Below are 57,671 nucleotides of genomic sequence, written 5' to 3' on the forward strand. Positions count from 1 at the left end.
GCCTCTGCTTGCCAATACCTTTGCACTTGCCGCGCCAATGCCTGACGCGCCGCCAGTAATGATTATGCGCCTGTTTTCAACGTTAGCGACATTCGTAGGAATTTGCATAGTTTACTCCCCTACTTTCATAACAAGCTTGCCAAAGTTTTCACCTTTGAACAGCATCATTAATGTATCTGGAAAGGTTTCTATACCTTCTACAATATGGTCTTTCACTTTCATGTCGCCACTTTTAATCCAGCTGGCAATGTCTTTCATGGCGGTAGGGTATTCTTTGACGTTATCAAATACGACTATGCCTTCCATGCGGGCGCGATTAACTAGCAGCGACAGATAATTAGACGGACCTTTAACCGGTGTAGTATTGTTATATTGGCTAATAGCGCCACAAATTATGATGCGGGCATGCTTATTAATATGCGTTAGCACATCGTCTAAAATATCGCCGCCTACATTATCAAAGTAGACATCTACGCCTTTAGGGCATGTCTGCCTAAGCGCCTTTTTGACATTTTCATTTTTATAATCAATGGCAGCATCAAAACCTAACTCGTCTACCAGAAATTGACATTTTTCTTTACCGCCAGCAATACCCACCACGCGGCAGCCTTTAATTTTTGCTATTTGGCCAACCAATCCGCCTACCGCGCCCGCCGCACCTGATACCACAACGGTCTCGCCTGCTTTTGGTTCACCGGTTTTTAATAGGCCAAAATAACCGGTCATACCGGGCATACCTAATACGCCTAAATAATAAGACAATGGCGCTAATGATGGATCTATTTTATATAGCCCAGTGCCATCGCTAATGGCGTAAGTTTGCACGCCGTTATGACCGCATACATAATCACCCTTTTTATATTTATCATGCTGGCTTTCTACTACTATGCCCACGGTACCTGCACGCATTACATCACCAATTTGCACCGGTTCAATGTATGATTTTGAGTCGTTTAACCATCCGCGCATAGCGGGATCGAGTGACACATACTCAATTTTTATCAGCATTTTGCCTTTTTCGATACTTGGCACTTCGTTTTCGGTGTAGTCCCATGTGTCTGCGGTAGTTTCGCCAAATGGGCGGGCTTTTAAACGCCATTGTTTACTAATCATTGTCATTTACTCCTTTTAAAACCATGAGGGTTGCACATTTGTGCATACGTCGTCGTTGTCTTTTAATAACTGGATGTCGCGTAAAATGGTGGGCAGTTCCCACGAAATAAAGTACTTAGCGGCCTGCACTTTACCTTTATAAAAATCCTGCTTTTGGGTATCACTGCTTTGTTCAAGTAGTTTTTCAGCCGCACTGGCCTGCCTTATCCATATCCAACTTACTACGACGGTGGCGAAAATATTCATCATCGCTTGGGCGTTAGCACTTAAGGTAGTGGCTTTTTCGGTTTGCATTACTTCGCTCAAATGCACCACCGTTTCGTGCAGTTGACCTAGATAAGGGTTGAGTTTTTTAGCCATTAGCGCTGTTTCGGGGGTAGTAATGGCGTGCAAGTCTTTTTCCACCTCTGACTTAAGTACTCTAAGGCCATGACTTTTATTTTGCCATAGTTTTCTAAAGATCAAGTCTAAGGCCTGAATGCCGTTAGTGCCCTCATGTATGGGGTTTAAACGGTTGTCGCGCCAAAACTGCTCTGAATAATATTCTCGGGTATAGCCTGAGCCGCCTAGCACCTGTATGCCTAAATCGTTGGCTTTTGGCCCATATTCTGAAGGCCATGCCTTCAGCACAGGGGTTAACAAATCTAGGAGTTCAGTTAAATCTTGTTTTTCGGTAGCATCAATACAGGTATTAATGCGATCAATTAAGTTAGAACCGTATAAGCACAGCGACATTCCGCCTTCGCTATAGGCCTTTTGTGCCAGCAGCATGCGTTTTACGTCGCCGTGCAAAATAATCGGCGCTGCGGCATCTTCGGGTTTATTATTGGGCGCCACTCTGCCTTGAGTTCTGTCCTTAGCGAAATCAAGTGAATACTGGAATCCGCGGTAGCCAATCATCGCGGCACCAAAGCCTACGCCTATGCGGGCTTCATTCATCATCATAAACATGTAGCGCAAGCCAAAATGAGGTTCGCCTATTAAATAACCATGGCAGTCGTTATTTTCACCAAATGTTAGCGCGGCAGAGCTTGTACCTCGGTAGCCAAGTTTGTGTAGCAATCCCGCTAACTGCACGTCGTTACGATCGCCCACTGAATTGTCATCATTGAGTCGGTATTTAGGCACGGCAAGTAAGGAAATCCCTTTAACTCCGCCAGGGCCGCCGGGGATCTTAGCTAGCACGAGGTGCACGATATTGTCAGATAACTCGTGATCCCCACCCGATATATAGATTTTGCTGCCTTTTACTCGGTAGCTGCCGTCTCGCTGAAGCGTTGCTGTGGTATGAATATCGGCTAATGATGAGCCTGCATGAGGTTCGGTTAATGCCATAGTACCTGTAAAGTCGCCGGTTAGCATTCTGGGCATAAACGCGTCTTTTATGCTGTCGTTGGCGAAGTGTGAAATGACGTTTATGGCCGCTGCGGTTAAAAATGGGTAGGCAGTTGTAGACGGGTTAGCCGCCATGAAGTAGCCAGATACTGCTGTCATCACTGTTTCAGGCAACTGCATGCCGCCGTCTTCAAAACTGTATCGCCCTGCGATAAAACCAGACTCTCTAAATGCGTCAAAGGCGATTTTTACATCGTCAATCATGCTGACTTTTTTACCGTCAAACTTAGGCTCATTTTTATCAGCGATATGATTGTGCGGTAGGAATAAATTGGTGGCCATTTTGTTTGCGGTGTCTATAACCGCATCGAAGGTTTCTCTGCTGTGCTCTGAAAAACGTGTATGCTCGCACAAAGATTCGGTGTTAAGCACATCATAAAGTTGAAAAGGAAGTTCAAAATCGTGTATTAGTGTGTCAGTCGCCATAATGTATCTCTTCTATTGTGATTTATCATGTTGTCATTAAACGTAATGCAGAACATCAACCACGCAGTTGATGCTTTAGTAAAGTAGCTTTACGCCTGTAATGCTGGAATGCTTTGGTCTACATAAGCAGGATTAATATTCGTAACATTTAATTAACACTATATTAGTCTACTTCAGCACTCGTATATATTGTCATATATGACATAATAGAGGCTATAAGTGACATCTATTCGCGGGAATGATAAGTACATAAAATGCCTGCTAATACTTAAATGACCACCACATAAATTGGAGAAGTTGTATGCCCTACTTTAAACCTTTGCAGGTCGTTATCGTAGGTTTTGACGGTGTATTAGGCAGCGCACTTGCCGGTGCTCTCGATTTATTTTCGTTTACGGGCGTAAGCTGGCAGCGCTTTGTAAACGAGCCCGTAGAGCCTCGATTCAATGTTCAAATAGCCAGTCTATATAAACAAAATTTCACCTGCAGCAATAGGCTTAGCATTTCTGCTCACTGCGATTTAGCCAACGTAAGACACTGCGACTTATTGTTAATTCCGACCATTGGCGACTCTATAGAAAAAGTACTGTCCAATACCCAAGCTTTATTACCGCATATTATTAGATTGTCAAAACAAGGGGTAGATATTGCAAGTAATTGCAGTGGCGCATTTTTACTAGCCAAGGCGGGACTGCTCAACAACAAAGAAGCCACTACCCATTGGGGATACGCAGAAAAATTTAAACAAGACTTTCCGCTGGTGCTATTAACGCCTTCAAAACTTGTTACTCAACACGACAATATATTTTGCGCAGCAGGCGGCAGCGCATTTTATGATTTGGGCTTGCTGTTAATTGAGCGCTATTGCGGACGTGACATTGCTGGTCAAGTAGCGAAAACGCAAGTCATTGATTCACGTAGGCGGAATCAGAGTTTATATGCCAATGTGAATTTGTATAAAAGCCACTCAGACGCGCTTGTGCGCCAAGTGCAAGATTATATAGAAGACAATTTCTGCGATCCCATTAGCGTATCTGGCTTGTGCTCTGACTTTAATCTTATTCCACGTACCCTAAACCGACGCTTTCAAGCGAGTGTAAGCATGCGGCCATTGGCCTACATTCAAGCTGTTCGTATTGAACAAGCAAAGCGATTGCTGGAAATTGGGGAAACTAACATTAAGTCTTTATCTAGCGCGGTTGGCTATGACGACAACAGCTCATTCACGCGTCTGTTTAAAAGATTGACGTCGCTAACGCCCAAGGAGTACAAGGATAAAGTGTATAAAGCTTCGGCTAGTTGATTCTTAAGATGAAGGAAAGGTAATATCTACATTATTACAAATAGGTAAAACTGTTTCAACAAGCTAAATGAACCTGACCCATTATTGGGGTTTGGTGCGTCAATATATTGAGCTCTTAAAACGTTAACTTCGTTTGAAAATGTGAAAGGGTTCATCAAAACAGTAACTATAATAGTAGCAAGCGCAGCGTATGTATGTTCCACTCGCAGTTAAACTTTATAAAATAGGATCATATAATGTCTACAGCAGTTTTCTATCACAACCCGAAATGCTCGAAAAGCCGACAAATATTAGCATTTGTGCGCGAACAGGTAGAAGAGGTAAAGGTCATTGAGTATATTAAAAATCCGCTATCTAAACTTGAATTAGAAGATATATATAAGAAGTTAGATATCCTGTCAACGCACCAAATGATAAGAGACCAAGAGGATGAATTCTCGAAAGCCGGTTTATCTGAAACCTCTAAAGATGATGATGTTTTAGCCGCTATTGCAAAGTATCCAAGACTACTAGAGCGGCCTATTGTTGTTTATAAGAATCGCGCCGCAATTGGCAGAAACTTGGATCATGTGGTCGCTTTACTGCTCAATTAATTGTCTCCCAAGGTGTGTTCCAAAGTTTCACTTCGTTCTATGAGCCACACCTTGCAGACAGCTTATCTCTATTCGTACTTTTCAAACCACGCCAAAATATTCTCTATCTTACCAACTAAATGAGATGGGCGATTAGCGATGGCGTGTGATGCCCCCGGCACTTTTACAAGCACGGTGTCTACTTTTAGCAGTTTTAAAGCCTGATAATACTGCACAGTTTCTGACATCGGCGTGCGTTTGTCGTCTACCCCAGTAATGAGCATGGTGGGTGTGGTCACATTACCCACGAGTGAGAGCGGCGAGCGCTCCCAATAATGCTCAAACTCTTCCCATGGCATGCCTGGAAACTGGTTCGGAATTTGCGACAAACCGCTGTCTGCGGTCAGCACTTTGGACAACCAGTTAATGACGGGTTTAGCCACTACAGCCGCTTTAAAACGATCTGTTAGCCCAATGGCATAGGCGGTGGCAATGCCACCTGCAGAGCCGCCAGTTATGTAAAGCCGCTCTTCATTCACCAAACCTTTTTCTATTAAAGCGTCTATTCCTGACATATGGTCGGCAAAGTCGTATTTGGACGAATATTTGTTTTGCAATAAAAGAGCAAAGCGCTCTCCATAGCCAGAGCTGCCGCGGTGATTATTGTAAAAAACAATATAACCTTCTGCCGCCATACGCTGTAATTCTGCCGTAAAATGCGGTCCATAGGCTAAATGCGGTCCGCCGTGGATTTCAATAATTAACGGATACTTTTTGCTGGCATCATAGTCTGGCGGTAAAATATACCAGCCGTGTATTTCTTCCCCATCTATAGACGAATTATAGGTAAACTCTTCAATGGCGCCTAAGGTTTTGTGACCAAACAAGTCTTCGTTTAATTGCGTAAGCTGCGCCTGTTTACTGCCTTGCTGCACAAATATATCGGCTGGACTATCATGACGTCCTTTGGTGAAAGCAAACGTAGCGTCAGCGTAGTCAAAAGTACCACTTGTATAGGGACGACCAAGCGATACACCGCCTAATCCATTAGTAATATTGCTGTGCTTGGCACTGGCTAAAGTCACATAGTCAATTTGCGTGACGCCTCTGACCATTTGTTGATAGTAAATACCGGCGTTGCCTTTCCAATGAAAATTAGACACGGCGTTGTCAACGCTTGCTGATAAATTTTTGTCGTTTTCACCGTTAATATCCATTACATGTAAATAGCGATTGCGATAGGCAAGGTTTTTATCATCGCGCTTTGAATAAGCTATAAACTTACCATTAGGGGATACAACCGGATTGTTTTCAAGACCAGGAGCATTGCTTATTTGCTGCAGCGCGCCGCTCATATCTATTGAATATATGTCTGATTCGTTTGGCTCATACTCCCAATTTTCAGAGCGGTTTGCAGAAAAATAAAGATGCTCACTGTCAGCGCCCCAGCTCAATGTGCCGCTATGATGGAAGTTTCCTATAGATAACTGCCTAGCGGAGCCGCCATCACTGGGCACTATAAAGATTTGAGTATAAGCAGGATCAAGCAAGCCGCGACCGTCTGCTTGATAGCGCGCTTTGGTAATATATTGAAAAGAATCAGCCCAATTTGCTCCTTTGGGTTTTGCTGGCATTTTTACGCTGAACGGTTTTTCATCCGAAGCTACACTCATGCTAAAAGCAATTGTTTTGCCATCTCGCGACCATGCAATAGACGACAACGAAGATGCTACGTTAGTCACTAAAGCTGTTTGACCTGTGTCCATCCAGCGCACATATAACTGTGGCGCTCCTTCAGCGGTAGATACATAGGCAAGTCTTTTGCCATCGGGAGACCAGCGCGGTGAATAGTGATTTTTTTGAGACGATATCACAGGTCGGTGGTTCTCTCCCGAGACGTCCACTATCCAAATGCTTGCACGTGTGGTGTCATCCATAATATCGTTTGACCGACGCACATAGGCAATTTTTTTGCCATTAGGTGACACTTGAGGGTCGCTGGCCACTTCAAGTTCGAAAATATCTTCAGGCTGAAAGTGAGGATGCGCTAAGCCTGTAAGGGCTTTGTTTTCTTGAGCGATAATAGCAGCGCCAGAAACACCACTTTGTGCAAAGCTCTGTGCAAATTCTTTGCCAACAGTGCCATTTTGAGCCACTGCGCTTGATGCCTGCACACCCAGAAAAACTATAATAAACGCAAGCGTGTTCATTCGTAAAATTGCTGACTTAGGCTGTGCCTTTAGATAATTAAAATTAACTGACCTGTGCATCATTCCTTTTCCTTTTTTTACCGGCTGTCATTGCCTGTTAGACTTTCGAAGAAACTAGGAGACCTCATGCTATTTCCCAATAACAATATAAGTACCTAGTCGATGGTTTTTTAAAATTAAAATCGCTCAAATTAAGCGCTGTTAATGCCTGCTATTATTGAGCACCCTCATCTTGCTGTACGAGCTTAGCGGGCGCATCTTGCTCTTCATCTCTAAATATACCCTTGATATCGTCTAGTACCAAGTAAAGTGAGGGCACCAATAGTAGCGTGATTACCGTGGCGAACAAAATACCAAATGCCAAAGATATGGCCATCGGAATAACAATTTGTGCCTGTAAACTGCGTTCGAACACGATTGGCATTAGGCCCATAAACGTGGTTAATGAGGTTAACACAATGGCTCTAAATCGTTCCGTTCCCGCGGTTAACACAGATTCCATTAGCGAGCGACCTTCTTTGCGTGCACGATTCACAAAATCGACCATAATAAGAGAATCGTTCACCACCACCCCTGAAAGCGCAATAATACCGCAAATTGACAGCACGCTTACCGCCTTAAACAAGATCATGTGCCCGACTATTGCCCCAATAAGGCCAAAAGGAATGACCGACATAATAATTAGAGGCTGGGAATAAGATTTAAGTGGAATAGCCATGAGCGCGTAAATAGCCAACAAAGCAAATAGGAAACCTTGCGCAAGCGACGCCATCGCTTCACTCTGTTCGCGCGAGGTGCCTTGTAGTTTAGAGCTAACATCCGGATAACGCTCAAGCAACGCCGGAATAAAGTTGCTCATCACATCACGCGCTACTTCGCCTGGATCAACTACATCTTTGTTTACCTTGCCAGAAACAGTGATGGAGCGCGAACCGTCCACGCGCACAATGCTAGAATAGCCTTGCGCTAGCGTCACATTGGCGACTTGGCTAAAAGGAATGTTGTCGCCGTTAGGCGCGCGCACTAGCATATTTTCAAGATTTCCGACCGAATTACGCTCTTCTTGGGGGTAGCGTACCATTACGCGCACTTCCTCATCGTTGCGCTGAATACGCTGCGCTTCGGCACCAAAAAAACCGTATCTTACTTGCTGAGCAAGCTGCGACAAACTAATCCCTATAGCTTCAGCCTGCGGCTTTACTTCAAGCTGGATTTCATCGCTGCCACCGCTGAAAGAGTCGTTAACCTCGGTCACGCCCGTGTAAGCTTCTAAATATTGCGTCAACTCCTCGCTGATGGCTTTTAACTGGTCTATGTTATTGGAGCTAAACTCAAAGTCTAGATCAGAGCCGCCGCCGGGGCCTCCAGGACTACTAATGTCTAAAGAACGTACGCCGGGTATTTCTTGTAAGAACTCGCGCCAAACGTCTTTTATCTTGGTATCGCTTAAATCTCTTGTTTCGCCTTTGGTCAATTCAATGAATATTTGACCCGACAGCGGTCCATTATCAAACGCTAAAGAATGTTTAATAACAGGCGAACCGGTATCCTCTATAACCTGTTGATTCATTTGCTCAGCTGAGAATAAAAGCGCTTGTATTGCGGTGTCACGCTGATTAATAGATGAACCGGGTTCCATTTCTACCGACGCAATGATGAAGTCAGACGGTATGATTGGAAAAAACACAAAACGCACAAATCCACCTGCAAACAGACCAATGGTCAAAATAAAAATGCCAATAAAAGACGCCAGCGTGGTGTATCTATTACGCACACACTTGAGCAAAAATGGCCCGTAGCTATTTTTAATAAAGCTATTTAAGCGCTTATTTATACGCACTCGCAGGCGCTGTAAAAAGTTGGCTGTACGAGGGTTATAGGGACGAATTTTCATATGCGCCAAATGCGCAGGCAAGATCAGCTTTGATTCTACCAGTGAGAAAATCAAGCACAAAATTACCACCATGCCAATGGTTTTCCAGATAACGCCAAAGGTGCCGCTGACCATCAGCATGGGTGAAAAAGCAGCTATCGTGGTAAGTACGCCAAAGGTAGCCGGCATTGCCACTCGTTTTACGCCGCGTATTACATTGTCTATACTGTGACCTTTCCTGTCTATTTCAGTGTAGGCCGATTCTCCCATTATAATCGCGTCGTCTACCACTATTCCTAGCACGAGTATAAAGCCGAATAAACTGAGTAGATTTATAGAGACGCCTATTCCTTGCATGGGCATAAACATAAGCGCTCCCAAAAAGCACACCGGCAGTCCAACCATTACCCAAAACGCAAGTTTAAGTCGCAAGAAAATAGTTAACACACAAAAGACTAAAAAAGCACCCATAAGCATGTTTTTTATCATCATACTTAAGCGATCAGCCAAATAAAACGAACTGTCCCCCCAACTGTCTGCGGTAATATTGTTTGGAAACTCTGCGCGCTTTTCGTCTAAATATTTATTAATGTTTTCCGAAATTTGCAGGGCGTTTTGATCGCCAACCGCACGCACGCGAATGCTCATGGCGGTTTTACCGTCAAACAGGGCAAAGTTGTTGTCTTCCACAAAACCGTCGTTGATAGATGCAATGTCGCCCACTAACAAACGCGTACCGTCACTGCGATTAATAAGCGGAATTTGAGCAAAGTCCCAAGCGGTGTAAGCCTGTCCTTTAGCTCTTAGCAAAATGTTGCCGTTTTCAGAGCGAATTGAGCCGCCTGGAATATCAACAGACGTGCGACGAATCGCATTAACTACATCTTCAAAGGTTAAATTGTAGGCTTGCAGCTGCACCTCAGAAATTTCAACCGATACTTCAAAATCGCGCGCACCAAACACACTTACGTCTGAAACACCGGGTAAATTAGCCATCTCCTCTCGCATATTGGTGGTGGCTTCTTTAAGTTCACGTTCAGTCACATCCCCGTAAACCGAAACCCACAGCACGTCTTGCTGGGCTTTTATGCGAAATACGACTGGTTTCTCTGTATTGGCAGGAAAGGTAGAGATAGCGTCCACCTGCACTTTTATTTCATCTAGTAAGATTTGAACGTCGTATCCGTCTAGTGCTTCAACGCTCACCGTGGCGAGTCCCTCGCGGGCAACTGAGGTGATTTTTTTGATCCCCTCCAGCTCTTTTATGGCTTCTTCAATACGTAGTATTACTCCCTCTTCTACCTCTTGTGGTGCAGCGCCTAAATAGGGAACCTGTATGCTGATGACATTGATTACAAACTGCGGAAATATTTGTTTTTGAACATTAATGACACCGAAAATTCCGCCAATGATAATGAATACCATGAGCAGGTTTGCCGCTACGCTGTTACGGGCAAACCACGCAATAAGGCCTTTGTTTGTGTCAATAGTATCAACGCTGTCACTCATAAGCTGACCTCCACGCTTCGTTCACTTTCATTAATGATGGATTTTGTCGGTTCGTCAGTGGTGAATCTTACCGGCATTCCCGTGTAAGGGGTAGATACCGCACTCATTACCACCAGGTGCTCAATTGGCAAACCGCCGCTAATATAAACATAGTCTTGGTCGGCGCGCATAACGTCTACTGAGTTTATTTGCAGGGTGTTTTCGTCAGTAACTGACAATATCGTGCCGTCTAAGCGCAGCACGTAGCGCGGAAGTTTTATAATATCTTTCGCGGTTAGGCCGCTAATGGCCGCGCTAACAAATCGGCCAAATTTAAGCGTATTGGGATGTTCTTGGCTTTTCAAGTTGTAGGGATCAGTTATTTCAACTACGCCATAAATCACGCGTCGCGATTCATCTAATACCGCTTCATCGCGCACTAAGGTGCCCTGCCAGAAATGACGTTTACCGGCAACATCGGCGCTTAGTGAAACCATCGGCTGCTGGATTTTCAAATCTCCAATAAACGCCACGTCGTTATCGGTTAGCGGCAAGCGCACCTGAGCCGTGTCAGTAGAAAAAATCTCGCCAATTTGTGTACCCACAGTAACAAACTGACCAACATCAATCATTTTAGCTTTAACAAGACCATCGTATGGCGCAGTAATTTGGGTACGTGATAAATTGCGTTTTGCGCGTTCTAATTTGGCTAGGGATGCTTTAACGTTGGCCTGCTCGCGGGCTAGTTGAGGTTTGCGTAAGCCTAGAGCTGTAGGTGTGCTGGTATTGATAGATTCCCATTCACGTGCAGCCACTTCAGAACGTGCAATTTCTTCATTAAGTGCGGCTTGAGCGCGGGCAACGTCGGCTTCAGCTAATAACAAATCTGTTTCATAATCGTCACTTTCTAGTTCAACTAACACTTCACCTTTACTAAAAAAGCCGCCTTCATCAAATCTATCAGAGACTGATATAACTCTACCGCTGACTTGTGTGCTCAAAATGGTTCGATGTTTTGGGGTGACTGAGCCTTGAGCATGAACTAAGAAGTCAATGTTTTCAGTGAAGATAGGCTGCGCATCTACTAAAAATGATTGCGTCACCACTTCGGTTTTCTCTGGTTCTGGTTTCATGAGGATCATCAGGGCAAGCGCGCAAAGTGCTGCCACTAAAATAACAATGGGAATACCGACTTTTTTAAATGTGTTGATCATAAATAAAGAAGAATCGTCCGTAAATAAACTAACATTAGTATACCTGCTTAAACTCTCATACGGCTACTAAAGTAGATTAAACTATTGTCAGAATTCAATCAGTGAAAAACTGAGAACTGACTTTTCATCATGAGCTTGCGTTTATGAGCATGTATAAACAGCTTTGCTAAATGCGGTTTTTTCAGCTAGCTTATGCTTATATAAATGTTTAGATAGACTTGCTAAACATGTTTACTGCTATGCACCTAAAAGAGGCGCATGAACGCATTGAACATTCAGGTATAATATAAAAGAGGCGTATTAAAAAGTGGCCAAGCAAATAAAACTCAGTGCCTGCGATATCAAAGAAAAATACCATACCCTAATTGAAAATCCAGAAATGCTAGACTACGGGATATACTTGCAATGTGACAAGCTACTTGACTGCCAAAAGCCCATAAAAGACTTAGCCACTGCCGATGAAATGCAGTTTCAAATTGTGCATCAGGTAGAAGAACTATGGATGAAGCTCATATGTTTTACTCTAGTGGATATTATTGGCTATATGGCGCTGCAAAAACACCACAGGGTTATCACTTTGTTCTCCAGAGTTAACAAACTCCAGCGATTAATGACGGACCAGCTCGATGTCTTAGAAACTATGTCGCCTAAGGAATATCAGCAAATAAGGCTACAGTTAGGCAATGGCAGCGGACAAGAGTCTCCGGGCTTTAAAATACTCGTACAAATGCCTGAAGATATTTGGTCTACCTTTCATGAACATTACTTAGAAAACGGCAAAATTAGCGTTGAACAGATATATGATGAAGACTACACCCATGATCACAAATATGCAGTGGCTGAAGCGCTAACTGAGTTTGATGAGCAACTGCAACTGTTTAGAACACGCCACCTATTTTTAATTCACCGATCAATCGGCTTAGGTTCTAAATCTTTAAAAGGCAGGCCCGTTGAGCTATTGCAAAAAGGCGCGGCCAAGCGCTTCTTTCCCGCGCTATGGGATGTGCGCAACGCAATGACTGATAAGTGGGGCGGCGAATATGGCAAAGTACGTGCTTCTATTAGCGGCAAGAGCTAATGGCTTTTTTAGCGATCGGCAGTCATTGTACTTTACAGCGCATAGATATTTTGTTGTGAATAGAACTGGCTCAAACAAACTGCAGGACGTGTAAATGGACACATCTGATTTATTCGAAAAACCTGACGGTATATATGCACTATCACATTCAGTAGGGCCATTACCTAAATCGGCCTCATATGCATTGCAAACCGAATATCTACAGACGTGGGCAAAACAAGGAGGTGATGCATGGCCGCTTTGGCTTGGGCAAATAGACACTTTTTGTGACGCTATAGGACAAGTAATAAATGCCCCGCATCACTTAATTTGTCCACAGATTAATCTTGCATCAGGCTTTTACGCTTTCTTAACCGCTGTTGCAAAGCTCCCCACGCACAAGCATCAATCTACCATTTTAATGCACAAAGACGCTTTTGCCTCGATGGGCTTTGTGATAACAGGCTTAGTAAAAACGTTCAATATAAAACTGCACTTAATACAAGGCGACCCCAATGATATTGATGCATGGTATAGCGCATTTGAAAATCACAGTGTACTGGCGTGTTTGGTCACCCATGTTCACTCTAATACATCAGTAAAATCTAATGTGGCTGACATATGCAAAATTGCTAAACAGTTTGAGGCTTTTGCCTGTGTCGATATAGCCCAATCGGTAGGAATTGTGCCAGTTGACGTAAAGCAATGGCAGGCAGATGCGGTATTTGGTTCATGTGTGAAATGGTTATGCGGAGGACCTGGCGCTGGATTTATGTACGTTAAAGATGCGCTGCTACCATCGCTTGAACCTGACCCTATTGGTTGGTTTTCGCATGAAAACCCCTTTGAATTTGACATTGAAAACTATCGTGCAGCACAAGACGCGAAGCGCTTCTGGGGCGGTACGCCAAGCATCGCGCCTTATGTAATCGCAACAGCGTCAATCAACACTTTGTTAACGTTAACCTTACCTGCAGTGGTTACGCATAACGAATTGATGAAGCAGGCAATAGCACAAGCACTGCCTGAAAATAGACGATACGCCGAAATCAAAGAGCACTGCGCTAGTTTTGGTGGAAGCCTATGTATACCCGCAATTGACAATGCTAGAGCAAAGGCAAAGCTTGATCAAAATAGGGTTAAATATGACTGTCGAGGAAATGTGTTTAGGCTATCGCTGCATATTATTAATACACAAGAAGAGGCGCTAATCATTGGGGAATGTTTTATATCGTGAGGCGTATTATCTCCAACTCTTGAGCAACCTAAAATATTTGCTTTTGCGCAGCAGCCGTTTTAATTTACTCGAGATTTGCAGCTACAATAAAAAGCCGACGGTGCGCCGGCTTAATTTTCAATATGCTGCAATTGCAGACTTTTCACAATCCTAAATAGGCTATCGTATTGTCAACCTACTAAAGCGCTGCTTCAAGTTGTGGCAATAAATCGAACAAATCGCCCACCAAGCCATAGTCGGCAACCTGGAAAATGGGTGCTTCTTCGTCTTTATTAATTGCCACAATAACTTTGGAGTCTTTCATACCGGCTAAATGTTGGATAGCACCTGATAATCCAACCGCAATATACAAGTTAGGCGCAACAATTTTACCTGTTTGACCAACCTGCATGTCGTTTGATACAAAACCAGCGTCTACCGCGGCGCGCGATGCACCAATGGCGGCGCCTAATTTATCGGCTATGCCATGCAGCAAACTAAAGTTTTCACCGTTTTGCATACCGCGACCACCCGATATAATAACATCAGCGGCCGACAATTCTGGACGCTCTGATACCGTTAACTCAGCAGATACGAAAGATGATTTTTCAGATACTTTTACAATATCAACATTTTCTACAGAGGCACTGCCATCGTTAGCAGCGGCGTCGAAAGAAGCGGCGCGAACCGTTACAATTTTTACCGAATCTGATGACTGAACAGTAGCAATTGCATTACCCGCGTATATGGGGCGTACAAATGTGTCAGCTGACTCTACTTTTATAATGTCAGAAATTTGAGCAACATCGAGTAAAGCGGCTACGCGTGGCATGAAGTTCTTGCCTGTGGTAGTGGCAGCGGCAAATACGTGCGTATAGCTAGCGGCTAGTTCAACCACTAAATCGGCTACGTTTTCTGCTAGTTGATGCGCATAGGCGACATTGTCTGCCACTAATACTTTACTTACTCCTGTAATTTTGGCTGCTGCTTGCGCCACTAGACCGCAGTTTTTACCCACAACCAATACTGTAATGTCGCCGCCAGCGGCACTTGCCGCATGCACTAGTTTGTTGGTTTCTGTTTTTAATGACTCGTTGTCATGTTCTGCATAGACTAAAATACTCATGAGATCACCTTAGCTTCGTTTTTCAATTTTGCCACTAACTCCGCTACATCAGCTACTTTCACGCCGCCTTTGCGTTGTTCGGGAGCCATCACTTTAAGCAGTTTTATGTTCGAGCTCAAATTAACGCCTAAATCGGCTGCGCTTATTACATCAATTGGCTTACGCTTGGCTTTCATTATATTGGGTAAAGAAGCGTAGCGTGGTTCGTTTAAGCGCAAATCGGTAGTCACCACCGCAGGCAGAGTTAAGGATACCGTTTGCAAACCGCCGTCAATTTCGCGCGTTACATTTACTTTGCCATCGGCCACTAACACTTCACTGGCAAATGTGCCCTGAGGCATACCAGTAAGTGCAGCTAGCATTTGACCGGTTTGGTTGTTGTCTGAATCGATTGCTTGCTTACCTAATATCACTAAATCGGGCAGTTCTTTGTCAACCACCGTTTTCAATAGCTTGGCAATTTGCAATGAATCCAAGGCAGCGTCTGTCTCGATATGAACGGCGCGGTCAGCCCCTAGCGCTAACCCTGTTCTAATTTGCTCTTGTACCGCTTTTGGTCCTATAGACACCACAATAATTTCGGTCGCTATGCCCTTTTCTTTGAGCCTGATGGCTTCTTCAACGGCAATCTCGCAAAATGGATTTATGGCCATTTTTACATTGTTTAAATCAACGTCGCTATTGTCTGACTTAACGCGTACTTTTACGTTGTAGTCGATAGCACGCTTAATTGGTACTAAGATCTTCATACTTTCTCCTAAGCTATTGTTAAGCATTGAACATGACTTAACGTTAGCATTATACGCCTAAAGTAGTTCTTGTTGCTAAAAAACAATGCTAATTAAGTCATGATCATTTACTAATTAAATTTTACTAGTCATGATGTCCATTGAAATCTATATACACTTAACATAAACGTCAACTGCAGATCATATTGTTTTGCGCGATACTTGTGCATCGTTTAATTGACGGATGTACACATAAATAATCATGATATAGTATTACAACGTTCTTACTTTGAGTAAAATTAAATTCATTGATAAAGAACTATAACTTTTTTACTTGCCTTTGGAGTGACCCATGGAAAGAGAAGTAATGGAATTTGACGTTGTTGTGGTGGGTGCGGGCCCATCAGGACTATCAACGGCAATCAAACTGAAACAGCTGGCTAATCAGCACGATAAAGAACTCAATGTATGCGTACTTGAGAAAGGCTCTGAGGTTGGCGCACACATCTTATCTGGCGCGGTGTTTGAAACCAAAGCACTAGACGAATTATTTGGAAACTGGCAAGAATTGGGCGCTCCGTTGAACACCAAAGTCACCCATGACGAAATTTATCTATTAAGAAGTGCACACAACAGCATTAAACTGCCTAATTTCATGGCTCCTAAGACGATGCACAACGACGGTAATTACATTACTAGTATGGCCAATATGTGCCGATGGTTAGCACTGCAAGCGGAAGCCTTAGGCGTTGAAGTTTACCCAGGGTTTGCCGCGGCCCAAGTGCATTATGATGAACAAGGCAATGTGGCAGGAATAATAACAGGCGATATGGGCATATCCCAAAGTGGTGAACACAAAGACACCTACATGCCTGGCATGCTGCTCACCGCTAAATATACCGTTTTTGCCGAAGGCTGCAGAGGTCATTTAGGCAAGTCACTCATTGAAAAATTTGCGCTAGACAAAGACATAAGCCCTCAGCACTATGCTATTGGGTTTAAGGAGATTTGGGATATCCCAGCAGGCCAGCATCAAGAAGGGCTAGTGGTACACACCGCTGGCTGGCCTTTAGACGAATCTGGTTCTACCGGCGGAAGCTATTTGTATCATGCCGAAAACAACCAAGTGTTCGTCGGTCTAATTGTAGATCTGAATTATAAAAACCCACATTTGAGTCCTTTCGATGAATTTCAGCGTTTGAAACATCATCCGGTCATTGCCTCTACGCTAAAAGACGGTGCCCGCGTGAGCTACGGCGCTAGAGCCATTACAAAAGGTGGATTGCAGTCACTACCTAAAATGACTTTCCCCGGCGGTATTATGGTTGGCTGTGACGCAGGCACCTTGAATTTTGCCAAAATAAAAGGCAACCATACCGCAATGAAGTCGGGCATGTTGGCAGCCGAAACCCTGTTCCCACTGCTTGAAGAATCTGTAGCCGTTAGGGATCCGGTCGAATACCTTGATAATTTTAAAGCATCTTGGTTATACAATGAGCTTTATAGCTCACGTAATTTCGGTTCGGCCATTCACAAGTTCGGAAACTTCTTTGGCGGTGCTTATAACACCCTAGACCAAAATATCTTCGGCGGGAAACTTCCCTTTACATTGACTGACTCAACGCCTGATTACGCCACACTAGTGCCTGCGGCCAATGCAAAGAAAATCGATTATCACAAGCCTGACAGCAAATTAAGCTTTGATAAACTAACATCGGTATTTTTGTCTAACACCAATCATGAAGAAGATCAGCCTGGCCATTTACATTTGGTAGACGCTTCAATTCCTATTAGTGTTAATTTGCCTAAATACAATGAACCTGCTGCGCGCTATTGCCCAGCAGGTGTTTACGAAGTTGTCGAGGAAGCCAACGGTGACAAACGCTTCCAGATTAACGCACAAAACTGCGTACATTGTAAAACTTGCGATATCAAAGATCCGTCACAAAACATCAAGTGGGTAGTGCCAGAGGGCACTGGTGGTCCCAATTACCCTAATATGTAGCGCTTGGCATGCTTAAAACATTGCATTACCTTGAGTATGTGCCACCAAACAACTCATTTGAAATAAGTAGTTTACCGGTGGTTGTCTTACTGCATGGCTTATTTGGCAGCAGTGATAACTTAAGTGTTATTCGGCGGCATTTACAAACTCAGTTTCGAGTCATTAACATGGATCTCCCTGATCATGGTCAATCGCCTCACTCTTTACATTTCAGCTTTGAAGACTACGCACAGCAAGTTATTCTCACGCTGAGTAAAATGAACATTGGTAAGGCAAGCATAATTGGTCATTCCCTTGGTGGAAAAGTAGCTATGTGGATTGCATTTCAGCAAGCCGCACTAATACAAAAACTTATTATTCTAGATATTGCGCCGGTCGCTTATCAGCACCGGCATCAAAATGTAATAGACGGTCTGACAGCGGTGCCTTTGAGCGATATTCGATCGCGCAAAGAAGCGCAGCAATTTATGGCTAAGTTTATTGCTGATGCCGGCACTCAGGCGTTTCTGCTTAAAAGTTTATATGAACAGAATGGTAAATGGAATTGGCGTTTTAATTTACACGTTCTGAGCAGAGACTATGAGCGCTTAATTGATTGGCCCCTCAATAAACAAGTTATTTATAACAACGAGACCCTTTTCATAAAAGGAGAAAATTCTGATTATATATTGAGTGATTATCAAGGTGAAATTAGGGCCCAGTTTCCACAGGCAAAAGCAAAGCTAGTAAAAGCGGGGCATTGGTTACATGCCGAAAAGCCACTGCTTGTTAACACGCTAATAACAAAGCATTTACTTGGAACCTAATGCGGACACATTAGCACTCAAGGTGCATTATATTTGCGCTTCATTTTACTCTTTTCGCTTTGTTTTATGATAATATTGCATAATAATCTATACCGATAAGTCAAGGCCTCATGTCAGCAGAAACGGTTCAACACATTGAAGGAATATTACTCAATGTAACACTAGCAGCGTTATTTTTATTAATGGGCTATGCTATACATGACGTCATGAAAAAAAACGATGTTCCTAAAATAGGTCGTTTCGTTGCCTATGGAGTTTTAGGCTTAGGCGGTTTAGGATTTGTGGTGAAAGGCATCATTCAATTATTTTATATAGGTTCGGGCGTTTAATTGCAAAACGCAGCGACTCATTTGCACTTTAGTGGAGTATTAAAATGGCAACGGTAGGTTTATTTTTTGGCAGCGATACAGGCAACACCGAGCATATTGCTAAAATGATCCAAAAAGAACTGGGCAAAAAGCTTATTGACGTAAAAGACATTGCAAAAAGCACAAAAGAACAAATTGCAGAATTTGATTTACTGATTTTTGGTATCCCTACTTGGTATTACGGCGAAGCACAGTGTGACTGGGACGATTTTTTTCCAGAGCTTGAAGATCTTAATTTTAAAGACAAGCTTGTGGCGATATTCGGCTGTGGTGATCAAGAAGACTATGCCGAGTATTTCTTAGATGCAATGGGTATGATAAGAGACATCGTAGAACCTAAGGGAGCTATCCTCATAGGCAAATGGCCCACCGAAGGTTACGACTTTGAAGCGTCTAAAGGTATGAGCGACGACGATCACTTTGTCGGTTTGGGTATTGACGAAGATCGCCAGCCTGAATTAACTGAACAAAGAGTTAAAGCTTGGTGCAAAAAAGTACATGAAGAAATGTGTTTAGCAGAGCTTGGATAAAATCTTGATAGAACCAGCACAAGCTAAAAAATCATCCTTCTTCACATGGAAAGTAGTGGTTGGAGCGTGCGCGGTAGCACTAGTAATTGGCTATTTTAGTATTAAGTCTGAGGAATCTGCATCACTATCCGAGATAGACAATGCGCGACTAGTTGAATTTGACGAACGCCTGCTGTCATGCAACGACGTTGAAACAGCTGCGCCTTCCCTTGCGCACGACACCTGCTTAAGTGCCGCTAAAGACGGTGAAGTTATAGCGATTAAACGTATAATCTGGGCTTATTCGCGCCAAAGTGACTATCAAGACTTAGGTAAAGTATTTGAATGGCTACGAGCCCTACCCTACAAAGACAGCGCCACTCAGTTGTTAATGTTCAGTCTTGTGCATTTAAATACCGACTCAGACACACTACGAAAAGACAGTGAAATTGGTATCACAAGTTTAGTTGCTAAAAACTATGCACCAGCCAACGTAGTATTAGCGTCTATTTACGCACTTAACGAGAATATTACCGCGCCCACCAGCAATACCATATGGATGTTAAATCGAGCCAACAAGAAAGATCCGAGGATCATTGACGCCTCAACACTCGCTCTCATTCATGCCAATGGATTTGTGGGTGAGGTGAATATTGCTGCCGCCACCAGCTTATTAAAAGACGCTGCAGAGTCCGACTTTCCTATGACAACGAATAACATTGCTTGGTTTTTAGCTACCTTAGACAACAATCCCTTTACGCAAAGTGAATATGCACTAAGTTTGGCGCAGCGCGTTGTTGAAGACCCAGCACACGGACAAAATCCAATTTATGTCGATACACTAGCAGCAACCTTTGCCGCTAACAATATGTTCGATAAAGCCGTCGAAACCCAAAAGCGGGCATTGAAATTAGTTGCCACGTCTGAGTTCACCCAAACAGCGATGGCGCAAGTTCAACAAGAATATAAACAACGTTTAACGCTTTATTTACAAAAGGAAGCGTTAATTGAAGAAGTTTTATCGGTTGATAAAATCACGTTTTTTAGAAATATTAGAAACCGTGTTTTAGACTATGTACTGCGAGACTTTTTTATTCCAATAGAATCCCCCGCCTTTTTTGTTAATGATCTGGCAGAAAATGCGAAAAACCAACAGATTCAAGTTCAATAAGTCCTCGGTCAACAGCGTATATTGCGCGCTTGTCTTAAATGATACTAATGTAGCTTAAATTATTTAAGCGCTTTTCTCAGCAGCACTGTTTCAATTTTCAGGATCGTCTGATTTGATTGCTTGGTGCTATCAGCACTTTGCCGATTAAAATAATAAAATACCCCAACACTTAGGGACGATATTATTTATTTAAGTCAATTTGACGTATAATTGTTACGGCAGAAGGTGATAAAACTTTAAATTTACCCTATACTAACATCTCAAATATAAGGGGTTGATAACGAGATGGATAAAAATAAAGAACTAAAAAAAGCCGGTTTAAAGGTCACGCTTCCCCGTATCAAAATATTAGAAATACTTCAGAATCCTAACAACCAACATATTAGCGCTGAAGCGGTATATAAGATATTAATTAATATGGAAGAAGAAATTGGATTAGCGACTGTTTACAGGGTACTTAACCAATTTGACGACGCTGGTATTTTACACCGCCACCATTTTGAAGGCGGTAAATCGGTTTTTGAAATAAGCCATAAGAAACATCACGACCATTTAGTTTGTTTGAAGTGTGGGAAAGTTGTTGAATTTGAAGACGATGTTATTGAAAAAAGGCAAGAAGAAGTTGCCAAAGCCAATAATATGACTCTTCTAAATCACAGTTTGTATTTATATGGTGAGTGTAAGGAAGGCAACTGCGACGAAGACAAATAGTGTCTTTACATAAGCTCTGGCTGTAATTGAGTAGGCCTACTAGCTTAAAAGTAGGTCCTCAAGCTTCATCACAGTCTATTTAAAACGAATACTTAGAAGCATTATAAGCATTTTGGGCTGCTTCCCATAGCGGCCCTGGCCTTCCGCTTCCCAACATTCTATCATCTACTTTAACTACCGCCCCTACTTCTTTGCTTGATGACGTTATCCATACCTCGTCGGCGTTTGCTAACTGCTTGGTACTAATATCTTGCTCAAATACTGTAAAGCCTCCCTGCAAGGATAAAGATTGAAGCAGTATATTGCGAGTAACCCCCGGCAGTAATTGATTATCGAGTTTGGGGGTCATTATAATATTATCTTTAATGACAAACACATTACAGGCTGCCGCCTCGGTAATAATGTGATGCTTATTGAACAAGATTATTTCATCCTTTTTTGCATTTTTACCCTGCTGAAAATGCATTACATTACCTAATAGAGACGTTGATTTAATATGGCAGCGTTGCCACCTTAAATCCTCTCCCGTAATGACTTCATACACTTTTGCGGTTTTTCTGTCGACGTCTTGCGATGGCGGTATTTCAAATCCATAGGCAAAAACGGTTGGGCTTACGTTTTCAGGATAGGCGTGATAACGCTTAGTGTCGGTGCCTCTGCTAACATGAATATAAACGCCTACTGATGTGGCATCAAATTGCGCTATAAGGTGCTTGATAGTAGTCAACCACTCTTGTTTATCAGCATAAAAAGCAATGCCAATTTCTTCTAAACCACTGTTCATTCGGTCTAAATGAAGTGATAAACCAACCGGTTTTGAATGGTAACAAGGAATCACTTCATAAATACCGTCTCCGAATAGGAAACCTCTGTCCATAGGAGAGATGAGCGCGTTTTCTTTGTCGACAAATTTACCGTTTAAAAATACCTGCATTGCGTAATATCCTAAAGGTTACATCTAATTCAGCGCGTAGCGTTTAAGTACAATGTACTACGCTAAAAACAACTATGCGTAAAGCCTTAGCTTTGTTGTATTTAATACCTGTTTAAGCTGAAGATCAATCAATTGCCGCCATATATTTGCAGTATCAAAATCGGTCGCCACAAAGGTGATTTTTTGTGAACTTGTTGCTTGGGCAAGTAGTGCAAGCCCTTGGCTATTTACGGTCCCTATAACCGGATAACCGCCTATTGTTTGCCGGTCGTTTCGCATAATAATAGGCAAGCCACTGCCGGGAATTTGAATGGCCCCGTTTGCCATTGGCTGCGATATTAGGTTCGTTAGCTCACAGTGTATGGGTGGACCTGCTAAGCGCACGCCCATTTTATCAATGTACTGCGTTATTTCAAATTCGTGAGCGATAAAGCGCTGTTTGTCTACTTTTGAGAAGGCAGCCTGTTGGTAGCAAAATGAAAAAGGTAGTTTTTTTTGTGTGTAAAATTGTGATGCAATAAAAGCCTTTATGAGCGGCGTAAAACTAGTCTGTGCGCCACCTTTTCCGAAATAGCGCGTGGCTTTGTCGTCAATCTGAGCCGCGTTGATAAGCACAAACTCTTCACCATCAATAATTGGCTTGCCATCACCTTGCATGCCGCCTGTCTTTTCTCGTTTTACCGCACACACACTGTTGGCAAACACAGGTAATTCAAATGCGGCTGAAAACGCAATATAAGTGAACAGTCCTTTTGTAGCAGGGCCTAATTTAACGTGGTCATTTTTTTTGAGTAAAAACACTTTACCGTTTTTAATATTTTGCTTGTTAATGCTTATATCGGTATGCGCGCCGGTGATAGCTACTGCGCAAGCAATACTAACGCTAAACTCAATATTACCCGCCATTACTTCAAGAGCAGGGCTGTGCAAGGCATTGCCACATAGGGCATTAGCCAGTTGGAAGCTAAACCAATCTATCGCCCCCGATTGACTATAACCACTCAATTGTCTGCCTTTTCTGCCGCTGTCAGTCCATTGCGTTGTAAGGCCACTTTTTGTGATCGTCAGCATTTTATTTCTCCGCTTGCTTTAGTTGACGGTCATACTCATGTTGGTCTATTGCCTTGAATATGACCTTATCCTCAGGCCCCATGGCAACAGTAGCATCATCAGAAAACGAAAAAGCCGTATAGCCAATAATGTGCCAGCCTCCTGGGGAAATACTCGGATAAACAGCAGTTTGTTGACCCGCAATCGCCACGGCGCCCGCTGGCACTGCCAGCCTTGGATGAGCAAGTCTTGGCATACGAAGAAGTGGTGATAGTTCGCCTAGGTAGGCAAAGTTTGGCATGAATCCAATGGCGAAAACCTGATACTGTATCGATTGATGCAAATTCACTATATCGCGTGAGGTTAAGTTCGTATATTCTTCAACCGCACTCATATCACTGGGCTGGCTTTTATTATTTAGCTCATAGCAGACATCAATTTGATGCACATGGCCTATTTCTTTTTCGGTTTTTTTTGCATGTGACTTCTTTTTTTCTGGCTCTTTCAACTCAGCTAGCGTGCTCAGCAAAAACCTTAATACAATGTCATACCTTATATCTTGGGCGTCATATACAAGTAACAGGCTGTCGTAAGAGACCACATGGTCAATTAACCACTTGGGCGACTTTGCTTTAATTAGCGCCAAGCACCGCTTGACCCTAGCATTACGGGCTTGCAGAGACAGAGCTGGCCGTTTAGCACACGTACGACTCTTTTCGTTAACGCGAATAATTATACTTACTTCACTCACTCGCTCGACATGCGAATATTCATCAAGTGGCACGGCATTATGCATGTACTGATAACCTTGATCCTTTTCAAGTTCGAACATTAGGATGTATGCACAGATTTAGTGCTGACTTGTTTGCTAATGAGCGATCGTATTTTCCGGCATAATATGAGCGAGTCAGGGGTATCACTATGTACACAAATAGTGTCAATATGAAGTGCAAGCGCATTACCACATTCACTTAGAAATGCGTCTCCATTTATCATTGCACTGGCTTGAAACAGGCTTTGGGTTTCGGATAATACGGCCTTAGGTTTGTCTCGACTGACCAAAAAGCCGCTTGCCGTATAGCCCCTGTCGGCAAAGCCCTCAAAACGCAGTGGTATATTATGCTTTGCCGCAGTGCTACAAAATATTGACACATCTGGTAGCGCCTGTATTACTAAATCATACCGGCAATGATAACTTGCTAAAGCCATTACTATGGACTCAAATAAAGCGGGTTGCTGCATCATGTCGTTATACATAGCACCGTGAGGTTTCACAAATCCTATCTTCGCGCTTTGGCACTTTGCCATGCCTTCTAAAGTCGCTATTTGCGCGTGGATCATAGCGATAAGTTCATCCGAGCTTAACTGCATTGAACGACGTCCAAAGCCTTGTAAATCGGGATAGGAAACATGCGCGCCAACTTCTACCGCATGTTTAGCTGCCAAACTTATAGTGTTTTGCATAGTAAGGGCATCACCAGCGTGATAACCACAGGCAATATTGGCTTGATCGACCAAAGGCATAATGTCACTGTCATTGCCCATAGTCCATTTCCCATAACTTTCACCAATATCCGCATTTAGTTTCATTGCTACCCTCTCTAAACTCTGTAGACTTTGTTATAATCATTTTTATTTAATAGGTATCATATCAAGATGCTAAAAATTGGCCAATTTAATCGCCTTCATGTTGTTGAAATTTTTCCTTTCGGGTACGAACTGCTCGCCTATGGCGGATCATCCGAACAGCTTGTTATGCTTAAAGACACTTCTCACGTTTATACAATGGGACAAGAACTTGATGTGTTTGTATATACCCATGCCGATGGTTCGTTTTTAGGCGCAATAGACGCCCCTAAAGTAATGCTTCATCAATTCGCCCCATTAGTGGTGGTCGGCGCAAGCGATCATGGATGCTTTTTTGATTGGGGTATTAAACCCGACTTATACGCCCCAGAAGGCCAGCTACACACCAACCTTGATATTGGCACTCGTTACGTGGTTTATGCCCTGCAAGACCGTATAGGAAAACTGGTTGCTACCACCAAAATTGAACGTTTTTTACATGAGCATAGCCAAGAACTGAGTCCTAATCAGGCCGTTTCCTTGTTAATTTATGCACAAACGCCATTAGGCTACAAAGCGATTGTAAATGGCGAGTTTCAGGGCTTACTATTTAACAGCGATTTAATTACCAGTGTAAAAATGGGTGATTACCTTGAAGGCTTTGTAAAGTCTGTGCGTGAAGACGGGAAATTAGACCTTGCCTTACAAGTACAAACACCTCAGGCACGGCTTAATTTAAGCGAACAAATCTTAGAAGACCTAATCGCTCATGACGGTATGTCGACCGTAACCGACAAGAGTACGCCTGATGAAATATTTGCTCGCTTTAAGGTTAGTAAAGCCGCATATAAGAAGGCAATTGGTAATTTGTACAAACAGAAAAAAATTCGCATTGAAAAAAACTGTTTATATCTAAATCAAGATACTGTTTAACGCTAGCACGGCTTAAGTCGTTAACGGTAAGGAATAATAAAATGAAAGCAGAAATAACATGGCAGCCAAGCGAACATGGTTTAGCCTTTGACGGTGTGATGGACGACGGCAAAACAATTAGCCTTGACGGCAGTGGAAATGATTTGTCGCCTATGCAAGCTGTACTTATAAGCGTAGGTGCTTGCTCTAGTGTCGATGTGGTTGAGATTATGCGTAAAGCAAGACAGCCTATTGAAAGCTGTATTTGTAGACTTGAAGCAACGCGAGCAGACAGTCCCCCGCGTGTATTCGCCTCGATACACGCACATTACGAGGTGTCAGGTAAACAAATAAACGAAAAACATCTGGCGCGCGCAGTACAGCTTTCCTGCGAAAAGTATTGCTCGGTCATGTTAATGCTAAACGCAAAAGTTGCGATCACCACTAGTTTTGGCTTAAGCGAATAAAGCTTTAACAATATTGAGGATTAATACGTATTTGATATGAAAGCTACTAGCACCGCCACTTTTTTTATTCTCATATCCACGCTTGCCGGCTTTGCTGGCGGATATTGGTTGGGCACACACAACACGCTTAAACACTTAGATGCATCTGGCGAGTTTAGCCATAAAAAAACGTCCTTGGTAGACATAGATGTTAAAAAAACAGCACGAGCATCTAATAGAACTGTCGCTTCACCCACAAATATGGGGCTAGCTCAATACGTGTCTGTAGATAATGGTGGCACCACAGTTTTGGAAAACACTGACAAAGACGAACTGTTTTTAGCTCAAAATGCCAGTGTTATTGACACTCTGGCATTTCTTAACGCACTGGAGCAAAGTGGCGAAAAGGAAGCCTATAAAAAAATGGGGTCTGCGCTTGAATTGCTGCGCAATGCAGTAAAAGACAATCCAGAAAACTTTCAAATTTTAGTCGACTACTTTGCTGACTCAGGCACTGAGTCACAAGTACCCTATTATATCACCAGCGTTCTTCACAGCGCTGATATAGTCGACAAAGAGCTACTTATGGCCAATTTAGTGACCCGCTTAAGCGCCCAAGGCACCGCAATAGGCAATACCAAACTATTGCACTTGGTCTCAAGTAGAGGTATGCATGTAGGCAATGATGAGATAGTTTCTACAATTAAAAATATTGCACTTTACAGTCCGGCAGACAGCACTAATAGAACCTTTGCGCTGGATTTATTGATGCCCTTTCAACTCAACTCAAATGAAAAAAACAAAGTTATTACTGATCTATCGTTTGCGTTAAACCAAGCGCCTCGAGAAGAAGTTAGTTTTATTGTTGAAAATATTATTCGCTTCAGTGATAAAAGTGAAAGAGTCACCTTAGCAAGCAGCTACCTTAGCGAAAATAATAACTTTGAAACTCGCGTAGCAATTTTATCAACTATGCACAGCGGTTCGGTGAAACCAAACGATGTCTTAAAAGCAGCGCTATTTAGGATTGCTGAAAACCCGAGCGATCCCTTAAGCAACCACGCCCGTGATACCCTAATGTATGTGTTTGAAATAGACAACGACGAGTATAATAGACTGCGCCAGGGCGGTTAAGAAAGGTCAACAATCGCTAATCATATTGGTTCAGGTCGCACCCTATTTCATCGGCTAGATTCATCAAAATGAGCAGGCGGCAATAAGTCTCTATCAATCGATTTAGTGGGCGTTACGCCAAGCGTTTTGAAGCTTTCTGCTTGCGTTACTAAATTCCCACGACCGGTAGACAGCTTATTCATAGCACCGTCATAACTCTTTTCTAAGGCCTCAATGTTTCTCCCTATGCGCTGCATATCTTCTACAAAATTAGCGAATTTGTCGTACATTTTTTTAGCTTTATCAGCAATGGTTTTGGCATGTTGACTCTGATATTCATACTGCCAAATATTATTGATGGTTCTCAGTGCAACGAGCAAATTAGTAGGACTCACCAGCATTATTTGATTATCCATGGCTAGTTTAACCAAGTCGGGAGCTTCTTGAACGGCTGAAATAAATGCCGACTCCACAGGCACAAACATAAGCACGTAATCAAGTGTTTGCACGCCCGATAAATCTTGGTAGTCCTTTTTACTCAAGCCCTTAATATGCCCTTTAATAGATACAACATGCTCTTTAAGCGCTTTTTTACGCTCGTCATCGCTTTGGGCATTAACGACTCTTTCATGTGCAATTAACGACACCTTCGAGTCAATCACAATGTCTTTTTTGTTTGGCAAATGCACTACTACGTCTGGCCTATATCGTTTACCGTCATTGGCAACTAAGTGTTTTTGTATTTCGTATTCATGGCCTTCACGAAGGCCTGACTCGTCCAAAATACGCGCAAGGACAATTTCGCCCCAGTTGCCCTGCTGCTTATTATCGCCTTTAAGCGCGTTAGTTAACGCAGCCGCCTCTTGGGTAATTTGCAAGTTCAGCTCTTTTAAGCCTAAAATTTCGGTTCTTAAAGAAGCTCTTTCTTGTCCTTCGGTCATGTATTGATCGCGTATTTGTTTTTTAAAATCTTCAATTTGTTGTTTCAGTGGCGACAACAAGTGCGAAATACCTTGCTCACTTGTTTTGGAAAACTTCTCGGATTTTTGTTCAAAAATTTTATTGGCAAGATTCTCAAACTGGGTGTTTAAGTGCTTTTCTGCATTAGCCAGGAGTTGAAACTTTTCATCAAAGCCAATGCGCTCTTGCGCAATCGCTGCTTCTTGCGCTTCAAAGTTTGCCTGCAGCATCGATAAGCGATCTTGCAGAGCATAATACTTTGTTTGTAACTGTGTGTGCTGTTCTTTTAATTCGTATAGTTCGTTGGCCTGCTGCGAGAGTTGGCCAAGCTGGCGCTCTTGATCGGTCACTATTTGCTGTAGTCTACGAGCATCTAAGTGATTTTGCTGAGCCGTTTTTTCCCGAAGCTTAGCTTCTTTTTCATAGTTTATGGCGGTAAGTTCTTGGGTAGAAGAAGAATGAGCAAGGGCTTGCGACACTAAGCCTAGCTCGCTTTGTAGAGCGTGGCGCTCCTGCTGCCATTGGCTTTGCATTAAAGCGACGCTTTTATTGTGCACTCGCCACATAGCATAGGCGACCAATATAGGTACAAAGAGCATACCTGCAATCAATAGGACTTCGTAAGATACGTCTATATTTTGTGCCCAAATGGGTAGGTTCACCAAATTTCCTTTATTAACACTTAATTTATTGTTCACCTTGTGCATGAAACGGCCCACTAAGAGGCCGTTTCATGCTCATGCCTTTGCGGCTTCGGCTATATTTACTTTCCAAATAGCAGGGCCGGACTCGTGCACATTGGCGCCGGTACTGTCTACTGCCACAGTTACGGGCATGTCAACCACGTCAAACTCATAAATAGCTTCCATGCCTAAGTCTTCAAAAGCCACCACTCGAGACTTTTTAATGGCTTTTGAAACCAAATAGGCGGCGCCGCCAACCGCCATTAAGTACACTGCTTTATGTTTAGCAATACTGGCTACAGTGCCGGGTCCGCGTTCGGCTTTACCAATCATGCCGATTAAACCAGTTTGTTCAAGCATCATGTCGGTGAATTTATCCATACGGGTCGCTGTTGTTGGTCCTGCTGGACCTACAGCTTCATCGCGCACAGCATCAACTGGGCCTACATAATAAATAAATTTGTTGGTTAGGTCGACGCCCTCGGGTAAACCTTCTCCATTTTGCAACATAGACTGAATACGTTTATGTGCAGCGTCGCGTCCTGTCAACATTTTACCGTTTAAAAGCACCGTTTCACCCGCTTTCCAATCTTGAATGTCGGCCTTCGTAACGGTGTTTAAATCTATTCTGCGTACGTCTTCACCCACTTCCCAGGTTATTTCTGGCCAGTCTTCCAAACGCGGGGCTTTTTGCTCATATGGCCCGCTGCCATCTAAGGTGAAATGTGCGTGACGCGTTGCTGCGCAGTTGGGGATCATTGCTATTGGCTTTGATGCAGCATGGGTGGGAACTGACATTATTTTAACATCCACTACGGTTGTTAAACCCCCTAAGCCCTGTGCGCCAATGCCTAGGTCGTTCACTTTTTTATAAATATCGACGCGTAGTTTTTCTTCTGTTGTAACCGCGCCTCGGGCAATGAGGTCTTGCATGTCTACTGGATCCATTAAACTTTCTTTGGCTAGTACCGCTGCTTTTTCAGCTGTGCCACCAATGCCTATGCCTAACATACCCGGTGGACACCAACCCGCACCCATGGTTGGCAATGTTTTCACCACCCAGTCGGCAATATCATCGCTAGGGTTTAACATGACCATTTTTGATTTATTTTCTGAACCGCCGCCTTTGGCTGCAATCATTACTTCTACTTTACCCCCGGCAATCATGTCTATATGCACCACCGCTGGGGTATTATCTTTCGTATTTATGCGCGCACCTGCTGGATCTTTAACAATGGAAGCACGTAGCGGGTTATCTGGATTTAAATAAGCGCGTCTTGTGCCTTCATCAACCATTTGCTGCACTGTTAGGTCGGTCTTATCCCAGCTTACCTGCATCCCCACTTTTACAAAGCATGTTACGATCCCTGTATCTTGACAAATAGGACGTTTGCCCTGTGCGGACATTCTTGAATTAATGAGTATTTGTGCCATTGCATCTTTTGCGGCTTTACTTTCCTCTTTGTTGTAGGCTTGCTCGACAGCTTTTACGTAATCCAATGGATGGTAATATGAGATAAACTGTAAAGCATCTTCAATACTATCTATAAAGTCTTGTTGACGAATAGTGGTCATAAATCCCTCTTTATATTAGGTGTGCTGTAAAATTCTTGTGTAATACTTTATATCAACGATAATTTTACAAAAGCAAGTGTCAATGACCAGCGTAAATTGACACAAAGTGTGCGAAGCGACATGGTGAAAGTATAAAATCAGCAGTATACTACTCACACATAGATAATCCACCATGCATTATTAATTAAGCCAAGTTGTGCTTAATGAGCGGTTACTAGTGACGAGATTTATGCTTTGCGCCTGTAGTCCAGCAAGTAAGTATTTTTATTTTGGAGCAGCTTTGGCCTTTTCAATTAACACCCATACCGTAGCAAATTTTTCGCCCGAAAAAGTCTTAACCTTATTTAAAACCATTGAGGATAGATCCTGGTCTTTTTTACTGGACAGTTGTGCACAATCACACATGGGCGGCCGCTTCGATATTATGGTGCACTCGCCGTGTGTAACCTATGAGTTTGCACAAGGAAAACATTCACTAAGCGGCAGTTGGACACAATTAAGCACAGAAAAAGCGCATAAAAACAAACCAAATGAAAATGCCACCTCACTAAGTCATCTTTTTAATAATGCAATATTGAACTCGGTCTGCCCCTATAAAAACTTAGCCAGATTGCAAAAGACGTTTGACGAGTTATTTGATTCTTCATCAATTAGCAACAGCGAGATCCCTTTCGTTGCGGGGGCATTAGGCGTATTTGCCTACGATGGCAATACCTCTTCTGACAATATAAAAAACGATAAACCTCATCAGTACGGATTACCCGATATTAGCGTAGGCTTTTATCATTCAAGTATTGTCTATGACAATCATACCGGCACGCTGCATCTATTTTCAATTGAGAGTAACTTTATTGAAAATAGCCTAAAAAGCATTGCCAATCTGAGAGACGCACAAGTACAAAAAGATGATTTTTCTTTACTTGAACCGTGGCAATCGAATATGTCAAAGGAAGTGTATTGTCAAAAGTTCACCAAGATAGAAAAGTATTTGCAGGCGGGCGATTGCTATCAAGTCAATTTTGCACAACGATTTCATGCACAGTACTACGGTAGTGAGTTTGACGCCTACTGCCGCTTAAGATTGGCGAATAATGCGCCCTTTTCTGCCTATGTGCGTTTACCAAGCAGCACCATTTTGAGTCTTTCGCCTGAGCGTTTTTTATCAGTAAAAGACAGAATCGTTGAAACAAAACCTATTAAAGGTACTCGAAAACGCGACCCTGATCCTGTTATAGACAAAGCGCTAAGCGACGATTTGTTAGGCGCTGAAAAAGATCGCGCTGAGAATTTGATGATCGTCGATTTGTTGCGTAATGATTTAAGCAAGTTCTGCAAACCTCATTCAGTTAAGGTGCCATCACTTTTTTCGTTGGAAAGTTATCCGGCGGTTCACCATATGGTCAGTACCGTGGTAGGTGAGCTAAAAGATGATGCAAGCGCATACGATTTAATGAAAGGCGCGTTCCCGGGCGGTTCGATAACAGGGGCGCCCAAGGTACGTGCTATGCAAATCATTCAAGAGATCGAACCTGATAAGCGCGCTATTTATTGCGGCACCATTGGCTATATCGGAATAAGAGGCGACATTGACACTAATATTTGTATACGCACCCTACTTGCTGAAAATGATAAGCTTGAGCTATCAAAAAAAAGACCTGATGGCGGGTCCAAAACGATTTATTGCTGGGCGGGTGGCGGCATTGTGCTTGACTCTAACGACATTGATGAATATATGGAAAGCCTTCATAAAGTTGCTAAAATATTACCCGTACTGGAACAAACCTGTATCATAAACACCTCAAAAAGGAAGACCATTAATTGAACGAGCTCGACTTTCTTTCTGCTTTTAATCGCCCATGGTCACTACAGGAAGCGTCTGATTATCCTTTTTTTGAGGCCAAAAGACCTGCCGCGGTGCTTATTTGTTTATTTCCTAGTAACAATAAACTGCAGGTATTATTCACCCAGCGCGCGAGTCATTTAAAACATCATGCAGGCCAAGTTTGTTTTCCGGGCGGCAAAGCAGAAAAAACCGACCTCGATTTAGTTGATACTGCTTATCGCGAGGCTCAAGAAGAAATTGGCCTTCAACGCGAGCATCTGCGTTTATTAGGGCGCTTAGGCACTTACAAAACGATAAGTGGTTTTGCAGTAGTGCCGGTTGTGGCTATTTACGATAAACCTATCAAATTAGACAGCGACTTAATTATTGATCCAAATGAAGTGGCCAATGTGTTTAGCGTACCATTAGCTTATTTAATGGATACCCAACGATATTATGTAGAAATGGTTAAGCGCGAAAAAAATAGTTTCCCGATTTATTTTGTTCCTTATAAAGAACGCATGATATGGGGCGCAACTGCCGGTATTCTGGCGCAGCTGCAAAAGCATATAACGACTCATTTACTGGTATAACTTGCTTTCTACTGTCTAATTAACGTGCTTACTCCTGAACTAATGTATTAATTAATAAAATAACCATCCATTAACATTTCTAATCGTTAGCATTAGCTAATCTATCGCATTTTTGACTTGTGTTATAGCTATTTTGTGTAACAATTATGTTACAACTATTGAGGTGTTTTATGATTAGTGTTTTTGATATGTTCAAAGTGGGCATTGGCCCATCAAGTTCCCATACCGTTGGCCCCATGCGTGCTGCCTTAGATTTTTGCGAGGAGCTTGTTAGAGACGATCAACTGCATGAAATTACGCATATAAACACCGAGCTTTACGGCTCATTAGGCCAAACGGGTATAGGCCATGGCACCGGTAAAGCGATAATTTTAGGTTTATTAGGGTTTACGCCCGAAAACGTACCCGTAAAACAAATAGATAGTATGTTAAAAGATGTGGAAAGCACGCGCACACTGTTATTAATGCATAAGCAGCTTATTACGTTTGCCAAAACAGGCGCAATTGTATTTCATCGGCGTAAAGCCTTGCCTAAGCATGCCAATGGTATGACCTTCTTTGCGTACAACGACAAAACAATGGTCAAAACTACCACTTACTATTCTATTGGCGGCGGCTTTATTGTAAAAGATGAAGACTTTGAGGCACAAAAACAAGAAAAATATGCTGTGGCACAAATGGATGCTCCCTTTCCTTTTTCCACTGCCAATGAGCTTTTGCAAATATGCCAGGACAATAGCTTTCGCATTAGCTCCTTAATGCTAAAAAATGAAACAATGCTGCTGCCAGAAGCCGAAGTTAGAAGACGTTTATTGCATATTTGGTATACTATGCAGGAATGTATCGAAAACGGTAAGCAAACCGAAGGGATTTTACCCGGCGGGCTAAAAGTACACCGCCGCGCGGCCGCATTGCTAGCGCTATTAGAGAATGAAAAAAGTAACGACCCTATGCTTGTGATGGACTGGGTAAACTTGTTTGCCTTAGCGGTGAATGAAGAAAATGCCGCTGGAGGCCGTGTAGTGACCGCGCCCACCAACGGCGCTGCCGGCATAATTCCTGCCGTAATGAGCTACTATGATAAATTTGTACGCCCCTTGTCTGACGACGCTGCCTGCAGATTCTTACTCACCGCGGCCGCTATTGGTATTTTATATAAAAAGAACGCTTCAATTTCAGGCGCTGAAGTTGGCTGCCAAGGCGAGATAGGTGTTGCGTGCTCAATGGCTGCAGGCGCCCTTACTGAAATATTAGGCGGCTCGGTAAAATCAGTAGAAAACGCCGCCGAAATTGGCATGGAACACAACCTTGGCCTTACCTGTGACCCCGTTGGTGGTTTAGTTCAAGTCCCCTGTATTGAGCGTAACGCCATGGGGGCAGTTAAAGCCATTAACGCGTCGCGTCTTGCCTTGAGAGGCACCGGTAATCAGAAGGTATCTTTGGATAAGGTTATAAAGACAATGTGGGACACAGGTAATGATATGAAAAGTAAGTATAAAGAAACTGCACGCGGTGGCTTAGCGGTTAATATTATTGAGTGTTAGAGGCCGTAAAAAATTAAAAGGGTCAGGTCCAATTAGCTATTTTTCAAAGAAAAATAGCTAATTGGACCTGACCCTTTTACCTACTTCACCGGCAAAGTTAAATCTTTAAACATAGTCTCAAGTTCATCATTATTCTTTTGCATCATCGCACGCTCAACTACACTCTTAGTCAAATGAGGCGCGAAGCGCTCTATAAATTCATACATGTAATTACGCAGAAACGAGCCTTTTCTAAATCCAATCTTAGTCGTGCTGTAATCAAACAAGTGGCTAGCATCAATTTTAACCAAATCATTATCAAGTACTTCATCAACCGCCATTGAAGCGATAACCCCTACTCCTACGCCTAACCTCACGTAGGTTTTAATCACGTCGGCGTCGGTCGCGGTGAATACAATTTTGGGTTCTAAACCTGCCTCGCTAAAGGCTCTGTCAAGTTCGGAGCGTCCGGTGAAGCCAAACACGTAGGTGACCAACGAATATTTAGCTATATCTTGAATAGTAATGTTGGTTTTTTTAGCCAAAGGATGCGATTTGTTCACAATAACCGACCTATTCCAGTGATAACAAGGCAGCATTATTAAGTCGTTATATAAATGCAAGGATTCAGTAGCAATGGCAAAGTCGGCTTCTCCTTTAGCCGCTAAATCACTTATTTGTGACGGGGTTCCCTGATGCATATGTAAGGATACTTTCGGGTATTTTTGCATAAAGCCTTTTATCACATCGGGCAAAGCGTAACGGGCTTGGGTATGTGTAGTAGCAATATTTAGCTTACCTTGGTCTGGTAAAGTGTGTTCGCGGGCAACTGATTTTATACTTTCTACTTTTGCTAATATCTCTCTAGAAATATTAATTACTTCTTTGCCAGCGTCAGTTACATGCGTTAAGTGCTTGCCGCTTCTACCAAATATTTGAATGCCTAACTCATCTTCAAGCATGCGAACTTGCTTACTTATGCCTGGCTGAGATGTGTATAAATTTTCGGCGGTAGCAGACACGTTCAAATTGTTATTTAACACTTCTACTATGTATCTTAATTGCTGTAATTTCATTGAGTCCCTTAAAATGATGTGTGCGTAAACTTGCTTGTCTAATTTGTACTTGCTTTGATCAACAATAAACTGAATTACTGCTAAGCAGAATATACATTTGGGCGATACAGTAATATAAGTTTGGGTTTAAATAATAGCTAATCTATATGTTTTTTGCATATTAAATTTATAGATTTTTTGTAATAGGTATATTTTATTGCAAATACATGTATTTATGCGTGTAATGCACATAGGTGCTATAGGGGGTTCAATAAAAAATATTAACAGTTCAATTAGGTAGACAAATGATAATGAAATTACCGAAAATTTTGATTCTCCCTATGCAATTAAAGTAATTGACGACGGCTCTAACTACCCCGATAACATGCTAGAAATGGCAAACGTTAAACTGTCTAATATGTGTATATTCAAGCGGTTAAAAAACGACGAATGATGCTGCGTGCACAATACAACAAAGCAAACATAAGGCCTAAGCTTCTTGCTTAGGAAGAAACAGCATTTTTTGTAGCCTGCAGTTAAGAGTCAATGTAGAAACCTTAACCAATAGAGTACAAAATAACGTGAGAATAGATGTGCAAGGCTCTGCGCACCAACACATTGAAAAGGGAATTGCTGCGCTTTCTAATCACGAGCCTCAAGGCGACTACACTGACCAGCGCAAAGTCGAGCTAGAAGCTATACGAAAAAGCCTAGAGATGAATGTTAAAGGCAACAATCTTAAACAGTTAATGGCAGAGAAAGAAAAGAGATTGAATCACTTTTTGCGCCCAAGAAAAAATGGTAGCCAGATAAAAGCACATGAATACTTAGGCTTTTTGCTTCAATGCTAGCTATAATGCTCACATAGACCATATTAAAGGCGTGTATTTTTGTTATTTTCTGAACTTCCCATTGATCATCGAATTGTAAAGAATTTGTCTACGGCTCAACTAAGCGACCTAACGGATATTCAAGCCCAGGCTATTCCGCACGCCTTATTGAATAAAGATATACTGGCGGCGTCAAAAACTGGCTCAGGCAAAACGCTTGCATTCGTGGTGCCTATGGTTAATAGATTATTAACTCAGCGCGCGCTTTCCAAGGCCGATCCTCGCGCCCTAATTCTGGCGCCTACACGTGAATTGGCCAAACAAGTTTATGGTGTTGTACGACAAATAGTCGCTAATACAACACTACAGGCTAATTTAATCGTAGGCGGTGAAAATTATAATGACCAAGCTAAATTGCTTAGAAAAAACCCGCATATTATTGTTGGAACAGCCGGCAGAATTGCCGATCACTTAAACGACAAACAACTTTTTTTACATGGGTTAGAACTGCTAATTTTAGATGAAGCCGACCGTATGCTTGAGCTAGGTTTCGTTGAACAGTTGGCCATTATTCACTCTCAAGCCGACCATAGGAAACGTCAAACAATGATGTTTTCAGCGACCATTGAGCAGGCACAAATTAAAGAAATGACCACGGTGTTGCTAAAAAGCCCACAAAAAATATCGGTTGACGCATCAAACAAACCACACAAAGATATTACGCAAATCTTTTATTTTTCTGATGGTGTGTCGCAAAAAGATGAACAACTTAGTAAAATTTTACGCATTGTGAATCAAGAGCAAGCCATTGTGTTTACCGCCACGCGAACAGACACGCAGCGAATTACTGATTTGTTAAATACTCTACACTTAAATGCGGTGGCACTTAACGGCGAGCTATTACAAAACCAACGCAATCAAGTACTGCAAGACTTTAGTAAAGGTAGATTTAGCGTATTGGTTTGTACCGACTTAGGCGCTAGAGGCCTAGATATAAGCAATGTTGCTCAAGTCATAAACTATGATTTACCTAAGTTCCCGGAAGAATACATTCATCGAATTGGACGCACCGGACGAGCTGGGCGTCAAGGCAGCGCAGCCTCTTTAGTGGGTAAGAAAGATTGGCTCAGCTTTCAGGCAATAAAGGCTAATTATTTAGACGACGTTAATTTCGGCGCAGTTGACGGCATAAATACAAGGTTTACCGGCATAAAAGCAAGGCCTAAAAAAGTCCTCAAAAAAGTCTATAGTAAGCCGGCAAAAATTGTGAAAAAAGCACCTAAAGCAACAACTAAACGGATAAATACAATGGGCTCAGTAGATATTGGACATGCACCAATAAAGCGCCAGGCAAGAAAAATAGAAAATAATTCAGATGACAGCAGACCAGACACAGAAGATTAAAGTTTAGCAGAAAGCCAAAACATAAATTTGCGCCAAGTCAACGTCACTTGGCGTATTAAAACTGCCTTAGTAAATCCGGTGTTTACTTAGTATTCCCACCAGCAGTCCTGCCACCATTCCAAAAATTCTTCAAAATCGATATAGCCGTCACCGTTATCGTCAATCATGTTAAACCCTTCTTGCACATGATTGGCTTTTGTTTTAGGTGACAAAATCGTGAGCATTTCAATAAATTCACGTAAATCGATTTGACCGTTGTTGTCACTGTCGAAATAATCAAATTCTTTACGAATTTCTGCGATTTTTTCGGGGCTCAGGTCTTCGCTCGCTGATTTTGATTCAGTCATGTTATTCCCACTGTAATAAGCTTTTGCAAAGTTTACTCTTTTACCTTGCGCAAAGTCTAGATAAAACTCGACATAGATGATTATTCTTAAGTGCCACTTACAGCACTCATATTATTGTACTTGTTTATTCTTCGCTAATGCCCTTTCCCGTTGAGCCTGTGCTTTTTCATTTCGCTTTGCGTGCATAAGATCTCTAGCTTGGGTACCCACATGCTCTTGTGATCTTTGCTTAGCTAAATTAACTTGCTTCTCTCGTTCTCTGAAGCGCGATAGCTGATCTTGCGAATGTCGGCCAAAGCACGCTGGGCAGGTTACTCCCGCTTCATACTTATCACTTTGCTTGTCTTGTTCGGTAATAGGCAGCCTACAGCCATAGCATTGGTCGTAGATACTTTTTTCAAGCTCATGATTAACGGCCACTCTATTATCAAACACAAAACAGTCTCCTTGCCATAGAGACTCAGACTGAGGCACATCTTCGAGATATTGCAATATACCACCTTGTAAGTGATATACCTCCTCAAAGCCCTGCTCTTTTAAATAAGCGGTCGATTTTTCGCAACGAATACCGCCGGTGCAGTACATTGCCACTTTTTTATGCGTGTTTGGGTCAAGCGATTTAGCCACGTATTGAGGAAATTCACGAAATGAATCGGTATGCGGATTAAGCGCGTTCTTAAAAGTGCCTATTTCAATTTCATAGTCGTTACGAGTATCTATCACTGTAACCTCAGGGTCCAAGATTAGGGCGTTCCAATCTTTTGCAGCAATGTAGGTCCCTACTGACTTTGAGGGATCTATACCCTCTACACCCATTGTTACTATTTCTTTTTTGAGCTTTACTTTTGTGCGGTAAAATGGCTGCTCTGCATGCCATGAGAACTTATGCGAAATAGGAAAGATACGCGAGTCAGCGTTTAAATGTCGAAGTAAATTATCGATGCCCTCTTGAGGGCCCGAAACCGTCCCATTGATCCCTTCGTGAGCCAATAAAATAGTCCCTCTTATATGCTGAGACTCCATAAACTGGCGCAACGGTTCACGCATTTCCACATAGTTATGTAAGGTCACAAACTTATACAGCGCACAAACTAAATATGCGGCGTTTTCTCCGTTGTTATGATTCATTTTCGTTGTTTTTCCTTTGCGAGTTGGAACGTAAAACCAAGGCAAAATTGCGCCACGATATTAGCACAGGGGGACTTTAATGGCTAATCTGGCAGAACTGATCGTTAGATATTATAAATGTACTACTTTAAACAAGCCTATAGCTGCAGACTCGAAACTTCAGTGATGTTCTCAAACATTGTGTCTACAAACTCGGGGCACAATAATTCCCACTGAAGCTGTTGTTTGTTATGATTCAAATTGAACGCTTTTGGAGAAGGTTTTTCAGGCTGAACTAATCGAGTGCTGTGACCTGAAAGCGCCGTTTGCGAGTGACTGGTCTTAGCCTTAAAAGCATTGTAAAAACACTGAAAGTAATCATTTGGTGCAGATAGCAGAGCTATATCGGTTTATATCAGGTATGCCCTTAAAGTCGGTTCACAAGGCGAATTTTGAGAATCTGCGGGCAGAAGTAGAAGAAATTTTTTTATGAGCCTCTGCTACTTTTACATAACTATCTTAGCGCTGTAAACCACGCAGATCATTTTGTAAATCGTCTATTTCATCAAGCAAGCGTTCAATTTGTTTGGTCGACGTTAAGCTCATAAGTCCGATTAAATATTCGCTACCCGCGGCGGTGTTAGCATTCATTGCGGTTTTAAACTCAAGGCTTCTAAACTGATCAGGATTGACAATCAACTCGTGCATTTTTTGTTCAAACGTTTCGTCTCTTTCGGCAAGGGCAAACACACGCCTTAACTGCTGTTGATATTCACGTTTGTACGCAAGCCAGAAGGGACGTGTTGATTCAAAACGCTGATAAAATGTAGCGATGAATGCTTCTTGCTCGTCACTCAATTTACCTAACCACCTGCGCATCCCTTTTTGATTACGTTCAATCCACTTTTCCACGCGCTGGTTACTGCTCAAAGCCTGATTTTCTTTCAATTCTTCTTCGTCTTCAACATTTCTTTTCTCAAGATTTGCAAAAAGATATATGACTTGTTCTTGAGATAAAGTTGCGCCAAGCGCAACTAAATCAGGAGCAACATGTGAGCGTGCTCTAACCCAATGCCCCCTGGCTCTTTCACGGTGCTGTGTAATACTTTGTTCTGTTATATTATTATTTTTAATGTCAGTGACAATATCGGATAGCTGGCGCTTGTACTGCGGCAACTCTTGTTGTCTATGCCATAACATCCAGTTGCCAAGCATATCGTCAAACATGTCTTCTTGGGCATTGTCTAGCTCTACATAATCGTCTATGTACCAGTGTATTAACCAATCTACATTATTATAGGCAAACTTTGCTGAACACCCTCCTAACAAAAGCACGAATGCCAATAGCATCAGTTTTTTCATGCAATTGTTTTCCTTCTTAGATAATTTCTTGGTTATATATACGACAAATACAGCGCGAAAGGTTTCATGTAGCAGTAAAGAAAAAGCGCTTTCCCGATCGGCTTGGCGCAAGCTCAATAAACCGATGTGTGAGCATTTTGCATTTCATGCGTAAGATATTAATACTAGTAAGAACAAACGAAGGCCTCATTATTAAAAAAGGTGCGCAGTGGGCACCTTTTATCTAATAGTTAATAGTTAATATTTAAGCGTTTAAGCCAATGCACCCACCACCAAGCTGGACCAACGAGTAAATACCGAAGATCCTGGAAAAACGACGGCTGTTTTCCTTCAATTTTGTGCCCCACAAACTGCAATATCCACATTACTACAAACAAGACAGCAGAGAACTGCCACACGCTTATACCAGCGACGACTAACAAGTTTATACCCCCAAAAGTCAGTAAAGTGAGCAAGGTCATAGCCGCACCAATGGGGCCAGAGAGTTTGAAATAGTAATACAAGGTGGGAATAGCGGCTATATGGGCAAAATTGATATTAAACTGCGCTATGAAGTCAGGTACCGGAATTGACCATAATAGCCCCACGGTAACAAAAAATATACTGGGTACAGCTACTGCATGAATGAGAATATTGGTCTTATTTTGATGGCTTTCACCGTAGGTATTAATGAGTCGTTCTATGTCGCGCACAGTATTGTCCCGTTAGACACTTTAGCTGATTGTTAACGCTAAGTTTACAACTCACGCTAATTTAGCACAAGCGCGTTTGTTGCAATCGATGTAAATAGAGTATTTACATGATATATTTTAGGCATGATCCAATTATTTATTTTTTTATGATCCCATCTATTATACCCGTAGCAAGCACGCGTCAGCAAACAAATATTGCATATCAAATTAGTGTATTAAGCAGCCAAGAGCACTTATTTGAAGTAACTATGCAGGTAGACTTCTCGAAAAGTGATGATATTGCGCCCGCTTCTGTAAACGTTGCCTTGCCTGCTTGGATACCTGGCAGCTACATGATTAGGGATTTTTCTAAGAATTTACATAGTTTAAAAAGTCAGCAAGATCACATCGTGATAAAGCAACTTTCAAAACAAGAATGGGAAATTAGCACTAAAGATGACCAAGCGCTTAAGCAGTTTTCACTTCGGTATATTGTGTACGCAAACGATCTGTCTGTAAGAAGCGCGTTTATAAACGATGAATATGCGTTTTTTAATGGCACATCGGTATTTTTATGTGTAAAGGGCTATGAAAGTTCTGCTCATACTTTGCGTATAAGGCAACAAAAAGACTCGCTTTCACCGTTAATTGCCACCTCTTTGCCAAAGGCAGATAGACAAGAAACGCCACCTAATTCAGATACCGTATACAAAACCACAGACTACTTTACGCTCATTGATCATCCTGTGCTGATGGGACAGTTTGACGACTATTGTTTTAATGTTATGGGTCACCAATTCCATATAGTCTTTAGCGGGCAACACAACTTTGACTTTATGCGAATGGAGCGTGATTTAAGTGCAATAATTGAACACCACATTACGCTGTTTGGTGATTTTCCGTGCCCAGAATATTGGTTCATTACGCTGGTGTGCGACCAAGGCTTTGGCGGTCTAGAACACACCGACAGTACCGTACTTCAGTACAGTCGCTTCGATTTACCTTTTGTGGGTGAACCCGACAAAATAAGCAAAGAATATCAGCATTTTTTAGCCCTGTGCAGCCACGAGCTATTCCACACTTGGCACGTTAAACGTATCAAACCGCTACTTATGCATCAACCCAATTTATTTGAAGAAGTGTATACCCCACAACTCTGGATATACGAAGGCTTTACATCATTTTATGATGAGCTAAGTTTAGCAAGAACAAAAATTATATCACCCGCTCAATATGTACAAGTTTTAAATGAAGCCATAACGCGCTTAATGCGAAATTCTGGGCGCCACAAACAAAGTGTCAGTGAATCAAGCTTCGAAGCATGGAACAAATTCTATAAACAAGATGCAGGTTCAATCAATCATATCGTTAGTTATTATAATAAAGGCGCTGTTATTGCGCTATGCTTAGACATTACCCTTCGCCAGCAGTCTAATAACAATGTCTCACTTGACAATGTTATGAAATACTTGTGGGAGCAGCACGGTAAAACCCATATAGGAACCAGCGATACTGTCATTCTTGACTTATGTAAAAGTGAATTTAACATCGACTTAAGCAGCTTTTTATATTTAGCGACGCAAACGCCGATCGACCTTCCCCTACCTACCCTACTGCACTCTATTGGTCTTAAGCTCAATATGCGTTCACCTAATCACTTTCAAGACAAAGGTGGTCCAGCTGAGAATATTGCTAAGTACGACATTGGCGCAATAATGGCCATGGTCAACAATCAGTTAACAGTAATGTCAGTTCACGAAGGTCGGGCGTCATGTATTGCTGGTTTATGTGAGGGCGATACAATTATGGCTTTCAACAAGTGGCAGTGCGATGACGTACGTTTTTGTAAGCTGCTAAATTTGTGTAAAATTGATGACATAGTGCCTATTGATATACTGCGCGATGGTAGGCTACTTACGCTTAACTTTAGCGTAGTGCGCGCCTTGCCAGACACCTGCGATATCGCCATTGAAAACTCTGCACTATTTCTGCAGTGGCTAGGCGTAGATCAACTTTAAAGAGGCAGTGTTACCAGCAAGGCAGGATCTAAACGCTCTTTAAACCAGTTGATGCGCCAATCCAAATGCGGGCCGGTCACTCGACCCGTGGCCCCAATTTCAGCCACTAAAGCACCTTGCTCTACTCTTTGTCCTTCTTCAACATGCAGTTTACTTAAATGAATAAAAGTAGACGTTACGCCAAAGCCGTGATCAATAATTAAAGTACCACCTGAATAAAACATGTCGCTGTGTGCAAGCCTCACCACGCCGGTTGCGGGGGCTATTACTGGTGTGCCTGTTTTATTGGCAATATCTAAACCAAAGTGTGGCCGTTTAGGTTCACCGTTAAAAATACGCCGCGAGCCATAAACGCCTGAAATCCGTCCTTTTGCAGGCAGTATAAAATCTTGCGTAAAATATAAAAAATTTGAGTTATGCGCCCTTGCATTAGCAATAGCTCGATTGTCTTTGCTTATGCGAGCCTGCACTTCTTTAGGCGGACTGACGAATTTTTGCGCCACACCTTCAATACGGTCTTCTTGATACTCACGCTTTTTAAGCGTAATTGTTTGTATTTGCCAACGCGGTGAGTCTGGCAGTTTCCATTTAAGTTCATGACTTAGGTCTGCGTCGCGCCCAAATCCGAATACGAAATCGCCGTAGGCTGAGACCTTAACGGAGCTGTCGTTTAAACTGACCAAGTAATTGGCAGGCAGTTTTCCGCGCAGCAGACTGCCTTGCATAAACTCACCTACCAATAAAGGCTGAGCGAAAGCCAACTTGCTAAGCAGCATAAACATGACTATCATTACTGGCTTAAGAAGTTTTGTAATCACTCAAGCTCTCCATAAATCTTTTTAATATTAATTTTATACTATTTAACAAGGCGGCTTCGTCTTAGATATTAGCACTTATCATTGCGCCTTTACCTACGCCTTCAAATGCCATAACAGTGAGTGGGTCGTCTGTTTCTTTCTGAGTCTGCTCTAAGATGTATTGCGCTAAACACTCAACCGTTGAGTCATAGTCAATAAGCTCACACACTTGGCTCGCTATGGCCATTTCAAATAGTCCCTGAGACGCTTCATATTTAAAACAGTACACCGGTGCATCGTTAAGCAATGAAAAACTCAAAGCCTGCGCATCAACTGTATCTTCAGTGCTGCCAATATAAATATCAGACCATCTGTCGGCCCAATAGCGCTGCCACTTTTCAGAGCTGATCCCATTTTGTGAAATCAAGATTTTTGAACGATGTCCATGGGCTATACGTTGACAGTTGCCGTCATGCTTTTTTAAGCCGTGGGTATAATGATAAAACGGCGTATTGATGACTTCTTCGCGCAGGGTAATATCAATATCGTGCACATTTTCAGGCAAATGTGTTGTAATCACATCCTTTAAATACGCAGTGAGAGACTTTTTGGTAATAAGCGAAGGTTCACCTTCTAACTTATACACAAATGCGTAAGCCTCTGGTGGACAAAAAAGCTGAATAGGCAAACCGTCAGCAAAGACAAAGTCAACCTGCACTCTGTCGTCGCTAGCGGGTGAGTAAATGCGGGTGTTTTGATGATCTGCGGGCACGACTAACTTGTGGTCAACATATTCGTCTATTACTTTTTTTAACTGCTTTTTTACAATTCCAAAATCTTGCACCATACTTTCGTCATTTAGACCACCGTCTAATATGACGTCTACTATCCAGCTTTCTCCTACCATTCCGCGCTGGGGGCACAAATATGAAAAGTCCATTACGGTAAGATCGTTTACAAATAACTTCATGAATGATTATCGCCTTTTGCCGATTTTGTTAGTTGGTCTTTTAAATTAGGGGGTAGGCCCGAGATGGTCAGGGTATCTGTGTTTGCATCATAGTGAATGCGCTGGCCCAACAGTTTACGCTCAAAGCTGACGCTTACGCCGCCGCCTGCCCCTGAATATTTATTCATCGCATTAATCATCGACTTATCAGGCTGAAACTTAGGCTCAAGAGGCTGCTCTAAGCCTGCGTTGTAATGCGCGAAACTGTGGTTTCCCTGCGACATAGCCGGCAGTACGCTATCTACTTCATCAATGGCTATTTCTTCGCCTAAATCTGCTTTTTCTTTGTAGTATTTGGATATACTTTGGCGATGTTCGTGCTTTTCGTTTGCGTCTAGCGGCTGCGCAGATAAGTAAGTATCTAGATGTTGCACAAACTGTTTATTTTGCGATTTGGTGTCGACTTTTTCTTCACAGCCAATAAAACTCATAAAAAAGTCTGATACTTTTCGGCCCATGCGACCTTTAATAAAACTGATATAACGTTCATTTTGAGCACTAACATCTAGCTGCGTTAGGTCAATACGCACCGCGATTTGCATTTTACTTAGCTCTAAAAATTTATTTGATGTTAAATCAAGCTGCTGATTGACCGACATAGAGTCTTTCGTGTCAAGCATTGCAATGAGTAAATAATCGGTTGCCAAGTAATTATAAAGGCTAAATACGACATAGCCTGTTTCCAGCATCGCTTCATCGGTGATAGTTTTAACCAAATGCTGTGTGGCTTGTATACTGAAATCGTAAAAATCGATAGACTTATTACTCATTTGCGCGATTAAATTAGGCATCGTTTGAACGAGTTCACTACCAAATCCGCCAACGCCTTTGCTTGGCTTGCTGTTGAAATTGCTGTGAAGCTGCGTGGCTAGATCAATTATTGGCGCAGACACTTCAAAACAGCTTGGCCGAGGAATAAAAACAAGTTTACCTTCTTGCGATAAACTAATTTGGTGTACAACAAACTCATTTACGTTTGCACTCATATATTATGTGATAACCTTATAATTAGACGTTTACTCTCTTTGCGCAGCAAGTAGAGACAAACAAAGTGTTGGTGAAAATTCTAACAGCCATTATACTTTGCTGTATCGTGAAATATAGCCCAAATGTCGTCTATTTTGGTTTCATTTACGCAAAATCTAATTACCCATAGCGTAATTGTATAGAGTTTCATATCAAAAATCATAGGACAAATAAATGCCCATAAAATCGCGTTATAGTAATAAAGAATTTGACGCTCTTACCGAAGCAGTATTTTTAGCGCTTGAGAAGCATAAGGCTAAAGGCGATTTGTCTATTATGGTACTTGGCAATGTGCTGGCCAATATATTTCAGCATCAAGTAAACGATGAACTTAGGCCGCTTATGATCAATCAGTTTTGTGATGCTCTTAAAAAAAGCGCCAATAGCCCCAAGTCATGATTTATAATGAGTCACCGCGTAGAAAACAAATTGTTCAACAGGTCAGTTGGGGACACTGGTTTGCCTTTGCAAACATACTGATGGCGTCGGCAATATCGTCAGTCTATCTTTTTTCTTCTCCCCTTGCCGATACGCCTATCAGCTTTGTATATTTAATTACTACTTGGTTGGGCCACACCAGTTTTATCACCTTTTTAGGCTTTGTCATTCTAGTCTTACCCTTGTGTTATAAAATCACCAATTTAAACGTTTTAAAAGCCAGCGCATCGGTCATTGCGGCTGTGTGCTTAGCGTTATTAGCGTTTGATGCTCTGCTATACAACAAAACGGGCTTTCATATAACGTTTAGTTCAGCCGAATTAGTGAAAAACGAAGCGCAAGGCCAAATAGCCGCGTTTGGCTGGTTACAATGGTTTTATTTTGTGCTGCTGTTTATTATATGGTTAATGTTCCAGCTTGTTATTGCCAATGCGATTTTTAAACGAATTGGTCGATTCCAGCGCATAAAAATGGTTCGCTACGTCATTGCTGCTTTAGTGCTGTGCTTTGTCAGCAGTCACGCTATTCACGTATGGGCTGACGCTAGGCTTTATACGCCAGTATTGAAACAAGACAATATGTTTCCACTGTCTTATCCAGCAACTGCTAAAACGCTGATGGCTCGATATGGCTTTATTGATTTACAGCAGCTTGAACAGCAAGAACAATTGCAATATAACAGTGAAACTAGTCGTTTTAATTATCCGCCCAAGCAAGTTTACTGTAGTGTTGATAATACAAAAAAAATCGTGGTACTGGCTAGCTTAGACACGGTTAAAAACAGTGATATATCTTCATTAACGGCCAATCAGTTCCATTTAAATTTACAGCAAGAACCAGCAGGTTTAGCGCGCCAGCTACTGTTTGGTATTCCGAGTAACCTGCTGTCTATGACGTCTTCTCCGGCCATTGCAACAGAGCTACTGGCTGCCTTTGATGTCAACACAGGCTTCTACACAGCGGGAGAAAGCAATACAGCTGAATTTGAAAGTTTTACCCAAGCGGTCAACAGTGCTAATGCCGGCTTTTTTATGGGCGTTATGTCAAACGAAAAATTATTAGGGTTTGATTTGTCGACCTTACAACAAAATGCGCAAGTACTTGTTATTGCTAAAAGCGAAGACGCTACCTTCAAACTGTGGAGTAATTTTGTTCAAAGCAACCAGATATCTACTAACGAAGATATAATACCCACGGTATTAAGCGAGTTTGGCTGTTTGGCACCATCCATTCGTTTTTCTACTGGACAAGCTCTTCAATCGCCAACTCGCCAGTGGTTGGTAAGCACGCAAAATAATAATGTAATTGTGGTGAGATATCCACTGCTAACTGAAGTGTCCAAAGACGGTAGCTACGAAGTTACCGACCTTACGACTCAATCAAAGGTGCTTGTCGATTTAGACACTAATTTGCTGAGTCGCTCTATTAAGCATTTACGAGATTTTAGCGATAAATAAAATTCATAGATGAGAGTAAAAATACGGTAAACATTAAAACGCTAGGCTTTTAATTTTTGCTAGGCTATCAATTTTAGCCTAGCGTTTTTATTTTCCTAAATACGCTTCAAATATAGAAGAAAAATCTTTCGCGCCATTCCCTTTTAAACCATGCAGTTGATACATAGATTTTGCTAGTGCGCCCATGGGCACCACTGAGTTATTTGCGGCGGCTGCGCGCATGGCAAGATTTAAATCTTTATTCATCAAATTAACCATAAAGCCGCCTTTGTAATCGTTTGAAGAAGGCACATTTTCCATTACGTGAGGCACCGGATTATATTTTTCCAAAGCCCAATTATTGCCTGAGCTTTGCTTCATAATATCTGACATTACGCGAGGGTCTAAACCGTTGTCTATGGCTAGTTTTAAGGTTTCACTAGTGCCCGTCATAATAATAGCTAGCAGCATGTTGTTGCATATTTTAGCGATTTGACCGGCGCCTTCACCACCTGCATGAAAGCACTTACTGCCCATGTACTCTAATATGGGGGTAGCACGCTTAACTGCGGTTTCTCCCCCTCCCATAATGAAGGTTAGGGTACCCGAATTTGCGCCCGCCACGCCGCCCGAAACCGGCGCGTCTACAAAACAGTGGCCATGGCAACTTAATAGGGCGTGTAACTCAATAGCATCGCTAGCATCTATTGTGCTGCAGTCGATAAACACAGTGTTGCCTTTTACCTTATCGATAATACCTGCGTACAAGGCTTTAACGTGCTCGCCAGCCGGCAGCATACTAACCACGACGTCAACGTTTTCTACAGCGGCTTCAGCACTTTTTGCTGCAACCGCCCCTGCTGTCACTGCTTTTTCAATTTGTTCCTTGACTAAGTCAAAAACATGTACCTCATTACCTGCCTTTACTAAGTTGGTGGCCATGCCAAGCCCCATATTTCCTAAGCCAAAAAATGCAATTTTATACACGTCCTTCTCCAAATTCTTGTACGAGCGAGTGTAGCGGATTGATAGGCTTTTCGCTTTGTGACTCTTGCATGTTGCTGTTAGCAAATTGCTCAAAGTGGGCGTTTACAAAAATGTCAGGCACGTCAGATGCATGTGCATATTTCCATTTGGGTTGATTGTCTTTATCAATCAGCAGGGCTCTTACGCCCTCTTGAAATTCACCCGTTACACTGCACTGGTAAGCGATGCTAAGCTCCATTTGAAAACACTGCGCTAGGCTCAAAGACTGCCCGCGTTTAAGCTGTTCAAGCACTAGTTTTGTCGTAATTGGGCTGCCATGCCTGAAGCTTTGAATTGCTTTTTGTACAGGTTTCAGGTCTGGAAACTGCGCGTGCAAATTGTCGAAAAAAGATTCAATTTCATCAATGTTATACATATCTGCCAAGGGTGCTAAAAAGGGCTGAATGAGCGTTAAATTACCGCTAATATTATTCATTAAGGCCTGTGTAGAGCCCTCGTTGTGCAAATCGTTAAGCGCATCGTCTATGCTGTGAGCGTCAATACGATCAAGGCCGGTGAGTTTGTCTAATAACAGCTGCTTTGCACCATGTGCGAGAAACGTATCGGCTAAGCCGATATTAATACAGTCAAGCGCGTTTATACTCATCGCACTTAGGCCTAAAAACTTGCCAACGCCTTGGGGCATTTTATTTAAGAAGAAGCTGGCGCCTACATCAGGAAACAGGCCAATGGTAATTTCAGGCATTGCCACATGCGCCGATTCAGTCACTACTTTGTGACTGGCGCCTGCGAAAATGCCCAATCCACCGCCCATAGTGATACCGTTTCCCCAGCAAATGATAGGCTTTGGATAAGCATGAATGGTGTAGTCCAAACGATATTCTTGTTCAAAAAATTGCGCCATAAAATCAGGTAAGCGCTCAGGATCGCGAGTTTGTTGCTCAACCATTGCCTGATACATAGACACGATGTCGCCGCCCGCACAAAAAGCTCTATCGCCCTCACCGTCAATAAATATCGCACCAATAGTGTCATCATCTCGCCAGCTATCTAACTGAGTTTGGATAGTGCGCACCATTTCAAGATCTACGGCATTGAGCGCCTTAGGTTTATTCAAAGTAATACAGCCCACGGCGCTGTAGCACTGTGTGTTGAGTACTTTAATCACTATTTTATCAATCATAGCTACTTCCTTTTTGTTACAGGCTGTTACTCCTTAGAGTACCTCACGCAAATCAGATAACAATCGTCTCGCGATAATAACGCGCATAATTTCGTTGGTACCTTCTAAAATTTGATGCACTCGCACGTCGCGCACATGTCGCTCTAAAGGGTATTCTTTAATATAGCCATAACCCCCGTGAATTTGCAAAGCCTGATTGCATACTTCAAAACCTACGTCAGTAGCAAAGCGTTTTGCCATGGCGCAATAAGTATTTTTATCGGCGTTGTTAGTGTCGAGTTTACTAGCTGCTAGCCGAACTAAATGCCTAGCGGCGACAAGTTCGGTGGCCATATCAGCAAGCTTAAACTGCAGGGCTTGAAAGGTACTTAAAGGCTTACCAAACTGCTCACGCTCATGCATATAGGCAGCTGCAGTATTTAACGCCTGCTGGGCCGTGCCTATTGAACAGGTGGCAATGTTTATACGGCCGCCGTCCAAGCCCTGCATGGCCAATTTAAACCCTTGTCCTTCGTCTCCAAGCAAGTGGCTCTTCGGTATGCTGACATTGTCAAAGCTGACGGTACGTGTGGGCTGTGCATTCCAGCCCATTTTTTCCTCTGCTTTACCATACTCAAGCCCAGGCGTATCAGCGGGCACGAAAAACGCTGATATACCGCCTGCACCTGCAACGCCCGTGCGCGCCATTACGACTAAAACTTGAGTTGCTCCGGCACCGGAAATAAAGGCTTTTGAGCCATTTAAAATGTAATTTTCGCCGTCGGTTTTAGCGGTGCTTTTCATATTTGCAGCATCAGAGCCGCTGCCGGCTTCGGTTAGACAGTAGCTGGCAATATTCTCACCCGACACTAACGACGCCATCCACTGCTCTTTTACATGACTTGTACCCCAAGTCGCAATCATCCAAGTAGCCATGTTATGGATCGTTAACATAGCGGTAGTCGTAGTGCAGCCCATAGCAAGTTGTTCGAAAATAATAGAGGAGTCAAGTCGCGAAAGGCCTAAACCCCCTGCTTCTTCGCTGGTATACAGGCCGCAAAAGCCAAGCTCGCCTGCTTTTCTAATAACATCAACTGGAAAATGATGCTCGCGATCCCACTGCGCAGCAAATGGCGCCATTTCTTGCTGCGCGAACTGCTTGGCTGTCTCGCTAAACGCCTGCTGGTCATCACTTAGTTCAAAATTCATTGATAATGCTCACTTTTAATTAGGTAAAATTATTCTATTGCTATAAACGGGCAAATTAACGCAGATTAATTGACATATTTGGCCCCACAGCACTTTCATCGTCAAACCATCTGGCCGTAATGGTTTTCGTTTCGGTATAAAAACGCGCACCCTGCTTGCCATAGGCATGCAGATCACCGTAAAAAGAGTTTTTCCAGCCGGTAAAGGAGAAAAACGGTAGCGCAACGGGTATGGGTATATTAATGCCTATTTGTCCTACTTGTACTTCGCTTTGAAAGGTTCTTGCCGCCGCGCCGCTGGCGGTAAATATAGAGGTACCGTTACCAAAAGGATTCTCGTTTATAAGCTTTATAGCTTGGGCTAAGGTGTCGACTTGAATGCAGCACAGCACTGGACCAAAAATTTCCTGCTGATATATTTCCATATCAGTACTTACGTTAGTAAACACCGTTGGCCCGATCCAATTGCCCTGTTCATACTGCGCTAATGAAAATTGCGACCCATCCACCAAACAGGTCGCGCCAGCTTGTTTACCTGATTCAATAAGCGCTAGCACGCGGGCTTTTGCTTGGGCTGAGATAAGTGGACCAAAACCGGCCTTGGGGTCGTCCCAAAGACCCGGTTTGACCTCACCAATTTTTTCAGCAAGCTGATCAATCCACTCTTTGCTGTTGCCTACAAAAACTGCGACCGAAATCGCCATACAGCGTTGTCCGGCAGCGCCTACGCTAGCACCCACTAAATTATTAATTACTTGTTCTTTATTGGCATCGGGCATTACGACTAAGTGATTTTTAGCACCGGCGAAACACTGTGCTCTTTTCATATTTTGAGTCGCCGTTTTATAAATATGCTGCCCTACCGGCACGCTGCCCACAAAAGAAACGGCTTTAATGGCGTCATGCGATAGCAAAAAATTTACTTGTTCTTTACCGCCATGCACAATATTAAGCACGCCATCGGGCGCGCCTGCTTGCATAAATAATTCGGCTAGTTTCATGGGGGTATTTGGGTCTTGTTCTGACGGTTTTAGCACAAAGGTGTTGCCGCAAGCAATCGCCATTGGAAACATCCAAAGCGGTATCATGGCAGGAAAGTTAAACGGCGTAATACCTAAACAAACACCTAATGGCTGCACCATTGAATAGGAATCAATATTGCGAGCAACATTTTCTACCGTTTCGCCCATCATTAAAGACGCGACATTAGCAGCCTGCTCAACCACTTCAATGCCCCGCCATACGTCGCCCTTAGCATCTTCAAATGTCTTGCCAGTCTCTTTTGATAAGATGATGGCAATTTCGTCATGATGTTGCTTCAGCAAGTGTTGATACCTTAGCATCACGCGTGCACGCTCCGACACCGGCACCTTCTTCCAGCTAGTGAAAGCCTTTTGCGCACTCTGAATCGCCTCTTCCATATCGTGCGTTGTTGACACCGGAATTTGCGAAATATCCTCATTAGTAGCAGGGTCTTGCACCATAATAAACTGGCTTGAAGTAGATGTCACAAATTGGCCGTTTATGAGCTGGGCGACTGTATTCATATAAATGCTCCTAGCTAATGCGAATAGCTAATAGTAATAAGCCCTTTTGATAACACTTAACACTAGGGTTTATAAGAGTTTGATAGAGTGAACTCAAGTTCACCTTTACGTTAACGTCAACTATAAAGGAAACAGGGGGGAGTTGTAAATCATCTGTTAGCTATTTTCACGCTAATTGTAAAGATGGCCATTAAGAATTAATTACTACTACACCTAATAAATTGACACAGTTTTCCAATAACAGCTTGTAAGACTTCGAAAAGCTATTGAGGCGCTTATTAAGTTTGTAGATCGCCCCAAATCTCTTTTTAAGGTGCCAATTTCATGCCGACAGCATCGAGGTCCACTGGTCGACGTTCAAGACTTCTGCGTGTTTCCCCTGTAGAAGGAAATGCCACTGCGCGCAGTAATTTGCGCAGTCACTTAATGAGCACTGAACACTTAGACCTTGAAAACTATAGCAACGAAGGCGAGCTCAAAAATGGCCTACAGCTGAATAATTTTGACTTGGTGTTGATGGATTACCATTTTAGACAAAGTAAAAATGGCGCTGAATAGATTAATATTCTAGTGGAGCGCGAATTATTTAAGCCCTCTATTAGCCTGGTGTTTGTAAGCTTCGATAGAATGCCCGAAACGATTGGCTAAATGTTAGATTTGCACACCGACTTTATTTTAATAAAATCATATACGATTAAAAGTCTTACCGTTAATTTAGCGCTATAAAAAATGAAAGAGGCAAGATCTTGTATCAGGCGAAAAAATATAGACAAGCACTAAGTTGTGTTACACCGCTACGCGCTCCTCTAAAAATCAGATTAAATTAGAACATATCAGGATCAAACTTAGTTCTTAGCTATTATCGATGCATGACTATTTTTACAATCATACTGTAATGATACTATAGGCAAACACAACCCTTGATAATAAGCATTATGGCAAATTCTATTTACGATTTAACATTTACCAACAATAAAGGCGAATCTGTTGCCTTACAAAAATATGCAGATAAAGTGGTACTGATTGTTAATACCGCGAGTAAATGTGGCTTTACCTCTCAGTATAAAGGCTTAGAAGATCTGTACAAAAAATACAATGCTCAGGGCTTTGAAATTATAGGTTTTCCGTGTGATCAGTTTGGCGGTCAAGAGCCGGGTAGCGACACTGAAATTGAACAGTTTTGCCAACTAAACTATGGCGTCAGTTTCACTCTCTCCACCAAAGTTGAGGTTAATGGAGAGAACACCCATCCTTTTTATCAACATTTGAAACAGCAGGCGCCGGGTGTTCTGGGCAGCCAGGGAATTAAATGGAATTTCACTAAATTTTTGGTAGCCAAAGACGGCAGTGTGAAAAAACGCTATGCCAGTGCCACTAGGCCTGAGGCGCTTAATGATGATATTATTAAGATGCTTCAAGCATAATATGAAAATATTTCCCGAGCCATTTATAGGGCTCGGCATCGCTGTATTTTACTTCCATATCAAAAAGTTGCTGATACATAGCATCAATTTTAGTTTTATCTGACATATAATCGTGAAAGCAGCGAATACCCCTGCTCTTTTTTACAGTAAACTCAGCGCTATCATTGAGCCAAGAAAGTACTTCTTTGGGTTTTTGTGCATTGTGTGGGTTCAAGCGCACGGTGTTTTTTGAAGGTAGGCCTCTTTCTACATAGTCAAAATTGGCATATAGCACATTAGAAAAAACTTTTGCATCGTGATTAAAAAAGGTCAGCGACATTTGCCCGTTCGGCTTTAACAAATGCCGCATATTGAGCACCGCAGGCAAAGGCTGTAACAACCACTCTAGCACCGCATGGCATATTATAAAATCATACTTAACGCTACGTTGCTCTATCGCGTGAGTAAGATCGCTTAAAATATACTGCGTATTAGAGAAAACTCGCAAACGCTCTTTTGCAATGTCTAATGCGTCTTGTGACATATCCAGCACGGTGACATTATGACCTCGCTTGGCAAATTCTAAGCTCATCATGCCGGTACCGCCGCCTAGATCAAGCACGTCCATTTTTGATGAGTTAAGCTCTTTAGCTAAAAAGTGAAGCAACAGTTGATGGCGCAGGCGGCCCTTACTTGTGCCATATATATTTTGATCGAATTTATTGGCAATACCATTAAAGCTACTGGCAGGGATTTTCATAATATGCTCTTTATAAAATCAGCTGTGCTTACTCAATACTTGAGCGGATTTGTATGCTTGTATAAGAAGCTGCCCGAACCCTTATCACCGCAAAGCAATCACTGTAAAAGAAATTGTATAGACATATTATGCTGGGTTATCAATATCAACAAAGATTACTTCAAGTGAGTAGTTTTCCATCAGCCACTCACCTAGCGCTTTTACCCCGTAGCGCTCTGTTGCATGGTGTCCAGCAGCAAAAAAATCAATCTTTTGTTCACGTGCACTGTGCGTGGTCTGCTCTGATATTTCACCCGATATGAATGCATCAATCACTTGACCATTAACATACTGATTAGCAGTGTCGTCAATAAAGTGTTGGCCACCGCCTGTGCACCAAGCCACTGTGGCTATTTCGCACTTGTTACCCACGCTTACCACAGTATGCGAAAGGCGCGCAGACAATAGCTGAGAAAGCGCTGAATGCGACAGGGTTTCCTTTAAGTTACCCGCCATAACAATACCATCGGGCTTGGAAGCGCTTAAGGCCTTTACGTTTTGTATATTTAGTAGCTTACCTAACTGGGCATTGTTACCCATTGTCGGGTGCACGTCTAAGGGTAAATGATACGCGATAAGGCTAATACCATTAGCCAACAGCTTTTTAATACGCTGCTGCTTCATGCCGACGATGGCTTGTTTCTCGCCTTTCCAAAAATACCCATGGTGAACCACAATAGCGTCTGCGTTTAAGGCAATGGCTTTGTCGATTAAGGCTAAGCTTGCAGTAACCCCGGTAACGATTTTACGGACATCGCTTTTACCCTCAAGCTGCAGACCATTTGGGCAGTAATCGCTAACGTTTGGGCTATCGAGTTCATTATCTAAAATGCTAACAATATCATTAAGTAACAAATTTCAGTCCTTCCTTATTTATACACGCCAGTTTCTAACATTGGTTAGCACATTCGACAAACCATTTTCAATGCCTTGAGACATTGCAAGTCCTAATTTTTGCGCAACCGTTTTTTTGCTTGCATATTTTAAGGTGAACATTTTGAAGGACGCATTTGCGTTCATTAGGAAATCATCAGAGGTTTGGATGTCGTCAACCAAGTTAAGCTCTTTGGCTTTAAGACCGTACCAGTATTCACCAGTGGCAACCGCGTCAATATCAATATTGGTGCGATTTTGCGCGACAAATTCTTTAAACATGACGTGAACGTCTTCAAGCTCAGCCTGAAATTTCTCGCGCCCTTCCTCAGTGTTTTCACCGAACAAAGTAAGCGTTCTCTTAAATTGGCCAGCGGTATGCATTTCAAAATCAATATCGTTCTTCTTAAGCAACTTATTAAAGTTGGGGATTTGTGCAATAACGCCTATAGAGCCAACAATAGCAAAAGGGGCCGCTATGACTTTGTCGGCTACACATGCCATCATATATCCGCCGCTGGCGGCAATTTTGTCAATACTAATGGTTAGCGGTAGGCCTTTATCTTTTATACGCTGGAGCTGTGACGCGGCTAGACCATAGCCATGCACAACGCCACCGCCACTGTCTACTTTTACAAGCACTTCATCGCCTCGTTTGGCAATGCACAAAATAGCCGTAATTTCTTTGCGCAAAGTCTCAACCTCTTTTGCCATAGACGTTCCGTTAAACGTTACCACGAACAAATTGTTAGGCTTTTCTTTTTTAATATTTCCTTTTTTGGAAGACTTTTCGTGTTTTTTCTTTTTCTTTTCGTCTTTATGAAACTGCTTTAATTCTTCTTTCGTTAGCAGTGCCTCTTTGCCCATTTTCGATAAATCATCAAAGCCCTCAGACAAGGACTCTAACTGCAAACTTCCACCGCCGCTAGGCTTTGGTTTGCTCGCCACCGACATTATAACTACCAGCACTGCCGCAATAGCAATAACAATGGTTAACGCTTTAGCAAAAAACAAACCGTACTCAAATAAAAAATTCAAACAAACACTCCACTCATTTATATTATTAACCCATCGATTTACTATTTACATATATGGGACTTTATTAATAATTTTAAAGCGCTAATTTTTAGAGGCTTAGTGCAAAAACGTTTCGTTTCCACTCTATCGTCTTAAGCGCCAAGTATCTAAAGTATATAGCAAGACTATATTTTACGTTACTGCATATTATGTAAAGTCTTGGTAAACGCTATGTAATAAAAGTTAGAATTTATAAGGCATCGCCTGCTATTGCTTTGGCTAAATGAATTTGTGCGGTAGTATATACACATCATAAATGAGCTAAAAAACGAAGAATTGATTAATGGTTGAACAGTATCCTCACTTAGCATTTCAAGTCCATGAAAAAAGCCTAGCGAATAAAACAATTTTAGTTACCGGCGCCGGCGCCGGAATTGGCAAGCAAGCCGCATTAGTATATGCACAGTCGGGAGCCGAAGTTATCTTGCTTGGACGTACAGTGTCTAAGCTTGAAGCAGTATACGATGAGATTATAGCGCTTAAAGCCTCAAGCGACAGTGTAAAGCAGCCAAGTATTGTGCCGCTAGATTTACACGGTGCCAAAGCATCAGATTACGATGGCTTGACGGGCATTATAGAAGACCAATATAAGAAACTAGACGGTATTTTGTTAAACGCTAGTGTACTGGGCAATTTGTGTCCTTTTG

Annotated in this window: 53 protein-coding genes (2 of these 53 only partly in view); 24 read left to right on the forward strand and 29 right to left on the reverse strand. The window is 42.4% G+C overall.

The genetic code is table 11. From position 1 onward, the window contains the following. The 3 genes in view from BAE46_RS01600 to BAE46_RS01610 are tightly spaced (at most 15 nt apart) and all read right to left on the reverse strand, a layout consistent with a single transcriptional unit that may run on beyond the window. Positions 1-108: the start of an SDR family NAD(P)-dependent oxidoreductase gene (locus BAE46_RS01600; protein WP_006003970.1), read on the reverse strand. It extends 669 nt beyond the left edge of the window; only the first 108 of its 777 coding nucleotides appear in the window; it begins with the start codon at positions 106-108; its stop codon lies beyond the left edge, outside the window. 3 nt (positions 109-111) lie between these two features. Next, a complete protein-coding gene (locus BAE46_RS01605) occupies positions 112-1,113 on the reverse strand; it encodes an NADP-dependent oxidoreductase (protein ID WP_006003972.1) in 1,002 nt (333 codons plus the stop codon). A 15-nt stretch (positions 1,114-1,128) separates the two neighbouring features. After that, entirely contained in the window at positions 1,129-2,934 is a 1,806-nt protein-coding gene (locus BAE46_RS01610) for an acyl-CoA dehydrogenase family protein (RefSeq protein ID WP_006003974.1), read from the reverse strand. A 301-nt stretch (positions 2,935-3,235) separates the two neighbouring features. On the opposite strand from BAE46_RS01610, the gene BAE46_RS01615 reads away from it, so the two are divergent. Both BAE46_RS01615 and arsC read left to right on the forward strand, forming a co-directional pair. Beyond that, on the forward strand, positions 3,236-4,237 hold the full coding sequence (locus BAE46_RS01615; RefSeq protein WP_070111613.1) for a GlxA family transcriptional regulator: 1,002 nt from the start codon (positions 3,236-3,238) through the stop codon (positions 4,235-4,237). 236 nt (positions 4,238-4,473) lie between these two features. Next, positions 4,474-4,830, forward strand: a complete 357-nt coding sequence (gene arsC, locus BAE46_RS01620; protein WP_070111614.1) for an arsenate reductase (glutaredoxin) — start codon at positions 4,474-4,476, stop codon at positions 4,828-4,830. Positions 4,831-4,898: 68 nt separating this feature from the next. Here the strand turns inward: arsC and BAE46_RS01625 are convergent, their stop codons facing one another. The 3 genes from BAE46_RS01625 to BAE46_RS01635 form a co-directional block, all read right to left on the reverse strand. After that, entirely contained in the window at positions 4,899-7,082 is a 2,184-nt protein-coding gene (locus BAE46_RS01625; protein WP_070111615.1) for an alpha/beta hydrolase family protein, read from the reverse strand. 151 nt (positions 7,083-7,233) lie between these two features. Further along, positions 7,234-10,401 carry an efflux RND transporter permease subunit gene (locus tag BAE46_RS01630; RefSeq protein WP_070111616.1) on the reverse strand — a complete coding sequence of 1,056 codons (3,168 nt, stop codon included), beginning with the start codon at positions 10,399-10,401 and terminating at the stop codon, positions 7,234-7,236. Continuing rightward, the gene (locus BAE46_RS01635; RefSeq protein WP_006003988.1) at positions 10,398-11,594 is read right to left on the reverse strand and encodes an efflux RND transporter periplasmic adaptor subunit; all 1,197 of its coding nucleotides are present in this window, start codon (positions 11,592-11,594) and stop codon (positions 10,398-10,400) included. The genes BAE46_RS01630 and BAE46_RS01635 overlap by 4 nt, the downstream gene beginning before the upstream one ends. A 307-nt stretch (positions 11,595-11,901) precedes the next feature. Between BAE46_RS01635 and BAE46_RS01640 the strand changes: the two genes are divergently transcribed. Beyond that, positions 11,902-12,672: a tryptophan 2,3-dioxygenase family protein gene (locus tag BAE46_RS01640; RefSeq protein ID WP_006003990.1), complete on the forward strand. Its 771-nt coding sequence runs from the start codon at positions 11,902-11,904 to the stop codon at positions 12,670-12,672. A gap of 94 nt (positions 12,673-12,766) precedes the next feature. After that, entirely contained in the window at positions 12,767-13,888 is a 1,122-nt protein-coding gene (locus tag BAE46_RS01645) for an aminotransferase class V-fold PLP-dependent enzyme (protein WP_070111617.1), read from the forward strand. 178 nt (positions 13,889-14,066) lie between these two features. On the opposite strand, the gene BAE46_RS01650 is transcribed toward BAE46_RS01645, so the two are convergent. Then, positions 14,067-14,993 (reverse strand): electron transfer flavoprotein subunit alpha/FixB family protein, encoded by a 927-nt coding sequence (locus tag BAE46_RS01650; protein ID WP_006003997.1) that lies wholly within the window; start codon positions 14,991-14,993, stop codon positions 14,067-14,069. Then, a complete protein-coding gene (locus BAE46_RS01655; RefSeq protein WP_006003999.1) occupies positions 14,990-15,742 on the reverse strand; it encodes an electron transfer flavoprotein subunit beta/FixA family protein in 753 nt (250 codons plus the stop codon). The genes BAE46_RS01650 and BAE46_RS01655 overlap by 4 nt, the downstream gene beginning before the upstream one ends. Before the next feature lie 331 nt (positions 15,743-16,073). Between BAE46_RS01655 and BAE46_RS01660 the strand changes: the two genes are divergently transcribed. The 6 genes from BAE46_RS01660 to fur all read left to right on the forward strand — a co-directional run bounded on the left by BAE46_RS01660 (position 16,074) and on the right by fur (position 21,291). Beyond that, positions 16,074-17,726: an electron transfer flavoprotein-ubiquinone oxidoreductase gene (locus BAE46_RS01660; RefSeq protein ID WP_006004001.1), complete on the forward strand. Its 1,653-nt coding sequence runs from the start codon at positions 16,074-16,076 to the stop codon at positions 17,724-17,726. An 8-nt stretch (positions 17,727-17,734) separates the two neighbouring features. Further along, complete coding sequence (locus BAE46_RS01665) at positions 17,735-18,532, forward strand: alpha/beta fold hydrolase (RefSeq protein ID WP_070111618.1); 798 nt, start codon at positions 17,735-17,737, stop codon at positions 18,530-18,532. Between the two features lie 110 nt (positions 18,533-18,642). Continuing rightward, positions 18,643-18,861, forward strand: coding sequence for a DUF2788 domain-containing protein (locus tag BAE46_RS01670; RefSeq protein WP_006004005.1), 219 nt, complete (start codon positions 18,643-18,645; stop codon positions 18,859-18,861). 44 nt (positions 18,862-18,905) lie between these two features. Continuing rightward, positions 18,906-19,430: a flavodoxin FldA gene (gene fldA / locus BAE46_RS01675; protein ID WP_006004007.1), complete on the forward strand. Its 525-nt coding sequence runs from the start codon at positions 18,906-18,908 to the stop codon at positions 19,428-19,430. 4 nt (positions 19,431-19,434) lie between these two features. Beyond that, a complete protein-coding gene (locus tag BAE46_RS01680) occupies positions 19,435-20,580 on the forward strand; it encodes a hypothetical protein (protein WP_141729310.1) in 1,146 nt (381 codons plus the stop codon). 285 nt (positions 20,581-20,865) lie between these two features. After that, positions 20,866-21,291: a ferric iron uptake transcriptional regulator gene (fur, locus tag BAE46_RS01685; protein ID WP_006004011.1), complete on the forward strand. Its 426-nt coding sequence runs from the start codon at positions 20,866-20,868 to the stop codon at positions 21,289-21,291. Positions 21,292-21,370: 79 nt separating this feature from the next. On the opposite strand, the gene BAE46_RS01690 is transcribed toward fur, so the two are convergent. The 4 genes from BAE46_RS01690 to BAE46_RS01705 all read right to left on the reverse strand — a co-directional run bounded on the left by BAE46_RS01690 (position 21,371) and on the right by BAE46_RS01705 (position 24,865). Beyond that, positions 21,371-22,225 carry an aminotransferase class IV gene (locus BAE46_RS01690; RefSeq protein ID WP_006004013.1) on the reverse strand — a complete coding sequence of 285 codons (855 nt, stop codon included), beginning with the start codon at positions 22,223-22,225 and terminating at the stop codon, positions 21,371-21,373. A gap of 72 nt (positions 22,226-22,297) precedes the next feature. Then, positions 22,298-23,296 carry a 5-oxoprolinase subunit C family protein gene (locus BAE46_RS01695; RefSeq protein WP_070111620.1) on the reverse strand — a complete coding sequence of 333 codons (999 nt, stop codon included), beginning with the start codon at positions 23,294-23,296 and terminating at the stop codon, positions 22,298-22,300. 1 nt (position 23,297) lies between these two features. Continuing rightward, positions 23,298-24,071: a 5-oxoprolinase subunit B family protein gene (locus tag BAE46_RS01700; protein WP_171900998.1), complete on the reverse strand. Its 774-nt coding sequence runs from the start codon at positions 24,069-24,071 to the stop codon at positions 23,298-23,300. Positions 24,072-24,106: 35 nt separating this feature from the next. Continuing rightward, on the reverse strand, positions 24,107-24,865 hold the full coding sequence (locus BAE46_RS01705; protein ID WP_006004019.1) for a 5-oxoprolinase subunit PxpA: 759 nt from the start codon (positions 24,863-24,865) through the stop codon (positions 24,107-24,109). A 66-nt stretch (positions 24,866-24,931) separates the two neighbouring features. On the opposite strand from BAE46_RS01705, the gene BAE46_RS01710 reads away from it, so the two are divergent. The 3 genes from BAE46_RS01710 to BAE46_RS01720 are packed head-to-tail and all read left to right on the forward strand — an operon-like array spanning position 24,932 to position 27,333. Beyond that, positions 24,932-25,774 carry a CvfB family protein gene (locus BAE46_RS01710; protein WP_070111622.1) on the forward strand — a complete coding sequence of 281 codons (843 nt, stop codon included), beginning with the start codon at positions 24,932-24,934 and terminating at the stop codon, positions 25,772-25,774. 41 nt (positions 25,775-25,815) lie between these two features. Next, positions 25,816-26,220, forward strand: coding sequence for an OsmC family protein (locus BAE46_RS01715; RefSeq protein WP_006004023.1), 405 nt, complete (start codon positions 25,816-25,818; stop codon positions 26,218-26,220). 36 nt (positions 26,221-26,256) lie between these two features. Continuing rightward, complete coding sequence (locus tag BAE46_RS01720) at positions 26,257-27,333, forward strand: hypothetical protein (protein WP_070111623.1); 1,077 nt, start codon at positions 26,257-26,259, stop codon at positions 27,331-27,333. 47 nt (positions 27,334-27,380) lie between these two features. Here the strand turns inward: BAE46_RS01720 and BAE46_RS01725 are convergent, their stop codons facing one another. Both BAE46_RS01725 and BAE46_RS01730 read right to left on the reverse strand, forming a co-directional pair. After that, a complete protein-coding gene (locus tag BAE46_RS01725) occupies positions 27,381-28,934 on the reverse strand; it encodes a DNA recombination protein RmuC (protein WP_070111665.1) in 1,554 nt (517 codons plus the stop codon). A 75-nt stretch (positions 28,935-29,009) separates the two neighbouring features. Continuing rightward, positions 29,010-30,530, reverse strand: a complete 1,521-nt coding sequence (locus BAE46_RS01730) for a fumarate hydratase (protein WP_070111624.1) — start codon at positions 30,528-30,530, stop codon at positions 29,010-29,012. 280 nt (positions 30,531-30,810) lie between these two features. Here BAE46_RS01730 and pabB point away from each other — a divergent pair, with 280 nt between their 5' ends. From pabB to BAE46_RS01745, 3 genes are all read left to right on the forward strand, one after another. Next, a complete protein-coding gene (pabB, locus tag BAE46_RS01735; protein WP_006004033.1) occupies positions 30,811-32,352 on the forward strand; it encodes an aminodeoxychorismate synthase component I in 1,542 nt (513 codons plus the stop codon). Continuing rightward, complete coding sequence (locus BAE46_RS01740) at positions 32,349-32,945, forward strand: CoA pyrophosphatase (RefSeq protein ID WP_006004035.1); 597 nt, start codon at positions 32,349-32,351, stop codon at positions 32,943-32,945. Before pabB ends, BAE46_RS01740 begins: the two co-directional genes overlap by 4 nt. Positions 32,946-33,115: 170 nt before the next feature. Continuing rightward, a complete protein-coding gene (locus tag BAE46_RS01745; RefSeq protein ID WP_006004037.1) occupies positions 33,116-34,489 on the forward strand; it encodes an L-serine ammonia-lyase in 1,374 nt (457 codons plus the stop codon). A gap of 80 nt (positions 34,490-34,569) precedes the next feature. On the opposite strand, the gene cysB is transcribed toward BAE46_RS01745, so the two are convergent. Beyond that, the gene (gene cysB, locus BAE46_RS01750) at positions 34,570-35,544 is read right to left on the reverse strand and encodes an HTH-type transcriptional regulator CysB (protein WP_006004039.1); all 975 of its coding nucleotides are present in this window, start codon (positions 35,542-35,544) and stop codon (positions 34,570-34,572) included. 560 nt (positions 35,545-36,104) lie between these two features. Here cysB and BAE46_RS01755 point away from each other — a divergent pair. Both BAE46_RS01755 and BAE46_RS01760 read left to right on the forward strand, forming a co-directional pair. After that, positions 36,105-36,374 carry a hypothetical protein gene (locus BAE46_RS01755; RefSeq protein ID WP_006004041.1) on the forward strand — a complete coding sequence of 90 codons (270 nt, stop codon included), beginning with the start codon at positions 36,105-36,107 and terminating at the stop codon, positions 36,372-36,374. 39 nt (positions 36,375-36,413) lie between these two features. Next, on the forward strand, positions 36,414-37,757 hold the full coding sequence (locus tag BAE46_RS01760) for a DEAD/DEAH box helicase (protein ID WP_006004044.1): 1,344 nt from the start codon (positions 36,414-36,416) through the stop codon (positions 37,755-37,757). Positions 37,758-37,843: 86 nt separating this feature from the next. Here the strand turns inward: BAE46_RS01760 and BAE46_RS01765 are convergent, their stop codons facing one another. From BAE46_RS01765 to BAE46_RS01780, 4 genes are all read right to left on the reverse strand, one after another. Then, entirely contained in the window at positions 37,844-38,104 is a 261-nt protein-coding gene (locus BAE46_RS01765) for an EF-hand domain-containing protein (protein WP_006004046.1), read from the reverse strand. A gap of 111 nt (positions 38,105-38,215) precedes the next feature. Then, a complete protein-coding gene (gene trhO / locus BAE46_RS01770; protein WP_070111625.1) occupies positions 38,216-39,232 on the reverse strand; it encodes an oxygen-dependent tRNA uridine(34) hydroxylase TrhO in 1,017 nt (338 codons plus the stop codon). Between the two features lie 498 nt (positions 39,233-39,730). Then, the gene (locus BAE46_RS01775; RefSeq protein ID WP_006004051.1) at positions 39,731-40,573 is read right to left on the reverse strand and encodes a DUF6279 family lipoprotein; all 843 of its coding nucleotides are present in this window, start codon (positions 40,571-40,573) and stop codon (positions 39,731-39,733) included. A 230-nt stretch (positions 40,574-40,803) separates the two neighbouring features. After that, positions 40,804-41,265, reverse strand: coding sequence for an Mpo1 family 2-hydroxy fatty acid dioxygenase (locus BAE46_RS01780; protein ID WP_070111626.1), 462 nt, complete (start codon positions 41,263-41,265; stop codon positions 40,804-40,806). Positions 41,266-41,372: 107 nt separating this feature from the next. Between BAE46_RS01780 and BAE46_RS01785 the strand changes: the two genes are divergently transcribed. Next, the gene (locus BAE46_RS01785) at positions 41,373-43,262 is read left to right on the forward strand and encodes a M61 family metallopeptidase (RefSeq protein ID WP_083256763.1); all 1,890 of its coding nucleotides are present in this window, start codon (positions 41,373-41,375) and stop codon (positions 43,260-43,262) included. Here BAE46_RS01785 and BAE46_RS01790 read toward each other — a convergent pair. The 3 genes from BAE46_RS01790 to yejK all read right to left on the reverse strand — a co-directional run bounded on the left by BAE46_RS01790 (position 43,259) and on the right by yejK (position 46,054). Then, a complete protein-coding gene (locus BAE46_RS01790; RefSeq protein ID WP_040520362.1) occupies positions 43,259-44,053 on the reverse strand; it encodes a M23 family metallopeptidase in 795 nt (264 codons plus the stop codon). The two genes, BAE46_RS01785 and BAE46_RS01790, sit on opposite strands and share 4 nt — an antisense overlap. Positions 44,054-44,141: 88 nt before the next feature. Then, a complete protein-coding gene (locus BAE46_RS01795; protein ID WP_006004058.1) occupies positions 44,142-45,029 on the reverse strand; it encodes a 6-carboxytetrahydropterin synthase in 888 nt (295 codons plus the stop codon). Beyond that, positions 45,026-46,054 (reverse strand): nucleoid-associated protein YejK, encoded by a 1,029-nt coding sequence (gene yejK / locus BAE46_RS01800; protein ID WP_006004059.1) that lies wholly within the window; start codon positions 46,052-46,054, stop codon positions 45,026-45,028. Before yejK ends, BAE46_RS01795 begins: the two co-directional genes overlap by 4 nt. A 214-nt stretch (positions 46,055-46,268) precedes the next feature. Here yejK and BAE46_RS01805 point away from each other — a divergent pair, with 214 nt between their 5' ends. Beyond that, positions 46,269-46,493 carry a YejL family protein gene (locus BAE46_RS01805; RefSeq protein WP_006004062.1) on the forward strand — a complete coding sequence of 75 codons (225 nt, stop codon included), beginning with the start codon at positions 46,269-46,271 and terminating at the stop codon, positions 46,491-46,493. Next, on the forward strand, positions 46,490-47,989 hold the full coding sequence (locus tag BAE46_RS01810) for a DUF3413 domain-containing protein (protein ID WP_070111627.1): 1,500 nt from the start codon (positions 46,490-46,492) through the stop codon (positions 47,987-47,989). Before BAE46_RS01805 ends, BAE46_RS01810 begins: the two co-directional genes overlap by 4 nt. Before the next feature lie 87 nt (positions 47,990-48,076). On the opposite strand, the gene mmsB is transcribed toward BAE46_RS01810, so the two are convergent. Genes mmsB through BAE46_RS01830 form a run of 4 tightly spaced genes read right to left on the reverse strand, consistent with a single transcriptional unit; the run spans position 48,077 to position 52,872 of the window. Next, the gene (mmsB, locus tag BAE46_RS01815; protein WP_083256764.1) at positions 48,077-48,955 is read right to left on the reverse strand and encodes a 3-hydroxyisobutyrate dehydrogenase; all 879 of its coding nucleotides are present in this window, start codon (positions 48,953-48,955) and stop codon (positions 48,077-48,079) included. Next, on the reverse strand, positions 48,948-50,138 hold the full coding sequence (locus tag BAE46_RS01820) for an enoyl-CoA hydratase/isomerase family protein (protein WP_070111628.1): 1,191 nt from the start codon (positions 50,136-50,138) through the stop codon (positions 48,948-48,950). Before BAE46_RS01820 ends, mmsB begins: the two co-directional genes overlap by 8 nt. Positions 50,139-50,171: 33 nt before the next feature. Then, a complete protein-coding gene (locus tag BAE46_RS01825) occupies positions 50,172-51,326 on the reverse strand; it encodes an acyl-CoA dehydrogenase family protein (protein ID WP_006004071.1) in 1,155 nt (384 codons plus the stop codon). Positions 51,327-51,381: 55 nt separating this feature from the next. Continuing rightward, positions 51,382-52,872 carry a CoA-acylating methylmalonate-semialdehyde dehydrogenase gene (locus BAE46_RS01830; protein WP_070111629.1) on the reverse strand — a complete coding sequence of 497 codons (1,491 nt, stop codon included), beginning with the start codon at positions 52,870-52,872 and terminating at the stop codon, positions 51,382-51,384. Between the two features lie 324 nt (positions 52,873-53,196). Between BAE46_RS01830 and BAE46_RS01835 the strand changes: the two genes are divergently transcribed. Further along, the gene (locus tag BAE46_RS01835) at positions 53,197-53,430 is read left to right on the forward strand and encodes a response regulator (protein WP_070111630.1); all 234 of its coding nucleotides are present in this window, start codon (positions 53,197-53,199) and stop codon (positions 53,428-53,430) included. A 377-nt stretch (positions 53,431-53,807) separates the two neighbouring features. Continuing rightward, positions 53,808-54,296: a glutathione peroxidase gene (locus BAE46_RS01840; protein WP_040520324.1), complete on the forward strand. Its 489-nt coding sequence runs from the start codon at positions 53,808-53,810 to the stop codon at positions 54,294-54,296. Here the strand turns inward: BAE46_RS01840 and BAE46_RS01845 are convergent. The 3 genes from BAE46_RS01845 to sohB all read right to left on the reverse strand — a co-directional run bounded on the left by BAE46_RS01845 (position 54,277) and on the right by sohB (position 56,985). Next, the gene (locus tag BAE46_RS01845) at positions 54,277-55,035 is read right to left on the reverse strand and encodes a methyltransferase domain-containing protein (protein ID WP_006004077.1); all 759 of its coding nucleotides are present in this window, start codon (positions 55,033-55,035) and stop codon (positions 54,277-54,279) included. The genes BAE46_RS01840 and BAE46_RS01845 overlap by 20 nt on opposite strands. Positions 55,036-55,161: 126 nt before the next feature. Beyond that, complete coding sequence (locus tag BAE46_RS01850; RefSeq protein ID WP_070111631.1) at positions 55,162-55,929, reverse strand: Nif3-like dinuclear metal center hexameric protein; 768 nt, start codon at positions 55,927-55,929, stop codon at positions 55,162-55,164. Positions 55,930-55,947: 18 nt separating this feature from the next. Further along, the gene (sohB, locus tag BAE46_RS01855) at positions 55,948-56,985 is read right to left on the reverse strand and encodes a protease SohB (RefSeq protein WP_006004081.1); all 1,038 of its coding nucleotides are present in this window, start codon (positions 56,983-56,985) and stop codon (positions 55,948-55,950) included. A 322-nt stretch (positions 56,986-57,307) separates the two neighbouring features. On the opposite strand from sohB, the gene BAE46_RS01860 reads away from it, so the two are divergent. Then, positions 57,308-57,671, forward strand: partial view of a YciK family oxidoreductase gene (locus tag BAE46_RS01860; protein ID WP_006004085.1) — the beginning only. It continues 413 nt past the right edge of the window; only the first 364 of its 777 coding nucleotides appear in the window; it begins with the start codon at positions 57,308-57,310; the stop codon falls past the right edge of the window.

Origin of the sequence: Glaciecola punicea, assembly GCF_001756615.1 — a bacterium.
In the GTDB taxonomy this organism is placed as follows: domain Bacteria; phylum Pseudomonadota; class Gammaproteobacteria; order Enterobacterales; family Alteromonadaceae; genus Glaciecola; species Glaciecola punicea.

Coding starts and splice junctions, on each gene's coding strand:
- BAE46_RS01840 (WP_040520324.1), top strand. CDS start 53,808: ATGGCAAATTCTATTTACGATTTAACATTTACCAACAATAAAGGCGAA.
- BAE46_RS01720 (WP_070111623.1), top strand. CDS start 26,257: ATGAAAGCTACTAGCACCGCCACTTTTTTTATTCTCATATCCACGCTT.
- BAE46_RS01790 (WP_040520362.1), bottom strand. CDS start 44,053: ATGATAGTCATGTTTATGCTGCTTAGCAAGTTGGCTTTCGCTCAGCCT.
- BAE46_RS01625 (WP_070111615.1), bottom strand. CDS start 7,082: ATGATGCACAGGTCAGTTAATTTTAATTATCTAAAGGCACAGCCTAAG.
- BAE46_RS01710 (WP_070111622.1), top strand. CDS start 24,932: ATGCTAAAAATTGGCCAATTTAATCGCCTTCATGTTGTTGAAATTTTT.
- BAE46_RS01635 (WP_006003988.1), bottom strand. CDS start 11,594: ATGATCAACACATTTAAAAAAGTCGGTATTCCCATTGTTATTTTAGTG.
- BAE46_RS01655 (WP_006003999.1), bottom strand. CDS start 15,742: ATGAAGATCTTAGTACCAATTAAGCGTGCTATCGACTACAACGTAAAA.
- BAE46_RS01615 (WP_070111613.1), top strand. CDS start 3,236: ATGCCCTACTTTAAACCTTTGCAGGTCGTTATCGTAGGTTTTGACGGT.
- fldA (WP_006004007.1), top strand. CDS start 18,906: ATGGCAACGGTAGGTTTATTTTTTGGCAGCGATACAGGCAACACCGAG.
- BAE46_RS01810 (WP_070111627.1), top strand. CDS start 46,490: ATGATTTATAATGAGTCACCGCGTAGAAAACAAATTGTTCAACAGGTC.
- BAE46_RS01630 (WP_070111616.1), bottom strand. CDS start 10,401: ATGAGTGACAGCGTTGATACTATTGACACAAACAAAGGCCTTATTGCG.
- BAE46_RS01690 (WP_006004013.1), bottom strand. CDS start 22,225: ATGCAGGTATTTTTAAACGGTAAATTTGTCGACAAAGAAAACGCGCTC.
- BAE46_RS01650 (WP_006003997.1), bottom strand. CDS start 14,993: ATGAGTATTTTAGTCTATGCAGAACATGACAACGAGTCATTAAAAACA.
- BAE46_RS01660 (WP_006004001.1), top strand. CDS start 16,074: ATGGAAAGAGAAGTAATGGAATTTGACGTTGTTGTGGTGGGTGCGGGC.
- arsC (WP_070111614.1), top strand. CDS start 4,474: ATGTCTACAGCAGTTTTCTATCACAACCCGAAATGCTCGAAAAGCCGA.
- BAE46_RS01835 (WP_070111630.1), top strand. CDS start 53,197: ATGCCGACAGCATCGAGGTCCACTGGTCGACGTTCAAGACTTCTGCGT.
- BAE46_RS01825 (WP_006004071.1), bottom strand. CDS start 51,326: ATGAATTTTGAACTAAGTGATGACCAGCAGGCGTTTAGCGAGACAGCC.
- BAE46_RS01700 (WP_171900998.1), bottom strand. CDS start 24,071: ATGCATAATGCCGTGCCACTTGATGAATATTCGCATGTCGAGCGAGTG.
- BAE46_RS01605 (WP_006003972.1), bottom strand. CDS start 1,113: ATGATTAGTAAACAATGGCGTTTAAAAGCCCGCCCATTTGGCGAAACT.
- fur (WP_006004011.1), top strand. CDS start 20,866: ATGGATAAAAATAAAGAACTAAAAAAAGCCGGTTTAAAGGTCACGCTT.
- BAE46_RS01830 (WP_070111629.1), bottom strand. CDS start 52,872: ATGAATACAGTCGCCCAGCTCATAAACGGCCAATTTGTGACATCTACT.
- BAE46_RS01695 (WP_070111620.1), bottom strand. CDS start 23,296: ATGCTGACGATCACAAAAAGTGGCCTTACAACGCAATGGACTGACAGC.
- BAE46_RS01820 (WP_070111628.1), bottom strand. CDS start 50,138: ATGATTGATAAAATAGTGATTAAAGTACTCAACACACAGTGCTACAGC.
- BAE46_RS01845 (WP_006004077.1), bottom strand. CDS start 55,035: ATGAAAATCCCTGCCAGTAGCTTTAATGGTATTGCCAATAAATTCGAT.
- BAE46_RS01805 (WP_006004062.1), top strand. CDS start 46,269: ATGCCCATAAAATCGCGTTATAGTAATAAAGAATTTGACGCTCTTACC.
- BAE46_RS01715 (WP_006004023.1), top strand. CDS start 25,816: ATGAAAGCAGAAATAACATGGCAGCCAAGCGAACATGGTTTAGCCTTT.
- BAE46_RS01765 (WP_006004046.1), bottom strand. CDS start 38,104: ATGACTGAATCAAAATCAGCGAGCGAAGACCTGAGCCCCGAAAAAATC.
- BAE46_RS01665 (WP_070111618.1), top strand. CDS start 17,735: ATGCTTAAAACATTGCATTACCTTGAGTATGTGCCACCAAACAACTCA.
- BAE46_RS01745 (WP_006004037.1), top strand. CDS start 33,116: ATGATTAGTGTTTTTGATATGTTCAAAGTGGGCATTGGCCCATCAAGT.
- yejK (WP_006004059.1), bottom strand. CDS start 46,054: ATGAGTGCAAACGTAAATGAGTTTGTTGTACACCAAATTAGTTTATCG.
- BAE46_RS01730 (WP_070111624.1), bottom strand. CDS start 30,530: ATGACCACTATTCGTCAACAAGACTTTATAGATAGTATTGAAGATGCT.
- BAE46_RS01795 (WP_006004058.1), bottom strand. CDS start 45,029: ATGAAGTTATTTGTAAACGATCTTACCGTAATGGACTTTTCATATTTG.
- trhO (WP_070111625.1), bottom strand. CDS start 39,232: ATGAATCATAACAACGGAGAAAACGCCGCATATTTAGTTTGTGCGCTG.
- BAE46_RS01670 (WP_006004005.1), top strand. CDS start 18,643: ATGTCAGCAGAAACGGTTCAACACATTGAAGGAATATTACTCAATGTA.
- cysB (WP_006004039.1), bottom strand. CDS start 35,544: ATGAAATTACAGCAATTAAGATACATAGTAGAAGTGTTAAATAACAAT.
- BAE46_RS01645 (WP_070111617.1), top strand. CDS start 12,767: ATGGACACATCTGATTTATTCGAAAAACCTGACGGTATATATGCACTA.
- BAE46_RS01785 (WP_083256763.1), top strand. CDS start 41,373: ATGATATATTTTAGGCATGATCCAATTATTTATTTTTTTATGATCCCA.
- BAE46_RS01775 (WP_006004051.1), bottom strand. CDS start 40,573: ATGAAAAAACTGATGCTATTGGCATTCGTGCTTTTGTTAGGAGGGTGT.
- BAE46_RS01610 (WP_006003974.1), bottom strand. CDS start 2,934: ATGGCGACTGACACACTAATACACGATTTTGAACTTCCTTTTCAACTT.
- BAE46_RS01705 (WP_006004019.1), bottom strand. CDS start 24,865: ATGAAACTAAATGCGGATATTGGTGAAAGTTATGGGAAATGGACTATG.